Origin of the sequence: Fibrobacter sp. UWCM (genome assembly GCF_900129735.1) — a bacterium.
Classification (GTDB): Bacteria; Fibrobacterota; Fibrobacteria; order Fibrobacterales; family Fibrobacteraceae; genus Fibrobacter.
The window spans coordinates 1-57,671 of sequence record NZ_FQWR01000009.1 but is presented as its reverse complement, the minus strand read 5'-3'; the positions used below and the strand labels follow the sequence as shown (position 1 = coordinate 57,671).

The following is a 57,671-nucleotide window of genomic DNA, read 5'->3' as shown; positions in this document are numbered from 1 at the left end:
CCGCCCGAAATTTCGCCCGGGTACTTGTGGAAGGCATGCAGCAGGTGCACTTTTTCCAGGCGGTCGGCCACGATGGCTTCCATCTGGCTCTTGGGCATGTAGGGCATGCTGCGTTTGAGCGGCAACATCGCGTTCTCGGCGATGGTCAGGTCTGCAATGAGGGCGCCGCTCTGGAAGAGCACGCCCGTGCGCATGCGGGTCTCGCTGTCTAGCCCTTCTTTGGGCCCGAAGGTCTTGCCGAAGTAGGTGATGGTGCCTGCGTCGGACTTGATGAACTTCAGGATGTTGTTCAGGAGCGTTGACTTGCCGCAGCCCGAGCTCCCGAGCACCATGCGGATTTCGCCGCGCTTCACCCCGAAGGAAATGTCCTTCAGAATGGACTCGCGCCCGTAACTTGCCTTCAGGTGGTCTACTTTCAGGATTTCTTCCATTGTTGCTCCCTAGTAGAATATGAAGGCGAAGAGGGTGTCGGCGAGCACGATGCAGCAAATTGCGGCGACCACGCTCGATGTGGTTGCCTTGCCCACGGCTTCTGCGCCGCCGTGCGCGTTCAGGCCCTTGTTGCAGGCGATGAGCGTGACGATCCAGCCGAAGACGAGCGCTTTGATGCTGCTCTTTAGGAACGTGATGGGCGCGATACCGTCGCGGATACCCATCATGTAGTTGGAAAACGAAATGTCGCAGAAGAAGTACGCGATGAGGAACCCCGAGAAGCACCCGAAAATGGAGGCGCAGAACGAGAGGATGGGCGTTGCGACGCTCATCGCGATAAAGCGCGGCACCACCAGGTACTGCACCGGCGGGATTGCCATCGACTTGATTGCCTTGACTTCTTCGCACACGCTCATGTTCGCGATTTCGGCGGCGACGGCACTGCCGGAACGGCCCGCGAGGATGATGGTCGTGAGGAGCGGGCCGATTTCTGCGAAAATGAGGAAGCCGAGGCCCGAGGCGAGGTAGGAGCCGCCGCCCACCGCGTTCAGCATGATGGAACTCTGGAGCGCCATCGTAAGGCAGATGAGGGCGACCATCAAGAAGCATATTCCCATGGCTTCGCTCCCGAGCTTGAACATCTGCTTGGCGACACCGCCAAAATGGATCTTGCCCTTGTCGAACGGCCCGAAGATGGTCCAGTAGATGGACATGAACAGGAGCGTGAGAACCTCGAAGGATTCCTTCAGCACGGCAAAGCCGATGCCGCCGAGCATCTCGAGAACGTTGTTCGTACCCTTCGCGGGCCTTGCGGGCGGCTCCATCTTGCGGAGTGCCGAAAGGTGCGCCTTGATGTCGGCGTTGAAGTGGGCGAGGGTGAGCGCGTTGCCCGTCTTTTCGGAAAGTTCGGCGAGGAGCGCAAAGAACGCGTCGCCGCTGTAGTCCATGCTTGCGAGATTGCTGCCGTCAAGGCACAGCGCACCGCTACGGAGCTGCTTCGTGCAATTCCTGAGCAGGTCTTTGCTGTTCGCCGCCGTGAGCGTATCTGGCAAGAGAATAGTCGTCATGGTACAATTTCGGGCGAAATATAGAAAAATGAACCAAAAAAGGCCCGCTTTTGACCATTAAGGCGATAGCGGGCGTGTTTTGCCGACAAATTGCAGCGTTCGCGGGTTAAATGCGCTAGTCCTTCACGTTTTGGCGGTGAAAATTAAGATTTTTTGCCCGTTTCACCGCCACTTTGATAAGTTGTATGTAGTTTTTTGCTGAAATTCAGCACGAAATGCTTCTTGTTGGCGGTGAAATCAGATTTTTTTTGGACTTTTCACCGCCACGACATTGAAAGATGGCTTCAAAATATACGGTTTTACTGCGTACAAAGTAAATTCTGGCGGTGAAAATGCGGATTTTTTGTTCATTTCACCGCCACTTTTGCAATTTTGCGCCCCAAGACGTGCTTTTCGCCTTGGCGCAGGGCCGATTTTCTATCTTTAAGCTCGATGTCCCGCAATTTCTACAAACCTGGCAAGCCGCGCAGGCCGGGCCACAAGCGCCCTGCGTCTGCACGCCCCGCGTATTCAGCGCCCGTCCGCGAGGTGTTCGAAGTCCGCATCGAAAAAATGGTGCAGGGCGGCGAGGGTATGGCGCGCCTGCCTGATGGCCGCGTGTGCTTTGTCGCGGGTGCGTTGCCGGGCGAACTCTGCAAGGTGGCGGTGACGTTCACGAAAAAGGATTTTTCCCGCGGGCATGTCGTGGAAGTGCTGGAAGGCGCAAACCCCGACCGCGTAGAGGCGCGCTGCCCGCTGTATGGCAAGTGCGGCGGCTGTAGCCTGCAGCATCTGGACAGCGAAAAGCAGGCGGAATACCTAGCGCAAGTCGAACGCGAGAACTTCCGGCGCATCGCCCGCATAGAATTGCCCGAAAGTTTTATTGTGCATACGGGCCCCGCGTGGGGTTACCGCAACCGCGCGCGGGTCGTCGTGGTTTGCGACCAGGCCGGCGACAAGCCGATTGTGCGTTTCGGGTTCCGCAAGCAGGAAAGCAACAGTGTGGCGCTGTTCAAGAACTGCCCCGTATTGACGCCCGCGCTCAACGAGTTTTTGCAGGGCCGCGCCCGCGAGATTTTTGCGGGCAAATTCCGCCCCGGCCGCGAGATGGAAGTAAATCTCTTCGATAACGGCGCGGGTGAAATCTCGTACTATTACGAGGGAATGCCTGCCCGCGAATTCAGCGAGAATGCGGTGAGCGTCGCCGAAATCTGCGGCAAGAAAATCGAGGCCGATGCGGGCGTGTTCTTCCAGAGCAATCTCGCGCTGTTGCCCGCGCTGGTGAAGTCCGTGCGCGATGCCGTGGACGAGGGCCTTGCAAGCGGGGAGGCGAGCGACGAATGGCTCATCGACCTCTTTAGCGGGGTAGGGTTCTTCGCCGCGATGCTTATGGACAAGTTCAAGCGCGTGACGACCGTGGAACGCGAAGAAAAATGCCTGCAGCATGCGAAAGTTAATTTGTCTGAAACGCGCAATGAGCCAACGTGCAACAATGCATCGCGCAGCGACGAGGCAATGCGCGGCGCAATAAACGATAAACAGGCTACGGCGATAGAAAACGTTTCCGCCCCGGCCGAGGAATGGCTCGCGAGCAACGTGGTAAACATCCCCGCGACGCTCATCGTGGACCCGCCACGCACGGGCCTCCCGAAAGAAGCCCTCGACGCCATAGCGGATTCCTCGGTGAACCGCCTGATTTACGTGTCCTGCCACCCGGTGACGCTTGCCCGCGATACGGCCCTCCTTGCCGAAAAGGGCTTCAAAATCCGCCGTGCGGAGGCTTTTGCCTTCTACCCGCAGACTCCCCACCTCGAAATGATGCTCGTTCTGGCCCGCTAGAAACCGCCTAAAACGGCCAAAAACGCCACATATTGTAAAAACAACGCAACGGATATGGCAATTCGGGGGGATTTTGCTAATTTGTTAATTAGGTGTTTTTCTAGGAAGGCTTAAAATGAACAGACTTTCAAAACTCGCTATTTTCTTGGTGATTGCCATGGGGGCATTCTTCTCGTCCTGCTCCACCGAAGAGCCGCACATCGTGTGTGGTCGTGAATGGAATCCGGCATTGCAACTGGTTGCCGATACTACCAGCGAATTTGAACTTATCAACCCGATGATTGTGCAGTTCCGCTACGGTACGGGCTTCGATTTTCCGACGCTCAAGATTGCCTTCTACGAGGGTACTGCCGCTAACAAGGGCAAGGAAATCTGGAAGTACGAAACCAAGGTGAACGAGAAGGTGAGCGTCTATACGCTCCAGGGGCACTCCAAGCGCGGAGGGCTTATGACCGCAGCAGAAATGACCCGCCACCATGCTCCGGGCCAGATTGTTATCGAGGCTACTACGGGCGACCGCCTGCTGGCCGTGAAAGAAATCACGCTTATCAAGAACAAACAGTAATTGGAATTTTCGATGATTTGTAATAAACTTCTGGCCGGCTTCGGCGGGCTTCTGTCTCTTTGTGTTATGCCTTTTTCCCTTGTCGGTTGCGGCGAATCTGAGGTTACGCTCAACTACAAGCTTGCACAGCCTGTGGACGTGGAGGTCTATACCGAAAGCTACTTCGCGACGATTGACCTGAAGGGCGAAGAGCAGATGGGCACGATTACTGCCGCCTATGTGGACCTGAACTACTCTACTGCGGGCGATACCACGAAAGTGCAGCGCCTGTACCGCTTGAACAATTCCCGCGGCTACCTCAAGAATTTTATGCCCTCCGAACTTGCGTGGCGCGTGAAGGAGGTGAACCTTGCGGCCGTTGACCGCGAAGTGACGAGCATTACGGGCCTCGATGACGGTTACGACACGCTTCTCGCGCACATCCCGATGCCCGAACGCTGGCGCAAGCAGCTCCTGAACCCCGATTACAAGCCTCACCTGCGCCGCCTTGAAAAGCATCGCTGGGAAATGGACCACCTGCTTACGGGTACAGTGCCCGTGAAGGCGAACGTCACGCAGATGCTCAAGGACCAGGGACGCCTGAATTTTGCGCTCATCAAGATTGATTCCGTTGTCACGAAGGGCTTCGAAAACCGTGACCACCGTCGTTGCCTGGATTACAAGATTTACCTGCACGAGACGGAAAGCTTCCCGTACTACATCTGGGAGCAGCACGTGAACAGCAATATCGTGCCCGAGAAATTCAAGGCGTACACTGCCGGCCACAAGGCGGAATATGACACCGAGTTCGAAATCATGATCGACCCCGAGACGGGCATCCCGTGCCAGGAACGCGAAGTGAAGGTGGGGACGCACTACATGGTGCACCCGGTCACGAAGGACACGGTCACTTTCAAGAGCAACATCACGCACGAACGCCTCTTCAACATCAAGCGCAACCAGACCGCGGAGTAGCCTATGATGACCCCCTTCCGCAAAGCCTGTGCCGTTTTTGCTGTCGCTTTTGCGGCGGTACTTTCGGGCTGTACCTCGCACCCTTCGCCCCAGCAGACGATGGTCGACGACCGCTACATGATGTACAAGGAAACGTACAAGGCGTACAAGGAAGCGGAAGAGCGTTACCTGAACCTGCTCTTCAATATCGAGCGTATGCCCGAGGAAGAGGAACTCTGGATAATGAAACGCGAGCAGATGCAAGAACTGCTGCAACTGCGCGAACTCATGCTGCAGGCGCGTGGCGAACTTGACGACGCGATGAAGGACTGGGAAAGTCACCTGATGGAGGTGCAGTCCGAGGTGAAGAAGGCGAAGGTGCAACAGTACAATCCGAATTTCAAGGGGCGCGATGCCCAGCGCACGAGCCCGGGGCAGTTGCTCCCGGGCGAGGTCCCGAACACGCGGAGATAGTTCCATGAACCTCTCGAAGTCCTACCAGGAACTCGCGAGGGCGAGCATCGGGCGCATTCTTGTGATGGATGGGCCGGCAAGGCCTGTTCTTGATGCGTGCGATTTGCGTGAAGAAGATTACCGCGGGGAAATGTTCGTGGACCACGCGGTGGACCTGCAGGGCAACGACGATATACTTTGCGTTACTGCGCCACAGGTCGTGAAAAAGGCCCACCGTGCCTACCTGGAGGCGGGTGCCGACATTATCCGCACCAACACCGTGCGCGCAAACCCGATTGTGCAGGGGAAGTTCAGACTCGAGAATATGGCGTACGACATTGCCCTTGCAGGGGCGCGCATCGCCTGCGAGTCGATTGCCGAATACAACGACGACATTCTTCAGTGCAAAACGGGCAAGCTGGGCCAGACGCTCGAACGCAAGTATGTCGCGGGCGTGATGGGACCTGCGGAAGATTCCGCGGATGTGGGCTTCCGTGAACTGGTCGATGCCTACAGCGAGGTTGTGCGTGGCCTTCTGGACGGGAATGCCGACATACTGCTGTTGGATTCGTTCCGTAACCTGTTGAACGTGAAGGCGGCCCTGCACGCCGTATTCAAGGTGTGTTCCGAACGCCAGGAACTTGTGCCCGTGATGGTTTCGGGCGAAATTGCCGAAGCGGGTGCAGGCACGCTGGCAGGCCTTACCGCAAGGGCGTTACAGCATACCGTGAGCAGTTTCCCGGTATTCAGTATCGGGCTTTCGGCGGGAGAGAACGCGAGTGACCTGCATGACCTCCTGAAAGAAATCGAGAATGCTCCCGTGCGCATGAGCGTGATGGTGGATGTTTCGCTCGAGGGCATGAAACCCCACGACAGCGATTCCGTGAAGGGCCGCGCAAAGGAACTCTGGCGCTATGCCGATTCGGGCCTCGTGAATATCGTGGGTGGCGGCAAGGAAACCACGCCCGAGTCGCTCAAGTTCATGGTGAAGGCGCTCAAGGGAAGCCGCCCCCGCCGAATCCCTGCCCGCCGGTACAACATGCTGTTGAGCGGGCTTGCACCCATGACGGTAGCAGGTGCGGGGAATTGCATTTGCGTGGGCAACGTGTTCAATCGGGAGGAATCGCCCGAGTTCGCGAAAATCTTTGGTGAAGGGAACCTTGCCGATGCCGTTGCGCTCGGGCACAGGCAGGTTACCTATGGTGCCGAAATCCTGGACGTAAACCTGGATTCCTACGATACAGAGCCTCCGCAGATACAGGCGTTCATGGGCAAGATGCTCGATGACAAGTCGCTTGCGAAATGCCCGGTGATGATGGATTCCCGCAGTTGGGACCTGCTTATCGCCGGAATCGAATGCATTTCGGGGAAGGGAATCGCCCGCAGTATAAGCCTTTCGGAAGGTGAAGAAATCTTCCTCACGAAGGCAATGGAAATTCGCAAGCGCGGGTTTGCGCTGGTATGCTTTGCCGAAGACGAGAAGGGCACTGCAGATACCTTCGCGCGCGAAACCGAAATTATCGAGCGTATGTACCGCCTGCTGGTGGGCAAACTCAATTTCCTTGCCGAAGATATCGTGTTCGAACCCTGCGTGGAACACGAGGGCAAACCGCTGGACGATGCGATGAACCTGCTCTTCAAGGTGTGCCGCTACGTGAAGGCGAATCTGCCGTACGCGCATATCCTGGGCGATGTCCAGAAGCTAGGGCTGCATGCAAGCGGGCTCGAGAAGGCGAGACCCGGACTTACGTCCGTGTTCTTGCACCATGCAAAAAAGGCAGGGCTCGATTTTTACATCGCTAAGCCGGAGAAAATCCCCGCTTACGAGGAAATCCCTTACCGCATGTGCTGCCTGCTTGAAGACGTAGTGCTTTCGCGCGTACCCGATGCGAAGAAAAAACTTGCTGCCGCGTTGAAGGCAATGTAGCTGTCATCCCCGGCTTCGACCGATGCATGATCGTCATCCCCGGCTCCGACCGATGCACAATCGTCATCCCCGGCTCCGACCGGGGATCTTTACTGCCAGCTATTGATAAATCCCATTCCGAGCGTAAACTTGATCCGCGTGGGCGCAATCGCGTCCGGTAAAAGCGGCACGTCGATTGTTGTGGGCTTCCAACTGCCTTCGCGCCCTTCATCGTCGCCGATGCGGCTGAGTGCGCGTGCGAACGTGAGCGTTATGTCGAGCGGAATGCTGTAGAAAATCTTGTTGCTCCACCTGAAGCTGAGGCCCGCAGAACGGTCCCAGAAATCGTGGTCCGTGAACTTGTCCGTATCGAACCACTTGCTGTTCCATGCGGCACCGATCTGCGCGAATGCGTCGATGTAGAATGCGCGTGTTTCGAAAATCCAGAAACCCTTACGCCAGTCGTCGTAGACGGGGAACAGGTAATGGACTTCCGCCATAGCGGTCTTGGTGCCTGCGCGCGTGTAGTTCTCTGAACTGCGCAGGTAGGGGTAGCCTTCCAGGAACACGGCGCTGTAATAGTACGAGTCGAGCGTATCCACCTTGGCGCCGGTAGAATCCTTCGCGTCGGTATCCCAGTTGAAAATGCCTCCGAGCTTAGCACCTGCGGCGAGTCGCGCTCCGGTAAGTGGACTCTGGATGCTCCCGTAGAGGCTCAGGCCGAATTCGTGTATGTTGAAATTCCTGTACTTGGGCTTGATTTTCCCGCTCTCGGTGACGACGAAACTTTCGGCGAATGTGCCGGGGCGGTAGAGGTCGCTGTTGGAATACTGGTACGATATTACGGCTCCGTCGCCCTGCCCGCTGATTCCCGTTCCGTCCTCGCCTTCACTGTCGCCGTAGAGCCCGAATAGCGCCATCACGCTGAATCGCTTCTGGTATGTCCACGCGAAGTTGTCTTCGTAAAGGTTGAAGTCTGCCCAGTCGTAACCTGCGGCAATTTGAAGCGTGTCGACGCTCTTGAACGGGCTGTAACCCGCCATTGCGACAATCGACTGCATCGGGACTGCGTAGTTGCTGATGCCGAGGCTGTCCCCGTCATTGGCGCGCACGTCCTCGTAACGCACGGTATCTTTGCTCGTGTAGCTCGCGTACGTGTACGAAATCCCGAAATCGATAGGCGTGCTCCTGTTCTCCCATGCGACGAAGAATTCTTTTTCTTGTTCTGGGTTGAGGCCGGAACCGTTGATGTAGTCGATGCCGTTCCCGATTTCGAGCATGAGGCCGATTTGTAGGGTGTTCTTCTTGAGCGGGTCCGCGATGATGGCGGCAAGCCCAATCTTTGCCTTGAGTTGCCCGTCGCCGAATACGGTGAGGTCGGGGGCGTTCTCGTAGAAGGCGAGCATCGGGATGAACAGCGGAACTGTCGGGATAGGCTTGTAGTCGCGCTCGGTGCCGGCGAATTCGCGGCTTTCGAGTTCGATATGCTTCTCTATGCGCGGGAGGGGCGAACCCTTGAGCACGATTTCGCTCGGGGCGGGCCTCTGCGTGATGGTGAATGTCGTGTCGATGAGCTTGATGGCTGAATCGCGCATCGTGACTGTCGGCTCTGTCGTGCAGTTTGCGGTCGCGTTGGCCTGGATGCTGTCACTCTGGATTCTATCGCTACGCTCCAGAATGACAGCAGCGGCGATAGAGTCTACCGAAGCGGAGTCCTTCGTCATCCCCGCGGAGGCATCTTCTTTCGTCATCCCCGCGGAGGCCCCTTCCTTCGTCATCCCCGCGGAGGCGGGGATCTTTGTAGAATCAGTTGCTTCGCAGTTGTTCCAAACGGTATCGGCAACTTGGATGGTACTGTCGCGTTCCGTCACGTTCATCGTCGTGTCGTTCACCATCGCGATGCTCGTGTACTGGAGCTTGTAGAGCGAGAATCCGTCCTTGTCGTACTGCGTAAAGTAGAGAGTGTCGCCCGCGAGTACGGGGGTGAATGCGCCGCCGACCACGTTCGTGAGCGGGCGTTCGTACCCGGTGTCGATGTTTTTCTCGATGAGGTTGAAGATTCCGTTCCTGTTGCTTGCGAAAACAATCTTGCTGTCGTCAATCCAGTTCACGTCGCGCTCGTCGTAGCCCTCGGTGCTCACGACCTTCATGTTCTTGCCGTCAGCGTCTATCACGGCGATTCCGCGATGCACGTCGTCAAAGAAACTGAAGGCGATGCGCCTGCCGTCGGGGCTGTACTTGGGGCTATAGATGTTGTAGTACCTGAACTTCGCGTCGGGCACGTAGATGTCTATCGGGTCTTCTGCCGTGTATTCGCTGAAGTCTGCGGTGAAGGGAACCTTGCTCAAAACGAAGCGCGTGCTGAAGGGTTCGCGCCGCACGAAGGCGACTTCGTTCCCCTTGGGGCTGAATGCGGGGTAGACCGCGTCCACGAGGTGGGTGAGGTTCAGCTTGTTCTTGTTCGTGTCGCTCACCGCAATGTCGAAGTGGGCGTGCCCGTCCTTGTCGCGGTTCTGGAACGTCACGTAGGCGAGAATCGGGCCTTTTTCCGGGGCGTCGTACACGTCGATGCCCTTGTCGAACCAGGGCTTCTTCGCGCGGAACCCGCTCTTCGCGTAGTCGTTTATGTCGATGGTGGAATCGCCTTCCTCTTCCTCAATGGAAATCATCCCGATTTCGACGCCGTCAACTTTTTCATTTTCCTTCGTCATCCCCGCGGAGGCGGGGATCTTGTTTGCAGTACTGTCCTTGACTTCCGCGCTATCCTTCGTCTCTTTCAGCGGCATCTTGAAAACCGCGCCGTCGAACCACGGCCCGCCGAAGTTCGATACGCCGTAGAGGTGTTTGCCCGCAACTACGGGGAAGTCCTGCCAGAAGGCGTCTGCGGTAATCTTCGTGCCTTCGACGAGAGGCCCGAGGGAATCCTTCTGCGCCTTGTACGCCTCGGTGATTTCCTTTTTCCACGCTTCGTAGAGTTCCTTCTCGCTAATCCCGAGAATTTTCTTGAGTGCCCCGTCGAGCGTCACGCGGTAGGGTTTCGAAAGTTCCGTCCAGATTTTCGGGACAGCGTCTTCGCCGTAGTGCTTCGAGATGTAGAGCACGAGCGAGAACCCCTGCGTGTAGGGCCCGAGTTCGGCAAAAAGCGAGTTGTCCGAAAAGTCGTGCATGTATTCGAGCGGGAGCAGGGTATCGTTCAGGGCTGCGACGCGCAACAGCATGTCGCGATGTGTGTCCCAGGCGTCAAAGCCCATGCGGGCGGATTCAAACTGCGCCGTACCTTCGGCGAACCACAGCGGCTGCAGCGTGAAGGGGAGGAACGTCGCGAAGTCGCTCGTGATGCGCTCGTTGTAGTAGTCGGTGTAGCTGAATTGTACACCGTAGATGCTCGGCTTGAACTTGCTCCCGTTTTCGATACTCACCAGGTGGCTGAATTCGTGCGTGATGACGTCGGCGAGCCAGCCGTGGCTGCTACGGATCTTGAAATCCCAGTTGGTGAGCCACAGGTTTACCGCGTTCTCGCTCGGGACGGCGCTACCGTTACTGTAGAGAGCGTTGTTGAGCACTGCGTTCACGCGGCCCGGCAGGTCTTTCTTGTAGCGGCCCACCACCGAATCGTAGACTGCTTCTGCATATGCGGAAAGCGCGGAGGCATGCTCGGTGTATTCCTGCGGGTAGATGAACTGGAAGTGCTTCGTGTCTGCGGTCTTCCACTTGATGTCGCTCTGGTTGCCGTAGAAACCGGCCGCAAAGGCGGAACCCGCAAGCAGTAACGTGCCTGCAAGTGTAGCCGCAACCTTAGCGCGGATCTTTTTCGCGTTGAAGAGCATTGTCTTATAAATTTAGGAAATTCGTGCTTGAAAACCCATAAAAAAAAAGCAAAAAACGCCGTGCGGTTGCCCGCACAGCGCTTGTGTTAGGAGGAGAACTTTGAAAAAGAGTTATTCCAGACCGTAGGCTTCCTTCATGCCCTCGATGAGCTGGGTGCCCTTCACGCCGTCGGTGGATTCGAACAGCGAGAAGCCGCCGGTGTAGCCCCAGTGCGTGAGCGGAATCTGGAGCGTATCGCTGATTTCCTTCATCGCAGCCATGTAGTTGAGCACGGACTGCTTGTCGGTTTTCACGTTGTAGGCGCCGAACTCGTTGATGATGACCGGCACGTTGTTCGTTACGGCCCATTCCTTGGCGGGCAGGATAAGGCTGAGGATGTATTCCTTGCTGCCAAGCTTATAGTAGTTCTGGATGTTCTTCTTGTAGTTGCTGGGAACAGCCTTGGTGACACCGAAGTCGGCGCTATATTCAGACCATCTTTCCTTGTCGTAGGGGAACATCAGGTTCTTGATGCTCTTGAGGTCGGTCCAGCTGGCTCCCTGGTGCGTGAATACGAACGGCTCGTAGGTGTGGATTGCGTAGATAACGTTGTCATCATTGAGCTTTTGACCCTTTGTGAGCAGCGAGATGGAATACCACTGAGCATCGCCGAAGATGATGGTGTGCTTCTTGTCGACCGTACGGATGGAGTCGATGTCTTCCTGTGCGGCCTTGCGCCAGTTGGTAGAAGTCGCCTTGCCGTTGGTCATGTCGGGTTCGTTCAGGAGTTCGTAGAAGATGTCTTCGCGTTCGTTGCTTGCGTAGTGGGCTGCCACGTGCTTCCACACGTTCGCCATCATCTTCATGTAGCGCGGGTTCTTGGAACTGGTGGCGTTGTAGCTGTTGTCGTATTCGTGGTAGTCGATCACGAACGACATGCCGTGCTTGCCGGTCCATTCCACGAAGGAGTCGAGTACGGCGAAGAGGTTTGCGTCGTCGAACTTGAGTTCGGTGGCGCCAGTGGTGTCGGCCACGAATTCATCGCGGTTGGTGGCGTACCTGTCGAGGTCGATGGGGAAGCGGAGCGACTTGATTCCGTTGTCGGCCATGAGCTTCACGTCATCCTCATTGAACTTGAATTCGCCCTTGAAGTAGGTCTTGTCTTCTTCGAGCCAGTTGGTGATGTTGATGCCCTTGTTGAGGTACTTCATCGCCTTTTCCTGGAGCGGGTTTGCGATGGTAATATCACCGATGGTCACTTCGGGGATTTCCGGGTCCATGATCTGCATGTCGGCGGTGTCCTTCGCGACTTCGCTCGTGTCCTGGAAGTACACGTTGTCGATGAGCACGGAGTCCTTCACGCGGTTGCCCTTGGCCTGGAAGCTGACTGCGGTGATGTGGGCCGGGTCGAATTCGACTTCTTCGCCCCAGCCGCCCTGTGCGAGGTCCTTGAAGCGGATAAAGACCTGCTTCCATGTGCGCGAGGCCTTCACGGTGGCGAGATGCACGTCGTAGTCCTTCACGTCGGAGGTCTCCACGTGGATTTCGTGCTTGCCGCCCTTGTACCAGTAGCTGATGCCGCCGAAACTGGCTAGGTTGAGCGTGTCGGGAATCTGCACGCCCCAGCCCACGTACGGGTCGTAGGCGTATTCGCCCTTGTCGAGGTTGTAGTAGACGGCGAATGCGTATTCGGTGCCGTTGTCGGAGCGCCTTGCCTTCGGGTAGCCCTCGTCGTTCAGCGGAGTCAGGATGACAGACGCGCCGTCGTTGTCGTTGTCGTCGTAGGTGTACCAGAATGCCTTCGGGATAAGGCTCTCGTTGTCGCCGTCCTCGAAATCGTCAATGAGGAACCCCTTGCCGGCCTCTTTCGGGATAGTGATTGCCGGAGTGATTTCGGCTGCCTCTTCGGGCACCGTGAATTCGGTTGTAGCCGTGTCGGTTGCAGGCGGCAGGGAGTCTGTCGGGGGGACGATGCTGTCGCCCGGGTTGGCCGGATTGTCGGGGATGGAGTCGGTGGGGACGGTGCCCGGATCTTCGGGCGTGTTGTTCGGGTTAGATGCGCTGTCGGAATCGCCGCAGGCGGAAAGCCCGATGGCGAGGATGCCTGCTGCGGTGATGGGGAGTATTTTCTTGAAAAGCATAGTATACCTCTTTTACTTTACGAGTCTAATATATGTAATTATGTTCCCCGGAGAATTTCTCAATGGGATAAAATGTGCTAAAGTGTATCAAGTGTTTTACGGTTTTTTGAGGAAAAACACATTAATTATGGGAAATTTGCGGGCAATCCGCCCGCATCTTGCGCAATCCGCCCGCCATCGGGCGCAATTCTTAATATATTTTGCCCGTGCCCTTCTTTTCCGTCGCATATCACGATTCCTTGCGCTATTCCCGCCGCTCGGCAGGGGACCCAATCACATTGCACTGGGAAACCCGCATGCCGCCCGACAAGCGTTTTGCGGGGGCCAAGCGCTACTCCGTGTCTAAAAACCACACGAAGGCGCTGGACGGCGACCTCTTCTCGCTGGTGGGCGAGCCTTCCTCGATGCTCAACCGCGTGTTTTCGCAATTGAAAAACGACGTGTGCGCCGATGGCCTGCGCTCCATCGGGGTGTACGCGCTCTTGCAGGGCCAGAACATCCCCGACGGGCTCTATTATTTCGACCCCACGTCAGACGAACTGGTTGAATTGCCCGCTGGTGGTTCGGCCCCTTCGGCTGGTTCGGCAGGCTCACCAACCTCATCAGGAACCTTATCACCGACCAATGCGAAGGCTCGGCGCGCGAACATCGAGACGCTCAAGGGCGCCTTCCCGCCGAACGAAATCATGCAGGCCGCGGGCATAACGCTGTTCTTTACAGGGATCCTCGACCGCATCGTGTGGCGCTACAAGGAGGCCGCCTACAGGGAGTTGCAACTGGACGCGGGTAGTTACGCCGGGCTAGTTGCCATCCTCGCGCGCTCCCTCGGGGGCATCGCCATCCCGTTCAGCGCCTTTGTCGACGACGAGGTGGCCGTGGCTCTTTCGCTTTCCCCCTCGGAAGTCCCGCTCGCGGCGCTCTGCATTATGCCAAAGGCGCTCAAGAAGTACGAGACCGTATCTGAATTTGCTTATAGCAATCGCACCGAGATGCACCCGGTTTCGAGCGAGGGCGCGAACCGCTACATAGCGCGGTTCATGCTCCAGAACCGCGTGGAATGCATTACAGACCTCTCGCATTGCATGAAGGTGTGCCGCGTGGTCGCGAGCCCCTTCAAGGGCGAGGAATTCCCGCTGACCCCGCTCAAGTTCCCGAACGAATACTTTTTCCGCGAGTACGAGTTCCTCGGGCCCGGCGCGGTCAGCTTCCGCAATTTCAAACCCTGGAAGGCATCCCTCGACGATTTCTCGACGGTGCTCCGCTGGATGGAAATCTGCAACCTGAATGCGTTCGGCGCGGGCCTCCTGAAAATCTGGGTGCTCTCCTTCGACGTGCAGTTAGTTTATCCGGGACTCTACCGCTACCTGCCCGTGAAGAAGTCGCTCTTTTTACAGACAAACTTCAGCGACCGCAAAAAATTCGCCGGCGCGCACCTGTGCGACGATTCCGTAGAGAACGTCTCGTTTGCGGTTATCTTCACGGCCGACCTGGACGAGGCCTGCAACATGCTGGGCGAACGCGCCTACCGCTACCTGAACATGAACGCGGGGTACGTCGCCGAAATCCTGCGCGAATCGGCCCGCGGGCTCGGCAAGTTCGCGCGCCGCGAGCCGTTCTTCTGCGAGGCCGAACTCAAGAAGGCGCTCCGCATCCCCGAGAGCGAAAGCATCCTTTCCGAAGTACTCGTGGGGCGGTAGACTCCGCTTTTGACCGCTTTGCTATTCTTTTTCACAATATTTTCTGTTAAGAAAAGTTCACTAATACTACATTTAAGTTATATTATTTGCGTAAAAACAGTGCTTTTAGGAGTGATTTGTGAAACTCTCGCGTAATACACTTGCCTTGGGCGGTATGGCCCTGATCCTTCTCGGCTGCTCTTCAAAGGAAGTCGTGCAGCAGCCGCCCCCGCCGCCACCTCCTCCGCAGGTGCCGGTATCTCACGAACTTGAACTGTATACCTGCCCCGAGGGGAACCTCCGCGGGTCGGGCCTTGCGGGCGATTATGACCACGCTCTCGAGAATGCGGTGAACCAGATTGCCATCCAGATCCAGAGCTCGGTTACCTCCATCAGCAAGGCTCAGGTCGGCTCGGACGTGAATGCCGAAGGCAAGGAGAGTGTCACGTCGTCGTACGAACGCACCTCGCAGGTGTCCGCGACGCTCAGGAACCGCCAGGACGTGCGCGTGCTTGAAACTGTTGCCCGCGAAGGCGTCGTGGGCGTTGTCGCCTGCATGTCGAAAAGCGATGCTGCCAAGCCCTACCGCGAAGATTACCAGAGCGCCCGCGATGCGCTCGTGTCCTCGATGGCCGTGCTCGAGATGACGAACCACCCGCTCGAGAAGTTCGCGAACTACGACAAGATGACTGCCGCGTACTCGCACTACAGGGAATCCGCGCAGGTGCTGCAGTCGCTCGGGTTTGCCGACAACCAGGCGGAGATTGAGGAAAGCTACAACAAGGCGCAGGAAGGCTACAAGGAATTCAAGAGCCGCTACCATATCTATTTCGAAGGCGTGCTCGAGGCCGAGGAGGGCGCGAAGATTTTCCAGGAACTTTCCAAGAAGGTCTTTTTGCAGACGGTGCTCGATTCCGCCTGCGAAATCGGGCTCGTGCTGAGCCTTGAACTTTCGGACCCGAAGTGCAAGGAAGGCGGGCTCGGCGTTACCTGTACCGAGGTCGTTGCCCTCAACGGCAGTTCCTGCAAGGGCGAGACGTACTTTACCCTCGGGGCAACCCTCAAGGGTGTTGGCCGCTTCGACGAGGAAGAGGCCAAGCAGAAACTGGTAAATAGCATTGAGAAGGGCGACCTGCTTGCCGACTGGTGGAAGGAACTGGAACGCTGGATCATAAAGTAAGCCCCGCTTCCCCCTTCAATAGCCCCTGTTTCCGGCCTTGCCGGTTGCCCGAAGGCGAAAAAATTTCTCTATTTGGTGCGTCTTGACGTTCGTGGACCCGATTTCGGCTTAAATGAGCAGATTTCGGGGCCGTATACGAACGCCGTTTATTATACGAGGTCTATTTGGCTAACCAGAAACTGGATACGCTTATCGCCGAGGCATGCAAGGCCGTAGGCGTCACGTTGGTGGAACAGGACATGTTCCGTGCGGGCAAGCGCAAGACGCTCCGCCTCTATATCGACAAGCCTGAAGGCGTCACGATTGACGACTGCTCTAGCGTGAGCCGTCACCTTTCCGATGCCCTCGACCTGGACCCGGAGATTATCGAGGGGGCGTACACGCTCGAAGTTTCGTCCCCCGGGTTGGACCGCCCCTTGAAGTCGGTCGCCGATTTTACCCGCAACATCGGTCGCTTTTTGCGGGTCACGCGCAGCACCGGTAAGCCCGTTACGGGCAAGCTCAAGGCTGCAGACGAAGAAAGTTTGACGCTCACCCTCAAGGGTAACGCGGGCGACATGGTCGTTCCCCGCTCCGAGGTGCTGGTTGCGAAAGTAGATGTACAAATATAATAGGAAGGTCTAAAATGGCTAAAAAGAACGAACCCAAGGTTAATCTGGTTGAAGTGCTCAAGGAAGTGATGGACGCCAAGAACATGGACGACTCCGTCATCGAGGGCGCACTCAAGCAGGCCCTGATTTCTGCCGCACGCAAGTACCTGCACATCGATAAGAAGATTGAAGTGGATATCGACAAGGAAACGAACGAAATCCACGTGTTCCTCCGCGTCGAAGTGGTGGACGACTATCCGGACTACGACCCGAACATGACCGCCGAGGAAGTCGAGGAGATGGACGAAGGCTACATGCTCGTTGCCGAGGCGCAGGAATACAACGAGGACGCGCAGCCGGGTGACTTCCTCGAAATGGAAGTTCCGACCACCTCCTTCGGTCGCCAGGCCATCCAGACCGCCAAGCAGCTTTTGACCCAGCAGATCCGCGATGCCGAACGCATGAAGATCATGAACACCTACAAGGACCGCATCGGTTCCATGATCAGCGGCGAAGTGCTCCGCCTCGAAGGCCGCAACGTGATTGTTTCCCTGGGCAAGCAGACCGAAGCCATGATTCCGCCCCGCGAACAGATTGGCCACGAACGCCTCCAGCAGGGCCAGTCCGTGAAGGCCGTTATCGCCCGCGTGGAAGAATCCGCGAAGAACGGCGCGCAGGTCGTGCTCTCTCGCGCAAGCGGCGACTTCCTCAAGGAACTCTTCCGCCAGGAAGTTCCGGAGATTTACGAAGGCTCTGTGGAAATCAAGGGCGTTGCTCGCGAACCGGGCTACCGCGCCAAGATTGCCGTGTACTCCCGCGACGAGAAGATCGACCCGGTCGGCGCATGTGTGGGCATGAAGGGTGCCCGCGTGCAGACCATCGTGCGCGAACTTGGCAACGAACGCATCGACATCGTGCAGTGGAATCCGGATATCCAGACCTTCATCACCCGTGCGCTTTCTCCGGCGAACGTCGTGATGCTCAATGAAGTGCCGGGCACTTCCCGCGTGGTGGTGGTCATCAACGACGACAACCTCGCACAGGCAATTGGCAAGAACGGCCAGAACGTGAAGCTTGCCTCCCAGCTCGTGGAACGTGACCTCGACGTGTTCGGCGAGAAGGAATGGTCCGAGAAGGACGCCGATGCTAAGGCCCAGGTCTTGGCTCCGCGTGCTCACGAACTCCGCCACAGTGCTGTAAGCAAGGCAGAATCCCTCTTTGCTAATACAGAAAAACAGGGAGAGGAAGGCTAGTCTCTCTAAAAAAACGGGATCAATAAACAGGCTAATTAATGAGTATTGAAGAACAGATTAAACCGGTCGATTGGGCTAAGGAACACGGAGTCAAGAGTGACTTCGTCGTGAAACTGTTGCGCGACAACGGCGTCAAGGTGTTGACGCAGGTGTCGAAGGTGAACGCTTCGGAATTCGAAAAGATCGAAGCGGCCGTCGCCGATGAAAAGAAGAAGCAGGAAGCCCGCACCAAGAACCTGAAGAAGAACACATCTTCCGATGCGGAATCTTCTACCGAAAAGAAGAAGTCGACGACTACGTCGACGACTACGTCGACGACGAAGGACGGCGTGAAGATTAGCCTCAAGAAGGCGACCACGACTAGGAAGGCGACGGCCAAGCCCGCTGCGCCGAAGGCTGCGGCAAAGCCTGCCGCTGTCGAAGCGCCCGCTGCCGAAGCCCCGGCAAAGCCGGCCGCTCCCGCACCGGCCGCTCCGGCTGCCCCCGCGGTTCCCGCCGAGGCCCCGAAGGTCGAGCCCGCCAAGGCCGAAGCGCCTGCCGCTCCGAAGCCCGCTCCCGCTCCTGCGTCTGCCGCGCCTGAGGCTCCGAAGCCGCAGGCCCCGGCTGCCGAAAAACCCGCCGCTGCTCCCGAAAAGCCTGTTGCAGCTCCGGCTCCGGCACCCGCACCGGCAGCGCCGACGATGATGACGGCGAATACCGAACTCAAGCAGCCCCCGATGAAGGCCCAGGTGTTCAAGCCCGATGCCGCAATCCTCGCGCGTATCGCGAAGAGCCAGCAGCAACAGCAGGGCGGCCGCGGTCCGGGTGGCAACCGTCGCCCCGGCCCCGGTGGACGTGGCCCGAGCAATGCCCAGGGTTACACCGGCTCGTTCGGCCCGCGTAGCAGCGGTTCGGGCGACAACCGCAATGGCCAGCGCAGGCCCGGACAGGGTGGCGCAAGCAGTTCCCGCGGTGGCTACACCGGCCGTAACGGCGGGTTCTCCAGTGGCTCCATGCAGGAGGCGTTCAACGCGAGCGCATCCGGGATGGGCGCGCAGAATGCCGGCAAGGGCGGCAACGCTCAGGGCAAGGGCCAGAATGGCCGTCACGGCAACGACAAGAACCGCCGTGGCAACAGCCGTGACCGCCAGGAACAGCAGAAAGAACAGCAGCAGGAAATGGTACGCCAGAACGTCTCGCGCGTGATGGCCGACCTTTCCAAGAAGCCTGTCAAGAAAGTTTATCGCAAGGAACACAACGACAACGATTCCGGCGAAGAGAAGAAGATTCTCAAGACCTCCGACTTCATTACCGTGGGCGAACTCGCCGGCCTTATGGACCAGATGCCCGCCCGCGTGATTGCGAAGTGCATGGAGATGGGCATGATGGTGACCATCAACGCCCGCCTCGATTTCGAGACCATCCAGATTCTTGCAGACGAGTTCGGCTACGAGGCCCAGCTCATGGAAGAATACGAAGAGGAAGCTCTCGGCGTGGAAGAGGAATCCCAGGAAAACCTGAAGCCGCGCCATCCGGTGGTGACCGTGATGGGCCACGTGGACCACGGTAAGACCTCTCTCCTCGACTGGATCCGCAAGACCCACGTGGTTTCTGGCGAATCGGGTGGCATTACCCAGCACATCGGTGCATACGAAGTAACGACGGCACAGGGCAAGGTGACCTTCCTCGATACTCCGGGTCACGAGGCGTTCAGCGCCATGCGTGCCCGCGGTTCCCAGGTGACCGACGTGATCGTGCTCGTCGTGGCTGCCGACTCCATGGTGATGCCCCAGACGGTAGAATGTATTGATCTTGCAAAGCGCGAGAAGGTCCCGATGGTTGTCGCCATCACGAAGATTGACCTTCCGACGGCGAACCCCGACAAGATCCGCGCCCAGCTCGCCGAACGCGGCGTGGAAGTGGAACAGTGGGGCGGTACCACGAGCTGTGTGGAAGTCTCTGCCCGTACGGGCCAGGGCATGGACCAGCTCCTGGAAACGCTCGCGCTCGAAGCCGAAGTTCAGGAACTCAAGGCGAACCCGGACGCTCACGCCCGTGGCGCCGTCGTGGAATCCAAGCTCGACGTGGGCAAGGGCTCCATGGCTACGATCCTTGTGCAGAACGGTACGCTCCATGTGGGTGACCCGTTCGTGTGTGGTATCTACGCCGGTCGCGTGCGCGCCATGTTCAACGAACGTGGCGAGCAGCTCAAGGCTGTGCCGCCTTCCAGCCCGTGCCAGGTGCTCGGCTTCGACGGTACTCCGCAGGCCGGTGACGACCTCATCGTGGTCGACGATGAAAAGACGGCACGTGAGATCGCGAGCAAGCGCCGCATGGCCGCTCGCGAACGCGACCTGCGCGCCCGCAAGACTGTTTCTCTCGAGAACTCCTTCAATGACAAGAAGGAAGGCAAGCTCTCCGAACTCAACCTCATCGTCAAGGCCGACGTGGGTGGTTCTGCCGAAGCTCTTGCCGCATCCCTCGAAAAACTTACCAACAGGGAAGTGCGCGTCAACATCATCCGCAAGGGTGTGGGTACCATTACGGAATCCGATATCCTGCTTGCGACGACCGCATCTGCCATTATCGTCTCGTTCCACCTGATGCCCTCGCTTTCTATCCGCGAGATGGCGCAGAAGGAAGGCATCGAAATCCGCAACTACCGCGTGATTTACGACTGCATCGAGGATATCAAGAACGCCGTGGAAGGCCTCCTCAAGCCGATTATGCGCGAGGAACTTTCGGGCGAAGCCGAAATCCGCCAGGTGTTCAAGATTCCGAAGATTGGCCTCATCGCCGGCTGTATGGTTACCGACGGCGAAGTGGACCGCACCTCTCACGTTCGCGTGTACCGCAACGGCGTGGAACTCGGTACGACCGTGGTCCAGTCGCTCAAGCGCATGAAGGACGACGTCAAGTCTGTCGCTCGTGGCTTCGAGTGCGGTATCGGCCTCAAGGGCTACGACGATATCAAGGAAGGCGACAGCCTCATCTTCTTCAAGGAAGTCAAGGTTGCACGTACGCTTGAAGATGTCGCCCGCGAAGAAGCCGAAGAGAAGGCCAAGAAGGCCGCCGAGGAAAAGGACGCCTAATGAGTCGCAGAACAGACAGACTGGGCGAACAGTTCCGCGAGGAAATCGGAAAGCTTTTGCAGAAAGGCTTGAAGGATCCTCGCGTGAGCAGCCTTGCGAGCATTACCCGCGTGACAATTACCGAGGACCTGAGCTATGCGAAGATTCTCGTGTCCGTCATGGGTACCGACAAGGAAAAGACCGATTCCCTGATTGGCCTCAACAATTCCGCGGGCTTTATCCGCGGCGTGCTGGGCAAGTCGCTCAAGATTCGCAAGATTCCCGAACTGAAGTTCGTGCTGGACGAGAACCTGGAACATGCGATGCACATCGAGGAAATCCTCGCCGAGCTGAAGCAGAAAGGGGAACTCTAGTTGGCTCCTTCGGGATTCATCCTGCTGGACAAAGCTGCCGGCGAAACATCGTTCAAGGCCCTTTTCCCGTTGAAAAGGGTCTTTTGTACTAAGCGTGTTGGGCATGCCGGGACGCTCGACTTGCGGGCGTCGGGCCTGATTATCGCTGCCACCGGGCGTGCGACGCGCCTGTTGCCTTACGTGGAGGCGAAGGACAAGTGCTACACGTTCCGCCTGCATCTGGGCTACGAGACCGACACCCTCGAATGGGATGGCGATGTCGTGGAGCAGGGTGCCTACAGTCATCCTGGAGCTGGAGAGGAGAATGATGAAAGTGTCATCCTGAGCGAAGCGCAGCGTAGTCGAAGGATCCAGGGCGGTTTAACTCGTGAAGATTTGGAAGCAGTCCTCCCGCAGTTCACGGGCGACATCGACCAGGTTCCGCCCCGCTATTGCGCCGTGAAGATTGACGGCCGCCGCGCGAGCGACTGGGCCGAGCGCGGGAAGGATTTCGAGATGAAGCCGCGCCGCATCCACATCGAATCACTCAAGGTCGTGGGCGAGGGCGGCATAACCGAAGGCTGCTCCGGCAAGGAATTTGCGACGTTCGATATCGAGTGCGTTTGCAGCAAGGGAACCTACGTGCGTGCGCTCGGGCGCGACATTGCGCGTGTGCTCGGGACCTGCGGGTGCGTCTCGCAGATTCGCCGCCACCGCATAGGGAAGGTTTCCGTGGAATCCGCCGTGCGCGGGGAAGACCTGACGCGCGAACACCTCAAGTCTGTGGAGCAGGTGCTTGACTTCCCGGTCGTGAAACTCGATGCAGACCAGATGGCGGTTATCCGCAAGGGCAATTGGGTCCCGTGGCATGAGCCTGTGGAAGGCGCCGAAAAGCAGCAGGGCCGCGGTGACGATTGCGAAAGGCTCGTGTTCGCCGCCGATGCAAGCGGCAACGTGCTGAGCGTGTGCCGCTACGAACCGGGCCGAATCTGCCCGAAGATATATCTAGGGGAAGATGAGTAAGGAAGATCCCCGCCTTCGCGGGGATGACAAGGTAGGGAACGAATGTCGGTGAACGAGAAACAGAAAAGAGCCGTGACGATGGGTAATTTTGACGGGTGCCACCTGGGGCACCAGGCGCTTTTCCGCACCCTGAAGGCCGTCGCCGAGGTCAACGGCTGGACTCCGACCGTCATCACCTTCGAACCCCATTCCAACTACGTGTTGCGCGGCCCCGGCGACCCGCTGCTCCTCACCACCACCGAAGAAAAGCGCGAGTTCATCGAAAGTCTCGGGCTCGACTTTTTGGTATTGCCGTTTACGCCCGAAGTCGCAAGACTCCCGTTCGATGAATTTGTCCGTAAGGAACTCATCGAGAAGCGCGGTGTGTGCTCCATGTTCTTCGGGCACGACCACTGCTTTGGCGCGGGCGGCAAGGGCAACTACGAGACGATTACCGCCGCGTTTCCGGAACTCAGCACGCAGATGCTTTCCATTGTGCTGCACAAGGGCGAACGCGTGAGTTCTTCCGCCGTGCGCAACGCGCTATTGAACGGTGACGTTTCCCGCGCGCAGACATACCTCGGGCGCCCCTACCGCCTCTCCGGAACCGTAGTCGTAGGCAAGCGCCTCGGGCATACCATCGGGTTCCCGACCGCGAATTTGCAGGTGGAACAGTACAAGTTCCTGCCGAAAACCGGCGTGTACGTGGCGTCCGCGAGGCTTGCGGATGGCCGCATTTGCCGCGCCGTGGTGAATATCGGCGTGCAACCCTCTGCGCCCGGGCCCCACCAGATGGCTATCGAGGCCTACCTTCTCGACTTTAGCGAGGATATCTACGGGCAGCACATGGTGCTTGACCTGATGGCCTATTTGCGCCCGGAACAGAAGTTCGCCAGCATGGAAGACCTCGTGCGCCAAATCGGCATGGACGCTGACACCGCCAAGAACTACAACGGAAACCACTGGGCCGAATAGAAAGCAAGCCTTTCTTAATGAATGTCGTCAGTTATATGAGGATTTCAAAGCATTTAATTCTTTCACTATGCTTGATTCTCTGTTCTTGTTTTACTCATCCAAAACAGAGTCAAAGCCCTCTTTGTTCGGATAGCGACGTCCCTGTTCCTTATCCTTGCCGGTTAGATAAAGATATTGCGAAAAAGATCTTTAATACATCTGGACGAAAAAATCATTGTGATAATTCAAACTATTGCAGTGTTGAAGAAGATTCTTTTGTTTATGTTGTGCGTAGTATTTCAGAGGATGCCTTTAGTTATTGTATAGAAAAATGGAATTCAAAGGCTGAAGTTGCAGAAATAGATTCTTTAAATTTTGTTCTTGTTGATTATGACTATTATTACAATGCAGAAATAGATGGCTTTCCTATATGGAAAAATGCGTGGATTGATGTGAATAATTCTACGGCTTGTTACAACATAAAAAATGGAATTCTATTCTAATGAATAAAAAGTTGCTTTTTTTATTGTTGCTTTCTTCTTTTTGCCTTGCTTTTGGACAAGGTGAAAAGAATAACAAAAAACTTGAATATAAAGTTGTAAATGGCGTGTATTGCCCTGACTATGTAGATGCCGATTCTGTTTTAAAGTATATCGAAAAATTTAAACGAGATGAGGGTGATTCGATCCATTATCGATTAGGTCTCGTTGATCGATATTACTGTCCTATAACAGACGGGAATCTCCAAGAAAATCCTAAAATTTGTGATTCTCTGTGTTATTTTGTGTACAAGTTGGTTCCGTTTCGCGAGAAATATAAGGAATGGCTTACGAAAAAATTCCCTGGAAATTGGATGATTGAAGAAACGCAAGTTTTTTGTGTGAATGGGACCAATATAGTACAAAGAGAAAATGAACCTAGCGGGGATTTACACTTTTTTTTCATCAAAGAAAAAGTGAAATCAAAATAGATTAAGTTTTAATAAGAAGGTTGCCCCGGCGGCCTTTTTCAGAGCTAATACAAGAAGCCGAAAAGCCAGAGCGGGATTTTGTTGCCCAGGGCATACTCGATATCGTCCGAAGCGATAAACGCGTTCGTGACTCCGGCAATCTGTTTCCCGTCCTTGCTTTGCCCGCCCACCTCGATAGTCCACTTGCGATCGATGCAAAAGTCCCCCCGTTTGGCGTATTCCAGCGTATGCTGGTACGAGAGCTGGTTGGCAAAGAATGTCTCGCGTTCCGTCCCGACTTCGACTTGCATAAGCGACAGCGCGTGCAGCAGGTTGCAGTTTTCCATGTAAATCTTGTCGGGCTTCTGCATCCGCTTGATGTTCTGCGTGTCGCTATACAGCAGGTTAATTAACTTCGCCCTGCCGAGGTGAGAAAGGTAATTCACGATGGTGTTGCGGTTCAGTTCCGCCGTCTGCGCCATCTTGCTGATGTCGACGACAAATGGGGCCCCGGAACTCAAGACCGCAAGCAGGCTGCGGAGTTTCCGCACGTTTGCGATATCGACGCCACTCAGTTGCGGCAACTCGATTTCCAGAATCAGATTCACCACTTTTTGAACCTGCGTCAGGTAGTCGATGTTCTTTTCCAGAAAAAAGGGGTAGTAGCCCTCCTTTAGGTAGGGCTTGAAGTACTTGAGCGGCTTGCAGGCGCTGACAACCGCCGTGGACGCGTCTAGCGGATTTTGCAGGATATCTTCTAACGGGATAACCGGTAGCGAGATTCCTTCCTTAAAAAGCAGGTATTCGCGGAACGACAGCCCCTGCATGTCGTAACTCACGCAGCGGCGCGAAAGGTCCGCCTCGGCGTTCAGGATGTTCAGAAGAGAAGAACCCGTGAACACGACTTTCAGGTCGGGAAACCCGTCGTAGATGTTCTTGATTTCACGGCTCCAGCCATCGTACTTGTGGACCTCGTCCAGACACAGGCATTTCCCGCCACGCTTGTAGAATTCATCCGCCAAATCAAGAAGCGTGTGACGGGCAAAGTAGATGTGGTCCAGGCTTGCGTAAAGGCAGGCTTCGGGCGCGATTCCGTATTCGCTCTTGATATGCTGCAGGAGCAGGGTGGTCTTGCCGACACCGCGTGCCCCGCGTATGGCAATCAGACGCGATTCCCAGTTGATTTTCGACATCAGGCTTCGCTGGTTGGGCATGTCGAGTCGGGAAAGCATACGTAAATGTTGGGCTTGCAACTGTTCCATAAGCCGGACCTCTGATTGCTGTTTTTGTTTAAATATACGTTATTTTGCTTAATAAAACAAGCAGTTTTATACAAAAATTGCTTATTTGGTTAAGCAAATGTTAAAAAGAGCCTGAAAACGTCGTTTTCGTTGCAAAAAAACTGGTCTAGCGCGACGGGCCTAAAACGGATAAACTTGAAATTTCCTATGATTGGATAGAAAAGCTCCAACCAGTAATAAGGAAATATAATGGAAACAAGAGACATAATTTTCAGAATAATTTGATAACTATTCCTAGAATACAGAAATAAGGTTAAAGATGCTGAAATTTGGAAAGAAAATTTTTATAGTATTATTTTTAATATTTCTCTTTATATTTGCTTATATAAAGTTTGAAAGATCTCCAATAAAAAGTGTTTGGGGGTCAGGTTATTTCTATGTTTCCACAACAGCGAATTGCCATTCTTGTATATCACCTGAAGATGCCTTGTTTCTTGAAGAACAATCAAAAAGAATATATAAAGACACTGTTCAATTAGATATATATCATTATGGCATTGACGGTGTAATTGGAGTCGTCAAGTATGAAGGAGGGCAATATAAAGATTTTTTGAATGGTTTTGAATCTAAATCATATTATTTTAATGTCGGCAACGTCTATTTCGGTCCTTTTGGTGAAACGATGGCTACGTATTGAATTACTATGATTGGAGAGGTATGGCGCAACATGAACAAAATGCCCTGGACTATTTCGGCGCACGTTGGTCTGGAAAAGGCTTCTATGTCAGTGACACTGCACAATATCATCAAGGAGAATAATATGAGAATTTATCAGTTTTTTTTGATATTGTATGTTGTTGTTTTTCTAGGATGTTCAAAGGATGATGAAATTGTTACGGAAAAAAAGGACGAAAGAGTATATGCGAGTTACTGCTTAGTATATGTTTTTAATCCAAATTTAATGGGCTCTCATCAGACAGAAACAAGAAATTTGAGAGAAGGGGGCTTTATAATGAGGTATGACGTAACAGAAGAATCTATTTATTACAGTCTTTTTGAAAAGCCAAATGATGTTCTTTTTAAGGAAAAAGAAGATGATTTTAATGATTACAGATTCTTGGTAGATTGTTACACAAAAAATGATAAGTATTTAGGATCTATAAGCATGACTCGCGGTGGTCTAATAAAAAAGAATTATGAAGAATTTCATAATAGGAAGGTACTTTTTCTTTTAGATTCGCTACCTGATGAAAGACTTCGCAAAGCTTTTAAACGATATAGACATTGAATTGGAGTCTAAAAAAAGAAGGTTCCACCCTTTTTCCATACGATTCTGAGGGAAATTTAATTGAGGACAAATACTTGCAAGGTTTGGCCGCAAAAAAAATGCACTTGTACTTTTTTTATTGTCGAACTACAGTGTAATGGGTAGCTGACACTAAAAGCCGCTCCGGCGGCCTTTTTCTGTGATTAGTTTGCGCAGAAATCTTGCTATACGAGGGTGTTGTCGAGCCCGAAGACTTCGCCGAGCTGCTTGTCGTCCATGTCGGCGAGCCAGGTTTCGCCCGCGCTCACGGTCATGTTCGCGATGGATTTCTTTGTCTCGAGAAGCGCGTTGATTTTTTCTTCGAACGTTCCCTTGGTGATGAACCTGTGGACCTGCACGTTGCGCGTCTGCCCGATACGGAAGGCGCGGTCGGTGGCCTGCGCTTCGATGGCGGGGTTCCACCACAAGTCGTAATGGATGACCTGCGATGCGGCGGTGAGGTTGAGGCCCGTTCCGCCCGCCTTGAGCGAGAGGATGAGCACCTTGCATTCGGGGTTCTTCTGGAAGTCCTCGATCATGGAGGTGCGCTGCGTCTGCGTGCATCCGCCGTGGTAGAAGTGCGTGCGGAGCCCGAGTTCTTCCGTGATTGTCTTTTCGAGCAGGAATCCCATTTCGGCGAACTGCGTGAAGATGAGCGTCTTTTCGCCCTGTTCCTGGATGGAGGTGAGCAGGTCGAGGAGCATCTGCATCTTGCCGGAGGTAAGGGCCGGCGTCGCTTCGGCGGGCTCAGCGACCTTCTCCTGCGGTGCGGCTGCGGCTCCCTTCAGGAATGTCGCGGGGTGGTTGCAGATTTGCTTCAAGGCGAGAATCATCTGCAATATGATTCCCTTGCGCTTGAATAGCGCGTGCGCGTCGTTCGCCTTCTCGCTCAGCGCTTGTTCCATCTCGAGTTCCTGCATAAAGTGCTCGAGTGTCTTTTGGTACAGAGCTGCCTGCGGCTTGGTGAGTTCGGCGTATTCGTCCTGGATAATCTTGTCGGGCAAGTCGCTGATGATGCTCTTGTCTGTCTTGAGGCGGCGCAGCATGAAGGGTGCCGTAATCTTGCGGAACGTTTCTGCCACCTTCTCGTTGCCCATTTTTTGGATGGGCGTCTCGAACTTTTCGCGGAATTCGGCGGCGTTCGGGAAGAACCCGCGGTTCGCAAAATCCATGATGGTCCAGAATTCCATGAGTCGGTTCTCGACGGGGGTGCCGCTCATCGCGATTTTCATGGGGGCGCGCATGCGGCGCAATAGCCTGCTCTGCTCGCTGTCGGCGTTCTTGATGTTCTGCGCTTCGTCGATGACGATTACCTGCCATTCACGTTCGTTCAGTTCGTCAAAGTCCTTGCGGAACGTGGCGTAGGTGGTGAGCAACACGTCGGCGTGGAATTTCTCGAGGTCGCGGCTCCCGCCGTGGTAGGCGAAGAACGTGAGGTCGGGCGCGAATTTCTTGATTTCGACCTGCCAGTTGCACAGTAGGCCCGCGGGCAATACTACGAGCGCCTTCTTTTCGGCGAGCTTGCCTTCTTCGTGCATCTTGAGGAGGAACGCGATGACCTGGAGGGTCTTTCCGAGGCCCATGTCGTCGGCAAGGATGCAACCGAAACCGATTTCGAGATTCTTGTACATCCACGAGTAGCCGCGCACCTGGTAGGGGCGCATGGTCGCGTTCAGGTGTTCGGGGAGGGCGACTTCGGTTTCGCTGCGCCAGGAATCGAACTGCTGCTTGAATTCGCCCGCCATGTCGACCGGGATGCCGTCGCATTCGCCGGTGAAGCACGCTTGCACGAGTTTCGCCTGCGTGATGACCGGTTCGTCGTCTGTGCCTTCGCCGTTCGCGCTTTCATCACCTGCGGCGGAACCCGCGCCGTCCTTACCCGCGGCGCCTTCCGCACCCGCATCGGGGTCTTTCGTACCTTTCGCGCGGCCTTCAATCTGTTCGCGGATGCGTTGCAGGTCCTCGGCGCTCACCTCCACATACTGTGACTTGTATTTCAGCAGGCCGTCCGCATTCTCGGCAAGTTCCAGGAATTCTTCCGCCGACACGTTCTCGTCGCCAATCGCCACTTCCCAGTCAAAATCGAGCAGGTCGTTCGCGGTAAACGCGCCAAAACTCATGCTGCCCTGCAGGCGAATCTTGGGCTTGGGCTTGCCCACGTTCATCAGGTTCTTCGGAATTTCAGTCTTGATGCCGAAAATCTCGAGTTTCTTGAGGCAATCCTGCAAAAACTGGAGCAGTACGGCTCCCTGCATCATGATGGGGGAGGCCGCACGGTTCTCGATGTAGGTGCCCATCGGCTTGAACGAATCCGCGATACCGTTCAGAATGTTCAGGATCGAAAGCAGGCGAGCGTCGTTCTCTTCGAATAAAGTAGAAAGGGGTGTGAGTTTGTCCGTATCGATGACGAAAACTTCGAGTGCGACCTGCTCGCCGCTCTCGTAGCACTTGAATAGCAGTTGCGTGCGGAAATCGAGGCTCGAATAGACGGAGAACCACTTCTGGATGCCCGCCGGTACGGAGAGCATGTTGCCTGCGAGCCTGCCCGAGACGCACGTGAAGAAGAACGATAGCAGGTTCCCGTGGTTTGTCTTGAGCGCGGGCTTGTACGTGTGTGCGAACCGCAGCAGCTGCGAAATAAACAGCGAGAGCACCTGTTCTGCGGGTTCCGCCATTTCCACGAATTCCTCTTCGCGGGCGGTGAACGCAAACTTTTGCGGGGCGGCCGCCTCGAGGTCCGCGACAATCCCGAGGATATCGGGCAGCATTTCGGCGGGGAGCCAGCGCACCTGTGCGACATCCTTGTGCGTCCAGAAAACCTGCGGGTAGATGGCGCCCGTGCGTACCAGGTGGAACGCCACCTTCAGTAGCAAGAAGAGGTAGCATGCCGTGTAGTGGTGCCAGGAGAGGTTGCGGCCCCCGAGCCAGCTCACGGCTCCCATCACCTGGGGCACGCTGAGGCCCGTCTCGATGACGTTCCCGCCTTCGTTCAGGTGGTCGAAATGCCAGCGCCAGCCGTTCTTGTGGTAGATGCGCAGGGCCTCGTTCTCGGCGATAAACGTCTTGGAGTTGTTTACGCGGTAGTGCTCCAGGAACTGGTCAAAGTTCTCGTAGTTCGCGAAGAACTTGCGGCAGCCTTCCAGCTCGTCGGTAAAGCTCTTGCGGAAGTTCCCGGCGGGGCAGAACTTGGGGTAGTTGGGCAGCATTGCGGGCAGTATGCGCGAATAGTCCTTCCAGGAATCGAAATCGAATTGCGGCAGTATCTGCCGGGGCGTGCGGGTAACGGAACCCTGCGAGCCTGCGAACAGGCTGTCGCTGGAATCCTCGGCGAAGTCGAGCCGGTTGTCTACCGCCTGTTCAAAAATCTTGCTCTTGCCGCCCAGGGCGCGCACGATTTTCTGTTCCTGCGGGGCCTCGAGGTTCGCTTCCAGCGTGTGGTGCTCGCGGTAGGCTTCCAGGTCGAGCCCGTGCAGCTTGAACAGTAGGTTGGGGCTCGAATCGGCCTGCTCGGCAATCATCACGAAGGTCGCCACGATGTACTTGCAGGGCACGGGGTCGCGGCAGTCGCAGCCCATCTTCACGTCGGCGATGCTGTCGAAAAGCGTGAGCCCGCTCTTGGCGAGCAGAAGTTCGAGCGGCGGGTTCATTGCCCCGTTCTTGAGCGCGAGCATCTCGGCGGGCTGCTGCATCAGCAGGTTCATGAACACGTCGGTCTTCTCGTCCTTGAACTTGGGGAACACGATGTAGTTGTTGTGTACGCCGCCGTTCGGGCCCTTCACTACGGAAATCACGCGGTTGTCGATGATGTCGATGCTCGTTACCTGCCCGCGTTCCACGAACTTTAGCCCCTGCTTCACGGCCTGCTCGTCGGCCGATTCCAGGAGCGTGTCGAGCCACTTGCGGCTCCACCAGGTATTTACGCGTGTTCCAAAATCCATCGCGGCAAATATAGCAAAAAATTGCTCATTTGTGCATAGATTTTACGCTGTTTTGCAAGCGGGCGTGGGGCGTCTGTTGATGAGGGCAAGGCCGAAGCATGCCAGCAGGTAAATCGCGAAGAACCACAGGAGGGCGGTCTCTACGCTGTCACCGTAGTGCTGGTAGGGCGTGTCGCGGGTTTTGAGCTGCATCTTGCGCGAGACTACGCGGTCGGTAAAGATTTCGGTGTTCTTGTCGAAATGCCCGTACTGGTCGATGAATGCCGTGACGCCGCTGTTTGCAAGCCTTGCGGTGGGCATGCCGTTCTCGATGGCGCGGTAGCGAACCAGGTTCAGGTGCTGGTAGGGGGCGGTGCTCCTGCCGAACCAGCCGTCGTTCGTGATGTTCACCATCAGGCGCGAACCCGCGTTGATTGCCTCGCGCACGAGGTCGCCGAAGATGGCGTCGTAGCAGATGAAGGGCGTCCACTTGAACGGCTCGTACACGGGAGTTTCCTTGCCGGGCACGAAGTCGCCCTCGCCCAGGTCCACGTAGTTGAGGATGGGGAAGATGTCGTCGAAGGGGATGCGCTCGCTGAAGGGCACGAGGTGCTTCTTGATGTAGCGCTGGTAAGAATGGGAATCTTCGGGCGTGAAGAGGAACGACGCGTTGTAGATGTCGTACTTGCGCGGGCTTCCCGGTTCGTTGCGGTGGAAGTCTAGCGCGCCTGTGAGAACCGCTGCATTGTGGCGCTCCGCGAGCTTGTGCAGCGCCCGGATTGTCGCGGGTTGCCTGCGTATGTGGTCAGGAACGGCGGTCTCGGCGAGGATGATAAGGTTTGTCCCCGCGGTTACACTGTCGTTCACCATGCCGAAGGTTTTTGCGGTAATGGAATCGAACCGTGCCTTGCTCCACTTTTCCCCCTGCTGGATGCTCGGCTGGACCATCGCCATCAGGGGCGTTTCCGGAGCGTCGGCACCGTAGAAGGGCTGTGCCTCGGGCCTGCTGAGCACCACGTTCCCGTGAACCAGGAGGGCCGCGTATATCAGTGCGGGCACGGCCAGCGGGAGCTTTGCGAGAACGTCGCGCCTGTTGCGCGTCCACGGGCTTTCGATGGCCTTCGCGACCATCATGTTCGATGCGATGATGAGTGCGGTGTACCCGAAGATGCCGATGACGGAGAGCGCCTGCAGGGATTCGAGCGTGTTGCCGAAAACGTAACCGAGGTGGCTCCACGGGAAGGCGAAATCCCCGCGGGTGCGCGTCATCTCGAGGCCCGCATAGAATATGGGGTAGAGCGCGAGTAGCCAGGCGCGGCCACCGAACTTGATGTTCTTTGCGAGCGTGTAGATGAACGCGGCGAACACGCTGTACGCGCTGAAGAATGCGATGAGCAGGAACACGCCGAGGCAGATTAGGCCGGAGGGCGCGGAATCCACGTTCATCACGTTGTAAATCCAGTAGTAGTTCACCGTGTTGTAAATCATTCCCGACCAGAACGTCGCGAATATTGCGGTGTTCCTGTTGTAGCGGTCAAGCACGATGAACCAGGGCACGAGAAGCAGGAGGGCGGCGGGCCCGAGCGGGAGAGGCGGGAAGGCGAATGCGAACAGCCCCCAGGCGATACCGCTCAGGAGAAGCGCCCTGCGGGAATCGAACTCGCGGATTCGCGCAACGTTCCAGCGGGCGAATAGCACGAGCCAGAAGATAAACAGCGGGAGGGCGAGGGTCGCTATCTGGTACAGGCCTGCATGCCCCACTCCGGTAGAATCCCCGAGGGTGTAGTCGAGGGCGAGGAATGCAAACTGCAATATGCCGTAGGTGTATATGTGGCGGCGGAAGTTCTTGCGGGCCTCGCGCGTGAACAGGAACCCGAGCGCGATGGCGAGCGGCGCGAAGTGCACGGGGTTCGAGTATAGCCCCGGTTCGTTGGGCCGGAGCGCGAACGCGACAAGTTCCGCTACAAAAAGAGCTGCGAAATAAATCCAGTAAATTTTCGGGAGCGAGCTAAATAAATTCTTAATCTTGTCCATCATATGTTTTTACAGTCCGCTCTTGTCCTTCGGGTTGAATATCAGCACGAATTCGCCCTTGGGCGGGTGCGCCTTGAAGTGGGCCGTTATCTCGGCCGGCGTGCCAATCAGGTGTTCCTCGAACTTCTTGGTGAGTTCGCGCATCAGCGCAATCTTGATTTCGCCGAAAACCTGGCCGATTTCCTCGACGAACTTGTCGATGTTGTGCGGGCTCGCGTAAAAAATCTGCGTCGCCTCTTCGTCCTTCAGCTTCTCGAGCAGGTGGATGCGCTGGGCGCTCTTCTTGGGCGAAAAGTACTGGAACGTGAAGTGGTCGGTGGGCATGCCGCTCGAAACAAGCGCGGTAATCATCGCGCAGGGCCCGGGAACAGCGCGCACGTCGATACCTTCGCGCACGCACTGCCGCACCAGATTGAATGCGGGGTCGGCGACGCCCGGCGTTCCCGCGTCGCTCACGAGCGCGATATCGCCCTCGTTCTTCAGGTATTCCACGTACTTCGGGGTCACCTTCTCCTTGTTGAAGTCGTGGTAGGCTTCCATCGGGGTGCTTATCCCGTAGTTGTCGAACAGGATGCGCGTGTGTCGCGTGTCCTCGGCGAGCACGAGCGGGACTTCCTTGAGGATCCGCACGGCGCGGTAGGTGATGTCTTCCATGTTCCCGATGGGGGTCGCGACAATATAGAGAGTGTGCATGCTAAAAGTCCTGCGCGGAATTGAGGTCGGTGTTCCTTCCGAGTTGCGTTTCGTACCGGATGCGTTCCAGCAGCTTGCGGTGCATCTCCTGCGAGGCATCGTTCACGAGATCGGCCCGGAACTTGCCGTACCAGAAGGCGTCCACGTGTTCGTTTTCTTCGAGTTCCGCCTTGAAGGTGAGGGAGCCGTTGCAAAAAATGCGCACGTCCATCCTGTAGGTCCACGTTTCTTTCACGGGGGCAATCGGCCAGAACGGCACGAATGCGAGACCCACGTTCCAGGCGCTCGGCTGTTCGTCCTGCGAGACGCTTGCATCGATGTGCGCCACCCCGCGGCAGCTTTCCATCGGGTAGCTTAGCGTGTCTATTACCCGCGTGTAGGCGCGCTGCAGGTTCGTATCGAGGTAGAGCGTGTCCCCGCCGTATGCAATCGTGATGGGCTCGAAGAACGGGATAGTCTTCGGGTATTCCTGCAGGTCGAATTTCGTGAGGCTCATCGAACACCCCGCAAGGAGGGCGCAACCTGCAAAGACCAGCGATTTTGCTACGGAAAAACTCATTACCCTAAATATAATTCTTTTGTTTGGCGATAAACTTCCCGCAACCCGCATATTCTAACAACTAATAACTAATAACTACGAACTCCCAATTACTATATTCATCTCGTGATGGAATCCTGTGCCTACTTCATATCCGATGCCCACCTGGGGGTAAACCCTCCGGGTGCGTTGCCCGACCGCGAGAAGATGCTCGTGGACTTCCTCGCCTCCATCAAGGGCAGGGCGTCGCACCTGGTTGTCGTGGGCGACCTGTTCGAGTTCTGGTACGAGTACAGCGACTACGTGAACAAGAACCACATGGAACTCTTCTTCACGCTCCGTGAACTTGTCCAGGCGGGCTGCGAGGTGCATATCTTGCGCGGGAACCACGACTTTGCCTACGGGGATTTCTTCCCGAAGGCGCTCGGGGTGCAGGTCCACAGGAGCCTGATCCTTGAAATCCAGGGCAAGCGCGTTTATTTCCATCACGGCGACGGCGTTCCCAAATCCGATTTCGGGTACCGGATTATGCGCCGGGTTCTCGACTTCCCGCTGAACCGTTTCCTTTTCAAGCAGATTCACCCGGACTGGGGAATGGCGCTCGCGCGTTTTGTGGGTCGCAATAGCCGAAAAATCGGCGAATCCCGAAAGATCCGCCTCGAAGAATACCTGAGTTGGGGCAAGTCCGTCCTCAAGCGCAACAATTGCGACTTCTGCATCCACGGTCACCATCATCTCGCAGGCATGTGGGATGTCGAGGGTGGTGTGGTCGCCTCTCCTGGGGAGTGGATATGGAAACCCGCCTTCCTCCGTATGGAAAAAGGCGGGCTAATTCTTGAGAATCTCTAGAGCGGGCTTTTATTCGCCGACACCTTCGCCGTGCGATTCAGATGCCTTGATCATCTTCTTGCTCTTGTTTTCGCCCCAGAGCGCTCCGATGACGTCAGTCTGCGAGAATTCCTCCCAGAGCTGGTCGACCCAGCACCAGTGATGGATGGTGTCTCCGCGGTCCACCACGATGCCTTCCTTGCTTACCCAGTTTTTCTGGACGGAGAAGGTCATGGGGTCGGCCTTGTATTCTGTCCCGTAGGCGTTCTTCACGACCGCCGCCTCGATGGTCCAGGACTTTCCGTCCGTCATCTTGTACAGGACAACGTTCATGACGAGCACGACAGCCACCGTAATCGCAAGGAATATCCACATCCTCTTCGTTGCAAAGAAGATGCCGACAAGCAATATGATTATGGCGAGGATGCCGAAGTTGTAGTGAACGGAATAGAATGCCTTGAGTACGTCTACCATACGGAGCCTGCTGGGTTACTTAGCCTTTGCCTTCTTCTGTTCGGCGATGAGCGGCGCGACGCTGAAGGTCACGACCTTGCCCGCAATCTTGCATTCCGTACGGTAGCTCTTCGTGGGAAGGGCGATGCCGTGCGAAGAAAGCGTGCCCATGAACGAGGCGTTCGCGTGGCTTGCGATGGTACGGACGTTGATGAAGCCCTTCTTGCCGAAGGTGAGCTTGAACATCTTCTTGCTTGCGTCGTACTCGGCGACCATGGTGTCGTTCTTCGCGGTTTCGAGTGCCGTGCAGGAACGCTTGTCGAAAATGATGGTGCCGCGGCTGTCGATGGAGAGCATCGGGATGCCGACGGAGTTGCGGCAGGGGAACAGTTCCCAGCTGCCCTTCTTCTTGGCGGGAGCGTTGCCGGAGAAAACAACCCTGTTGCCTTCCTTGACCATCGTGTAGGCACCGGGAACGACCTGGAAACCGGTGTTGTTCATGGCGCCCTTGAAGTAGAGCAGGTAGCCTGCGCCGTTGGGCATGAAGCGGAAGGAGGTCGTCTTGAGAGTCTTGGTCGGGGTCACGGCGATGCGCTTGCCCACGGTATCGATTTCGACGTCCGCGTACGGGTTCTTGTCGATCTTAAGGTCCTTGACGGCCTGGTTGGAAAAACGGATAAACCCTCGGATATCCATCTTGATTGTAATTTTGTTTTCCATAATATACACCTCTTGTGAATGATTAATTCGCTCCCTAACAAGTAAATTAATATATAATTTTATGCTTTTTGTCAAGCCCCTTTTAAGACAAGGTTATTTGGAAAAATAATAGTTTTTCTGTAATTTGCTGACAAATTTAGACAAAGGAAACTTGTTTGATGGAGAAGGGCCTAAATGGCTGAAACCCGCATAAAATAAGGGCTTGCGGGTGCCTACGGCTGTTCACTTGTTAGGATAGACAACGTTTTGCGGAGTGTTTTTTCGCCCCGCTTCAGGGTGTCTAGTTTGTCAAAATCCTTCAAAAATGCGTGATTTTTGACACGATGTTTTTCACGGTCGAAAACGAGTACCTTGCGGTTTTCCGTGATATAGGACAAGTCGGCCGGCATGGCCACTTTTGCACGTACCAAAAATTTGGGGTAAAGGTTCCCGTATTTTCCGTTTATGGCGTCTGCGATGCTCTTGACCGGGTCGATGAGAATGAGCATCTGGCCCTTGCTGGTGTTCTTTGCGGCGAGAATCGCTCCCGTGCCGCGGCCCGCGACAAATGCGGGGGCGCCGCCCCATTCGGTGGCGCATTCCCGGATGGCGCTAGCGTCGGGTTCGAAGGTTTCGCCCGAGGGAGTGCCCTTGTTGTTGCCCGAGCCCCTGTAGTTGAACGTGAGGAGCGTTGTTCCTTCCAGTGACTGGACTTCGGCGAGGAACTGGGCCGCATCTTCGTCGGCGTCGGGGTAGTAGAGGAGGGCTTTGTCGCCCCTGTTCCCGATGGCCCAGCCTTCGAGAACGGTGCCGTCTGCGGTAGTGCAGGTGATGCCCTTCGCGGTACTTGCGATGGCTTCGCGGGCCTCCTTGTGCGTGATGGCGCGCGGGAAGGCGTTCCTGCGCTCGGTCAGCGCGAGGTAGAACACCATACTCACGTATATGACAAGGATGATTCCTGCGATGCGCAGTACCCGCGCGCCCAACCCTAAAGCCTTCTTCTTTAAATCCATGTACCCAAATTTAAAAATAAAAAGGCGCCTTCGGCGCAATAAACATAGAGCAGCTTCCCGTGAGCCGAAAGCTGTTGTCGGTGCTATAAACGTTGAGCGTTTCTCTGTGAGCCGAGAACGGCCGGTATTAACCGGCCGTGAAGGCGACCTTTGGACACTTGGCCTTTAGGCCTTAGTGTACATGGCCACCTTTAGGTGGGGGCGAGTGAGAAACCGGAGGTCTTGAAACCTGCAACGTAGCGCGAGCGGATTGCCCGTGAGCCGGAGGCGGCTCGTATTAACGAGCCGTCGAGGCGAGAGTGAGCGCATACCGGAGACGTCGCACCCGCGTCTAGCGCGAACGGATATCAAAAAGGACCTTCGCTAGGAGTATTAGCGAAGGTCCGAGGGATGGGATTGGGTGTTCTCCAAATATACCCAAATTTTTGGCGAAAGGGTATAGGTAAAAAGCAAAAAGTGTTCTCTAAGTGTTCTTTTTTGCTCTTTTTGTTCGAAAAAGGTGAATTTTGCCACTTTTTGCAAAAAAGGGGGTGTTCCCAAGAAATAAATAAATTATCTTTGCTTTTAATGAACGTCTACGCCTATTACAACTATAGGAAGTACCTGCAGGATTACTATGAGTACCGTAAGTCCGTGCAGCGCTACTTCTCTTACAGGTCCTTCGCGAAGAAGGCCGGGTATTCCTCGTCGGGGCTCTACCTCGACCTGATCCGCGGCCGCAAGTCGCTGACCCCGCAGATGCTCCCGAAGTTCATCGCCGCACTCGGCCTGAACGAACGCGAGAGCCGCTACTTCACCCTGATGGTGGATTTCACCCACGCGACCACTCCCGCGTCCAAGCAGCAGATATTCGACCAGATGTCGGCGCATCTGCCCCGCACGGTCAAGACGCTCACCAAGAACCAGCAGGAATACTACAGCAAGTGGTATTACGTGGCGGTTCGCGAATCCCTTTCGGTACTCAATATCAACGAAAAGAACATTCAGGAAGTTGCCCTGTTCCTGAACCCCAAGATTACGCTCCCGCAGGCGAAGCAGGCTATCCAGTTGCTGCTCGACCTCGGGCTTATCGACCTTGCCGAAGACGGCTTCTACCGCTCCGTGAACAAGACCATATCGAGCGGGCGCGAAATCGCCCCGATTTTCGGTCACCAGTTCCAGAAGCAGATGATTGACCTTGCGAAAAGCGCCCTGGACCACTACAGTACCGAGCGCAGAAATGTATCTTGTACCACGATGAGTGTCTCGGCCGAGGGGCTCGAACGCATCATCAACAAGATTGACGTTTTCCGTAAGGAAGTTTTGGATATTGTGCGCTCCGACAGCGGTGAAACAATGGTGTGTGAGTTGAACGTTCAGTTTTTCCCTCTCAGCAAGGAGAAGGAATCCAAGTCTGTTAAGGACGGGGAGGACGCGAAATGAAGTACGCTTTGACTTTGGCTGTCGCCTGTAGTGCCCTGTTTTTTGCTTGTTCCGATACCGAGAAACTCTCGGGGACCGCTACCGATACCGAGAACATGCTTACCGCCTCTGCCGTGACGGGTACCGTTACCCGCACCGATGGCGCGCGTGCGCCTGCAGCCGCCGTCCGCATGTCGAAGATCTATTCCGCGAAGGATAAGGCGGTCGTGCCTGAATTTATCGAGGTCAAGACCGATACGCTGGGCGTGTTCGCATTCGATTCCGCGATTGCCGATACGTTCCAGATTGCTGTTATCGACCAGGATGCCGAGGAAATCTCTTACCTGCCGCGCGTGGTTAGCGGTTCCAGGGACCTGGATACCATCAAGCTCGAGAAGGCGGCGTTCTTCGAGAGCGTGATGTACTACGCCGAGCCGGACAGTCCTGCTGTGGCGGTCGGGTCGCACTTCACGGTGTACATGCCCGGCATGCCGTTCGCGCAGAGCGTGTTCGCGGGCGATTCGTTCAAGATGATGATTCCAGCCGGTACGTGGTGGTTCGGGTTCTGCCCGGGCGACCCGCAGATTGTGGCGAAGCTCCAGGACAAGGGTATTGCCGATAGCCTCATCTACCGAGTGTGGAGCATGGATTCCCTCGAGGCAAAGGCGGGCGATACGCTCAATGTGGGGCCGTTTATCTGGAGCACGACCTCCGACGTGGACAGCCTCATGAAGCAGGTCCCCGAAGAGCCCGAAAACCTCAGCAGGATAATGGGTTCTGTCGCCTGCGGTGCGGGGCACCCCTGTGCCGGGGTCGAGGTCATGGCGATTACCGACATCTACGGGTTCGAGTTCGTGGGCGATTCTTCCGAGTTCGTGGCCCAGACCGTGACCGACAGTACGGGCCGTTGGTGGCTGCCTGTGCCCGACAGCGTCCCCTACGATAGTTTCCGCGTGGAATACAGGCTCGGCGATTCCGTGAAGACGAAGATGACGGGCCTGAGCCGCTATGCGAGGTATGCCGAAATCAAGGACCTGGATAACGACACGCTCAACCTGGGCAAGGCGAGCCTTACCCCGCAGTCCGGGCTGATCAGTACGATTGCCCTCGTGATTGACCCGCGCGATTCTACGCAGTCGAGCAACTGCATGGTGAACAGCGTGGTCGTGGGCGCGAAGGGTACGGCGCACTTTGTCCGTACGGTGACTTGTAACTCCTTGAGAATCAAGGATATACCTTCCGGCGAACAGGAACTGCTCCTCTATTCTGGCGATACGAAGGTCGTTTCGACCCTGCAGGCGGCGGAAACCCCGCTCGATGAATACGTGGTGACTACCTTCGTGAACCTGCCCAAGGGCGACATGCTGGAATGGCAGGGAATGACCTACACCCCGCCGACTTTGCCGAAATCTGTAAAATAATTGGAATTACCCCTTGCACAACTGAAGAATTTTTTCTAAAGTTGTGCCCACACTGAGCTATGGTGTAATGGTAGCACAACAGATTCTGACTCTGTTTGTCTAGGTTCGAATCCTGGTAGCTCAACGAAAACTCTTTGTTCATACCCCTGAGCAGAGAGTTTTTTTTATCTTGAAAATATACAGGTCATTGAATTGCAACCAATAACTATTGACCAATGACTAATGACTAATGACCAATGACCAATGACCAATGACTAATGACTAATGACTAATGACTAATGACCAATGACTAACAACTAGTATGGAATTTTTTGACTACTTCACGAACCTGTTTGGCGAACGCTGGCCGGTACTCCTTGAATCCCTGAAGGGGGAGGGGCGCGCGACGGAGTTGCGCTTTGGCGAGGGACTCGAACCGTATTACCTGGACGAAGCGTCAGTGTTTGCCGCCCGCGCCCTCGGGGTTCGCCCCGGCGATAGCGTGCTTGACATGTGCGCCGCTCCCGGAGGCAAGACGCTCGTGATTGCCTCTATGCTTGCGGGGGAAGGTTTTTTACAAAGTAACGACCGCTCTCCGGACCGGAGGCTGCGCCTTTCGCACGTTATCGAGAATTCCCTGCCGGCAGATTGGCGGAAGGTCGTGACCGTCTCGGGTTACGACGGCGTGAAGTTCGGGCTCCACCGCAAGGAGAGTTTTGACAGGATTCTGCTCGATGCTCCCTGTTCTTCGGACAGGCACGTGCTCAATGCGCCGGAACATCTCAAGGTGTGGTCGGTAAAGCGGGTGAAGCGCCTTGCGGTGGAACAGGGCGGGCTCTTGGCATCCGCTATCGATGCCCTGAAACCCGGTGGAACGCTCGTGTATGGCACCTGCGCGCTCTCTCCCGTAGAAAACGACGATGTGGTGAAGCGAATCCTGAAAAAACGCCCCGCGATGCGTGTTGAACCGCTCGAAAACCTCCCCGAGGGGGCGGACTGCACCGAATGCGGGGTGCACATATTGCCCGACAGGTGCAACGGCTGTGGCCCCATATACTGCGCCCGACTCGTGAAGGGGTAGTTATCGATAATCGAAATTCGTTTGTAAAAATATGTTAATGCAAAGTGTGCTTACTTTGTAAAAAAAATAATTTATATTCAAATAAATGGGGTAGTAGAGGAACCGTGATGAACTGCTTACGATTTATTGTAAGGATATTACGGTTCATCAATATACGAAGATGATTCGAGTAGATTATAATCCCATTGAAAACCCGTCTTATGCCATTTGCAGGAGGTGATATGAAGAGACTTGTTGCACTTCTTTTGATAATGAGTTCTTTTTCTATATCAGAACAGTTAACTTTTTTTGTTCAGGTTCCGTCTTCTCGGAATTGGATGATGGGTAATCCGTTTCTTGTTGAAAATAATGATGGAATTCGACACCAGATGCAGGATGCTGGTGGTGATGGCTGGTTTAGTTATTCGTGGGAAACTGACTCAGTGCCGGAAGAAATACTTGTTTATTCGGCAAAGGATAGTATGTTAGTAGATCCGTTGACTCCTAACAGTGCATCGGCTATCTATATAAAGATTATTTTTGAGGCTTTTGGCCGTGATTCTCTTTTTTATATATCAGATGATTTTTGTCGGCTTTATGAAGAAACCGACGGGTTCTACATACAGGATGTCCGTGGTGAGTCGTGTAGGGGTGATTACAATAAAGCAGATCTTTCCAAAACGCTTTATGTCCTAGTACCGGATTACAGAGAATGGATTGACGAAATACCAGTAGTTGTTGATGCTCGTGATTCAAACTACCGGCGGGAAATGTATCCTGATAAGGATGGAAATCCCGGCTGGTTTTACTACAAGTGGAATGACGACGAATGGGCTCCTGAAAACATTCTTGTTTATGCGAAAAGCGATAGCACCTTGGAACGTCCGATAGGATTGATGGGGTTTGCGTATGGTGAAACCGATATACGGCCGATATCGTGGAATGGAACCCTCTATTTTGCTCCAGATTATCATTATGACTGTTTTGAGCCCGGAAACCCGGTTAGATTTCCTTTGTTGAAATCGTGCCCGCAGGTCAAATCTTCTATGATATATACGTCAATATATCGTAGTGGGTCATTTGATATACGCTCAAATTGTTCTCTGCGAAAGGACTGCCTGAAGGATGATTTTGAACCTTTCTACTATCATTTTATTTATGGGAAAGACCTTTACTATTCAGTTTGTAAAAAAGATGGCGAAATAATTCAGACGAACAAAAGCTTGTCAAGTGATACGAATGATGTTGTTTTCGTTAAAGACGAAACGGCATTGGCTCATGCAAAGTCGACGTTACCAAAGGCTGACGATATTTCGTTTAATGTGCGAAATATGGATGATGGAGATTATGTTGTTGTTTTCTTTGAATTTTCTGAATACGGTCTTGGTCTGACTGCTGCTAAAGAATACGATTTCGTTGTAGAAAACGGAAGGGTGGGATTGAGGTCAAATCAATCCGTTATGGAAAAAGTCTTTAATTCTTGGGTTTTGGTTAAGGAGCGTAATATTGTTGTCCGAAATGAGCGGAAAACTCGTTATCAGATTTTCAGTTCACTTGGACAAATTGTTGGTCAGGGTATTGTTCAGGGCTCTATAAATATACCCTTGCCCGCATCAGGGGTGTACCTTGTGAAAGTTGGTAGCGAAATCCATCGTATAAATGCTAAGTAAAGACCTAGATAAAGGTGAAAAAAGCAAATTTCCGCCTATCTAGCAACCAATAACCAATGACTAGTGACTAATAACTAATTACCATTGGTTCCATTTCCCGCTTTTTTATATATCTTTAGGGTATGCAGAAACGAATTAGCCTTTTCGTGTTTTTGGTCGTACTTTGTGCGACGTGTTTTTCCGTACCCTTTGCACAGGATGCCCCAGCGCCTGAGGCCGCTCCGGCCATTGCCCCGGCACCCGCACCAGCACCCGCTCCCGCTGCTACTCCGGCCCCTGCTGCCGCCCCGGCCCCGAAGGCTGCTGTCGTGAACCCCGCCGATACGGCTACGACCCGCGAGGTGCCCGTCCGCTACTTCCTTGTGGGTGATTCCGTGGAACAGGAAGCCATCTTCGTGAAGATTGAGAAGGATACCGTCTACCTGCGTGCCCCGGACGATGCCGCCCAGAAGGTGCTGGAAGAAATCCGCGACGAGGAGGCGGTTGCGCTCCAGGAAAGTAACGGCCAGAAGGTCGAGGAAGAGGAAGAATTCGAGGACGACGACAAGCCTGAACCGCAGAAGCCCGCCGAGGTCATCATGACCGACGCGGTGAAAGATTCCCTTGCCGCGAAGACTGATTCCGCCGCCGTCGCCGATTCCATTGCCGCAGCCGAGGCCGCGAAGGCTGCCGAGATTGCCGCCGATGCCGAGGACGACCTCGAGGCGGCTCTCGAGAAAGAGGAAAAACGCCTCAAGATGGAAGAGGTCGCGAAGGTCGAGGCCGAAATCCGCGAACGTGAAATCAGGGATAGCCTTGCAAACGTGGTCGAGAACCCGTATATCAAGATTTTCAGGCTTGACCTCAAGCGCCTGTACAACCTCGAAGACAAGGTGATGATAGACCTTTCGCTCTCGAACTACGTGGTGCCCGTCGTGAAGGACGAGGAAGAGGAGATGGAACTGTACCCTCCCGGAAAGGCGAACCTGCTCGTTACTTCGAACCCGGAGGCGTGCTCGCTGTTCGTGAACGGGATTGCGCTTATGCAGGTTGCTCCCGACACCATCAAGAACATCAAGCCGGGCAAGTACACGATTTCCGTGATGAAGGTCCTGCGCGACGTGGAATGGTGGGGCACGGCTACCGTGAAGATCAACGCGGATAGCCTGAACAAGGTGGAAATCCCGGTGCAGCGCCCCTCCACGAGGATAACGCTCAGCACGAACCCGGAGGCGGTCGAAGTGTACGTGGGCGAGGAACCTACGATAAACCGCTTCCCCGACTACATGACCGACCTCATCGTGGATGACGTGAAGCCGCAACCGCAGATGCAGCTGTTCTTCCGCAAGGTGGGCTACCGCGACACCTCCATTACCACCGAAATCAAGGCGTTCATGCCGAACTTCATCAACGTGGAACTGCAGCCGATAGACGATATCGAGTATATCCAGGGGCAGAGGGAATTCAACCAGAAGCGCAGCGACCGCCGCGTGGGCAAGGTGCTCCTGTGGAGTTCCATTGCGCCTATCCTTGCGGGCGGGGTGCTCTGGTACCTTGCCGAACGCAACTGGAGCGACGCTGCCGACAAGAAGCACGAATACAACCGTTCCGTGTTCGACAGCGAGAAGGCCCAGCGGCTCATCAAGGACAACCACGACCTGAACAAGTCCGGCGACACGAAGGCGGCGGTAGGCATTGGCCTTGGCGTAATCGGTGCGGGTCTACTCGTGGCGGGTGTCGTGTTTGCCTTCTAGCGGGGGCCATGCTATGCGCGGATTGTTGCTGTTTGTCTCGCTTGTAGCGGTGTTTGCCGTGCAGGCCTTTGCGCATCCGCATGTTTTTGCCGATGTCAAGGTGAAGGTCCTCTACGATGCGACCGGCTTTGTTGGTGTCGAAAACCGTTGGTCCTATGACGAAATCTACAGTGCAGCAATGCTTTCGTCCGTCGACAATAACGGCGACGGGAAAATTTCGGCGGATGAACAGCCCCCGCTGCAAACGGCAATCCTTGGCCCTATCGAGAAGAACAACTACTACAACTACGTACAGGCGGGTTCTGACTTCTTGAAGGCCCGGAAAATCAGGAACTTCAAGGCGAGCATGGTCAAGGGCAAGCTTGTGCTTGACTTTGTCGTCGATTTCTCGATGCCTGCAACTGCGGACTGGACTATGCTTGTCGTGGTGGTGGCCGACCCCACGAATTACATACAAATGACAAGCGACATGGAAAACGCGGACGTAGATGCCCCCAAGTCGCTGGAAGTGGAGTACTTTGCCGACGCGCTGGATGGCCTGAGCCTGTTCAAGGCGTTCCGCTCCGAAATAGAGGGGCTTTATTTGAGATTTAAGAAAAAATAGACTGGAATTGCGTTGCTATATTTTTGCAAGAAAAGGAGGAATGATGAACAGTTTTTATAAGGCGCTTTTTCCTATTTCTTTTGCCTGTTGCACGCTATCGTTCGTTGCCTGCGGCGACGACGGCTCAGATTTTTTGCAGGCCCCGTACGGAAAGGCGGGCCCGGTCGTTCCCGATAGTTCTGATGACGCTTCCAGTTCTTCTGCGAGGGGGGCGAGTTCGTCTTCGCTGGCCTCGAGTTCTTCCGTCGGGTCCAGCAGTTCCCTGATAGAATCTTATGTGAAAGGTTCCTCGTTCAATGCCTTTACGGACAAGCGCGACGGGAACGTTTACCGCGTGGCTGTAATCGGCTCGCAAGTGTGGATGGCCGAAGACCTTCGCTATTATTCCGAAGATTTGCAGTTCGGGCTCCTCTCCGTGTGCATGACTACTGGGAAAAAGGGCGCATGCGACGGAGACAAGAGGCTTTATTCGTTCTATTCTGCAATGGAAGACGACCGTTGCCAGGTTCACGAAAGATGCGAAGGGATTGAATACCCGCATCGCGGAATTTGCCCCGAGGGCTGGCACTTGCCGGAAATCCATGAATGGAAAACGCTATCGTCATACGTGGACGGTAATGCGAACACTCTCCGTGCCCTTGGTGGGTGGCATACGTACAATTTCGGAACGGACGATTACGGTTTCTCGGCTTACCCGACCGGTGAATGGTTTTACCAGGGGACCAAACACGACGAAGTTGCTCGGTATTGGTCTGCGACAGAAACCGGTGGCACCGATCCGGAAAGTGCATACGAATTTTATATCGAAGGCGTTGGCTTGAAAGTCCAAAGCTACCGGAAGGAATACGGGTATGCGGTAAGGTGCGTTGCCGATGCGGGCGAGGTGAAACTCGACAAGTTTGTCGAAGTCCCGACTCCGAGCAGTTCGAGCGTTTCCTCGAGTTCGTCTGAGGAAAGTTCAAGTTCGTCCGTGGAAAGTTCCTCTTCTGCGGAATCGTCGTCGAGCGAGGTTTCTTCGTCTTCGTCGGAGGTCTCGTCTTCTTCCGTTTCATCGTCTTCGGCGTGGGATCCCTACAGTCACGGCGAAGATTGGAACAGCCTGGAACAGATTACCGATGAACGTGACGGCAACATGTACCGCGTTGTGCAGGTGAACGAGTTTATTATCTGGATGGCTGAAAACCTGCGCTACGCGGATTCAACCGCAACGCCTGCGCTTGTGGGGAATACGGCGTGCATTGGCGAACGCGGGGAACGCTGCGAAGAAGGAAACCTCTACACCTATGCCGCTGCCGTGAACGACTTGGAATGTGCGACAAAAGTATGTTTTGAATCGGAAAAACAGGTGCGCGGAATTTGCCCGGAAGGGTGGCGCCTTCCGAAAAAGGCTGATTGGAACTGGCTCGGGTATGCACTTAACGATGGCTCTGTATCCTTCGATGCCGCCGGTATGCTCCCGACTGGGGAACGGAACGGCAATGGCGTCGTGAAATACGATGGATATGCCCGTTTCTGGCTTGTTGAAGAGGACGCCGGTAGTTCTGCTTTTGAAGGGTATTACTATGCCGGAGATCACCTTCTTCAAAAACAATCCTACATGAAATCTTTCGGCTATGCCGTGCGCTGCGTAAAGGACGTGGAATAGCGCGCTAGAATTAGTTGAAATTCCTCACATACGCTGGGTAGGCGGCTCCTCGTTGCTTTATAATAATGTAAATTAAAGTATATGAGAAAAGCCGCCTTTGTTATTTCCCTGTTTTTTGCCTTTTTGCCCGCGCTAGCCCAGGACATAGTTCCGGATTCCGCACAGGCCGAAACTAAAGCCACGGCGGTAGAGAATGCTGTGCCGGAGGCTGAACCGGCGGAATCTGCTCCGGTTCAGGAATCCAAGGTTGCAGAGGCTCCTGTTGCGGTAACTGTCCCGGAAACGGCCCCGGTTGTGACCGATTCTGCAAAGCCTGCGAAGAAGGCTGGTCTGCTGGATGCGCTTTTCCCGATAGAACCTGACGAGTCGATATCGAAGGGGCATTTCTATGCGGGCACGACGCTCTCGCTTATCCAGGCGAATACCGAGGACGATGCGCTGAATATTCTCATTGGTGATGTTTACGAGGCCTACGGCTACACGTTCACGGTGGAGGCTTTTGGCGGGTACTTTATCCGCGATGCCATGGCGCTCGGCTTGCGTGCCGGGTATTCGCGCACCTGGTTCGATATCGATTTCTCGCTCATGGAAGACCTTATGGACGTGAAGGAGCGCCGCAAGTACGTGAGCAACGGGTTCTTTGTGCAGCCGCTCCTGAAAAACTACCTGAAGGTCCTGGATTCCCGCATCTTCTATCTGTTCAACGAGACTTCTGTTTCGGTGGAGTATTCCTACGGCATTTCGCAGACGGATGACGGCGAGGACATGAAGAAGACCCGCAACAGGGGCTGGTCTATCAAGGCGGGCCTCAATCCGGGTATCTGCGTGATGGTGCTGGACCGGTTCGCGTTCGAAACCTCGGTGGGCTTGCTCGGCCTGAGTTCCAGCATTATCGATGTGGAAGAGAACGACGAGACGAGCAGCCGCTTTGTGTACAATATCGTGAATTTCACCATAAACCTCCTGGCGCTGGATTTCTCGCTGGTGATGTTCTTCTAGGGGTTTGCTATGCGGTTTGAGTTTCACGGGAAAATGAAGTCGTTTATCGCGGGGGCGCTGTGCTCGCTGGCATTTGGCCTGTGGGCCTGTTCCGGCGAAACGGAAACGCAGGTTGCCGCTCCTGACCTGTCCGAGCTTTTTGAAAATGTCGATGATGCCGAAATCGATGTGGAGTCGCGCTCGATTGTGCTCCCCGAGGGCACATCGTCCTTCAAGGTCGATAACATTGCGGCTCTTGGCGGCAACAAGTGCTACCTTGCGCTCGACGACGACCCGGTGGACCCCGAAATCGACTGGGATAACCCGGTAAGTACCGGAACGGAACTTGAAATTGGCGAGGAAGGCCTTAGGCTTGTCGTGCTTGACGATGCGAACCGCGTGATTGCCGTCTGGACGGTGAGCTTGCCCGAAGTGCAATCTTCGAGCAGTGTGGCGCCTTCATCGAGCAGCGCCGAACCTAAGTCGTCAAGCGATGCCGAGAAGGTTTCTTCCTGCAGTGAAAAGGCGGAGAGTTCCTCGAGCGAGAAGCCCGCGGAAAGTTCTTCGTCTTCTGTTGCTCCTGCCTCGAGCAGCGAGATTGCTTCGAGTTCGTCGGAGGATGCATCTTCGTCCAGTGAGGTTTCCGAATCCAGTTCTTCCGCAGAATCCTCCAGCAGTGTTGCCGAATCTTCGAGCAGCGAACGTGAGGAACCGCAACTGCCTGGCTCCGATTTCAGCGCCCGCAACGACTTCTGGGCCACCACGAGCGATGCGATGGCGACGGAGAAGACGTCTGCCGCCATAAAGGTCACTTCGGAGGCGAATCTTGAATTCAATGGCGGTATGGCGACTATTACAACCCGCGAGGTGGAAGGTTCATTCTTGTTTATTGATGGTAGCTGGAAGATGGCGGGTGGCTTCTACTTTGCTGGATCCTATGCGGGTGAAACTGCGCTGGATATCTACGAGCAGGGCTCTGACGGAGGCACCCCCTCTACGGGCTGTTCCGACATTTCGAAGGACATGACTTTTGGCAAGCCGTTTACGGCGCGCCCGACCGCATTCACGGTGAAGTATTCCTACAGCCATGTGGCGAACGAGTCTACGGATTACCCGCAAAAGAGCCTCGTGTACGTGATGCTCGTGGGCAAGAACGGCAAGGTGGTTGCGACCGGCGCCTTCTCGGACGAGGCCAGCGTGGAAATGAAATCCCGTACGGTTGAACTTTCTTACGGCAAGGACCCGTTCGGGCTGCTTTCGGGCGAATATCCCGTCGCCGAAGGCCTTTCGCTCGGGACGGGTGAAGAGGAAGTGACCTCGATTCACGTGATGTTCGCTTCTTCGGCGTACGCGCATGTTGTGTGTGGCGGACTGGTCGGCAATTCGGGTAAGTACCGCGGCGGCGAAAATTCAGCGCTCGTGTTGGATGATTTTAAACTGATATACTAGGAGAAAGAGATGAAAATGTTTAAGAATGGACTTTCTCTGAAATGGCTTTTGGCGGCTTTCCTGTGCGCAGCCCTCTTCGGCTGTACTGCCGACTACGATACCTTCGGGCAGTCCGATTACCGCGTGTTCAATGAAATCGCTTTCGAGGAGGGCGAAAGTGGGGCAATGCTCTATGCGGACGAACACAAGATTGTCGTGAGTCTTGACGAGATTCCCGATAGTCTTGAAACCTGGGACTCCGCGACGATTTCCCTGCTCGATATAAGCTCCATGGCGACGCTCCACCTGGTCGATGGCAAGTTCAAGGAGTTTCCGAGCGATTCCGCCGCGCTGGATTCGCTGGCGCAGGAACTCTCGTATGTGAAGGACCGCCTGCACGAGGGCGACAAGGTGCGCATTCCTTCAAGCGGGACGGTTTACCTGATGCTCGTTTCCGAAAGCGGGATTCCTTCGCTGTGGCAGGTCGTGTTTGAAATCCCCGAGAAGAAGGTGAAGTCTTCATCATCGAATAAGGAGTCCGGCGATACGGATGCAAAGTCCAGTTCGTCTTCCGTGAAGGAAGGTTCCAGCAGTTCCAAGACGGGCGATTCTTCTTCGGGCAAGAGCGATGCGTCGAGCAGCAGCAAGGAACCTGCCGGCAGTTCCTCTTCTGTGAAGGGGGATAATTCTGCCAGCAGCGGCGACGGCAATTCTTCGGCGGGTGGCGACGAGCCTGAATCATCGTCTTCGGTGGCGGTTCCCGCGAATGCCCCGAAACTCCTGAGGCTTATTGCCGGTGCGGGTGAAGTTGAGGCTGAAATTGACCAGGATGCCGGTACGGTATTCCTGAATATGAATTACGCGATTGATTTGGACTTGCGCGACCTCGAAATAAAGGGGCTGGAACTTTCGGACGGCGCTACGGCAAGCGTGAAGGTGGGCGAGTCCTACAACTTTGCACGCGGATTGAAGGTGACGCTGGAAAACGATGGCGTCGAGCGTACCTACACCGTGAAGGCGGGCTACCAGTATCCGGGTAGCGATTTTAATACCTGGGTCAAGGATGATTTTAATAACATGAACGATATAGATGGCTGGGATAATGGCAACAACAGCTATGCAAAGGAACTGACTACCAATGCCGAAGGTAAAAGTGTCATAAAGATGGAATCCCAGACAGCGGTTATCAAGTTTGCTAGCGGTAATATGCTTGTTGCCTATTTTAATCCCAAGGGCGTGAGCGCTATCAGTATGGCGGGTTATGAGGATGGCAATGAACTTATCGATTTTGGAAGGCCGTTCTATGGCAGGCCCAAGTATGTGGAGTTTGACGTAAAGTATGATGGTAAGAAGGATTCCTGTGATTTGTATGTAATTCTTGAAAATCGCAGCCGCACGAGTAACGAGGGCAAGAACCAGTACCGTACCTCAAGCGACGTAAACACGATGGTCGCTTCGGCCTGGTACCGTGCGACGACTGTCGAGAGCGAGGATGACCCGGACGTGGTTTCCATTACCGATGCGGAGCGCGAAGGATACAAGACAATCCGGCTTGCGTTCAAGTATGGCTTACCCTACGATAGTTCTCCAATATACAATTCGAGCGTACTTACGAAGGGACTCAAGAACAAGAATGGTATTGATAACCACCTAGACCCGACGGATTCTCCGGATGATTTCGACGTGACGCATATCCGCGTGGTGATGGCCTCCAGTGCACTCGGGAACCTGTACAAGGGCTCTGTCGGGGCGACTCTCTGGGCCGACGAAATGCGCTTGATTTACTGAGTTTGCTAGATTTTGGGCAAAGTTGTATATAAAAAGGAGAACAAATGATTAAACGCATTGCTGTTGTAGCGCTGCTCCTTGCCATTTTTGCTGGAGCCCAGGGAAACAACTGGTCGAACTATGGCTCTGACCAGCCCACTGCGTCCTCCGACGAGCATATTTCGACCCAGGCCGCTCCGTCGCAACCTGAACCCACCCTCCCCAATACCCGCTGGTCGATTTCCATCCATCCCGTATCGTTGCTTGTCTTTACCACTATATTCGGGGTGCCCTGGGTTACATTTACTGTGGAGAACAACCTTTCCTCGAGGTTCTCGCTCTCCTCACGCCCGGAACTGATGTGGGCGAGTTTTGCCGACGGAGATATTTTTGCTTACGGGCTCTACGAGGGGGTGCGGTTCTATTTCAATGAAGGCCACAAGGGTTTTTACGTGTCGCCGCAAATCGGCTACGAGAGCGTTTCTGTTGACTATGATAGCGATTACTACAATCATCGCAGTTCTTCGTCCGGTGAAGCGTCCGCCTTCATTTTTGCCTGCTATCTGGGACTGAAGATCCAGAGCGGTCACGTAGTCATGTTCTCGGAATTAGGATTTGGCTACACGATGATGTCTTCGAACGATATCGACGACGGCGATGCCGACAAGGTCGCTGAATCGGGCTTCGGTATAGACCTCAACTACGCGATAGGCTACGCTTTTTAGTCCGAATTTTCTATTTTAAGGGAAAAAATCGGAGTTTACTATGCCTGCAATTCACCTTACAGCAGAAAATTTTGACAAGGCCATTTCGTCTGGCCAGTTGGTGTTCGTTGATTTCTGGGCGACCTGGTGCCGCCCCTGCATGATGATGGGCCCCATTATCGATGAACTCGCCGACGAATACAACGGCAAGGCCATTATCGCGAAGATGGACGTAGACAGCGATGGCGCGAAGGATATCTGCGCTCGCTTCGGCATCACGAACATCCCGAACATGAAGCTGTTCAAGAACGGCGTGGAAGTCGGGAACGTGGTGGGTGCCGTGCCCAAGGCGACCGTCAAGGGTGTTATTGACCGCAATCTATAATTCAGGGTTTTGAAGTGTCATCCTGAGCGTAGTGCGTAGCACGAAGTCGAAGGATCCAGCTGTGGATGATAAAACTGGATTCTTCACTATTGCATAGGGTGACCTGTCTATTATTATGCTTACTAAACGCTTAATCGTTTGCCTCGACGTCCGTAACCGCAAGGTCACGAAGGGCGTCAAGTTCAAGGGAAATATCGACATTGGCGACCCCGTGGAGATGGGCGCGCAGTACAGTGCCGACGGCGTGGACGAACTCGTGTTCTACGATATTACCGCGAGCGCCGAGAACCGCCCGTGTGACATGGAAATGATTCGCCAGATTGCAAAGCGCGTGTTTATCCCGTTTGCGGTGGGTGGCGGTATCCGTAACCTCGACGACATGCACGAGGCCCTGTTGGCCGGTGCCGAGAAGGTGAGCGTGAACAGCCTCGCCGTGTTGCACCCCGAAATCATAGCTGATGGCGCGAAGGCGTTCGGACGCCAGTGCGTGGTGCTCGGCATGGACGCGAAGTTCTTGGGCGTTTCGGACAAGTTCAAGAGCGGTTACGAAGTGTATATCCGCGGTGGCCGCCAGGCGATGGGCATCGATGCCGTCGAGTGGGCGAAGAAGGCCGAGGATTTGGGCGTGGGCGAAATCTGCCTGAACGCCATCGATACCGACGGCGTGCGCAACGGGTACGAACTGAACATTACCGACCAGGTGGCACGTGCCGTGCAGGTGCCGGTGATTGCAAGCGGTGGCGCGGGTACCCCTGCGCACATTGTGGACCTGTTCCGCAAGACTGCTGCAGATGCGGCGCTGGTCGCGTCGATGGTGCACTTTGGCGATTACACGGTTCCCGGAATCAAGAAGGAAATGCTTGCGGCTGGTATCCCTGTGCGCAAGAAGATGAACGGCGAGGTCTAGCGTGAATCCGTCAGTCGCTGTGAAGATTTTCGAGGCGGGCAGGAATGCCGGCGCCGACTTTGTGGAAATTTTCGAGGAAGAGACCCGCAGTTCTGTGCTCGGGCTCAAGGACCGCCATATAGAGACCGCTACGGCGGGTACGGAATATGGTATTGGAATCCGCCTCCTGTACGGGACCGAGGTGCTGTATGGTTTCACGAGCGACGACAGTGAAGAAGCCCTTGTAAAGCTGGTGCAGACGCTTGCCTTCGGGCGTATCGCGAAGGCGGGTGCATCGAGCGTTCCGTTTGAACTGCGCCCCGAAAAGCGCGTGAGCGACTTCAATATGGCGGCGTTCAAGGATCCGCGCCTGCTGGGCCAGGCGGTCAAGCAGGATTTCTTGTTCCGTGCCGACAAGGCGGCGCGTAGCGTTTCGGACAAAGTTGCACAGGTCGGGTCTACGGTGACCGACGTGTGCTCGTCTATCACGATTATGAACAGCGAGGGCCTGAACCTTGTGCTGGACCGTTCCAGGGTTCGCGTGAACGTGACGGTTACTGCAAGCGATGGCTCCGAGAGGCTCACGACACACGAGGCCCCCGGGGCGCTTGGCGGTTACGAACTGCTGGAGAATTACTCTCCCGAAAAAATCGCGACGGAGTGTGCCGAACGCGTTGTCCGCATGCTCGATGCGGGCTACATTGCGGGCGGCCAGATGCCCGTGGTGATGGGCAACGGGTTCGGTGGCGTGATATTCCACGAGGCGTGCGGGCACCCGCTCGAAACGGAATCCGTACGCAGGAACGCAAGCCCCTTCTGCGGCAAGATTGGCGAGGCGATTGGCCAGCCGTGCCTTACCGCAATAGACGACGGCACGATGGACGGCGTGTGGGGGAGCCTCAAGTACGATGACGAGGGGATGCTCACGCAGCGTACGACGCTTATCGAAAATGGCATATTGAAGACCTACATGAGTGACCGCGTGGGTGCCGCAGAAGTGGGCATTGCCCGCACGGGTTCGGCTCGGCGCGAAAGCTACAAGTATGCGCCGGTGAGCCGCATGCGCAACACGTTTATAGCCCCCGGTAAAGATACGCTCGATTCCATGATCGCGAGTGTAGATAACGGGCTTTATGCTGCCCGCATGGCAGGCGGTTCCGTGAACCCCGCGACAGGCGAGTTCAACTTCGCTGTCGATGAAGGTTACGTTATCCGTAACGGCAAGATTTGCGAACCGGTGCGCGGCGCGACCCTCATCGGCAAGGGGCACGAGATTATGCCCCGCATCAGCATGGTCGGCAGCGACTTCGAGCAGGCCGCGGGCATTTGCGGAGCCTCTTCGGGCCACATTCCTGTGACTGTGGGCCAGCCGAGCATCAAGGTCGACCAGATTCTCGTCGGCGGCCGGTAATTTCAGAAAAATGGCGTGTGGCAAATAGCGCAGCCTGAAAAACTGCGCCGCCTAGCGCAAGCCTGTATAAACCACAACGGCACCCCGCGAAGGGATGCCGTTGTTGGTGTATGGGATGTTTGGTTTCTGAGTTTAAAGTAGATTTATTCGGGCCCTGTGGGGAGTAGGTCGGGCCAAATTCCATTGTAAAGGTTTACAACACTTACAACGTGAAAATGCGCGAAATACGCGAAAAACGCCCTTTTTAGGGCGTTTTTGATGTTGTTTATTGCAAAAGGTTTACAATGCGACGGGGACGGGGGTGAAATTTCGCTCCTGAAGAACTTATATAGGACTAAACGGGGTGTTTTGTGGCGTTTAGTCCTACCGCGCGCAGAATTGCCGGGGTCATGCGGGGCTCTTGCGACAAGAAATGTTGGCTGAACGCTTTGAAAATAGGACTAAAAGGCTTGTTTTGTGATGTTTAGTCCTACCGCACGCAGAATTGCCGGCTGTTTTGTGGCGCGAACTGCCTCCAGCATAGGACTAAACGGGGTGTTTTGCGGTGTTTAGTCCTACATTTTTAGGTTTTCAGCATTTTTACGTTTCATCTCGGCTCATAAAGAGCCCCTATAAGATTAAAAAAATAGGATATGTCAATGGACCGTCGTCTTCCCATTATACGATGAGCATAGCTTAGTATGACCACCCAAGTGTCCGGCTTTTACACTTACTCACATATCCTATACCCCTAATATACCACTTTTTCAGGAGAAATGCAAATGATCAATGCTGAAATCGATGACAAAAATTGCAAAATCACGCTAAAAGGCATCGATAACAAGGCAAAAGACATGTCCACGGCAATGAAAATCATCGCCAAGGACCTGCAAAGCTCCAGTTTTATCTCCGCTCATAAAGAGCCCCTATAAGACTTTAGGCGGCTACGCGTACTTCTGGACGGCCTCTGAGAGCTCGTCTTCCTACGCCTCCAGCCGTAGCTTCGATACGGGCGCATCGATGGGTTCGGACTACTACAGTAAGTCGAACGGTTACTCTGTTCGTCTCGTCAAGGATTCCCAGTGAGCCTAGGCCCTATTGGGCCTAGAGCGAACGGGACCGGAGCGCCGCAAGGCGCACGGGCCTGAATTTAAGTTTTATCTCCGCTCATAAAGAGCCCCTATAAGACTCAAATTCATGAAGAGCTTGAAGACCGGAAAGTCCGCTATTCGCGCAGTCTTTTGGAAACGTTTCAGATACAACAACAAGGACTATTTCGTAGAAATCGTGAACGATTCCGGTGTCGGTGAAGACTTCAAACTATACACAAGCTATGCAAACAGCAAGGATGCAGGAAAAACTATGACAGGAACCGTTATTTACCAGAAGCCCTAGAATGGTAGAGGGCGGCCCTCTGCAAAGGAACCGCACTCTCTCAAGACATTCAAACGGGATTGCAGCCCATCACGACTATCGAGCCCTTTCAATATACATCTTTTTTTAACGGAAGTCAATAGGAAATGTCAGATTTTATCAATGCAGACGTAGACATAGGCAAATTTAACGCGCTAATCGCCATAATGCGGCGAAATTCGGTAAATACAAGGCCCGTCATGGCTGCCGTCGGCAACCTGGTAGTCAAAAGCGTCCGCCAGAACTTCCGTTTTATCTCCGCTCATAAAGAGCCCCTATAAGACTTGAAAACAAGAAGTTTGCACCAGACAAAAGCATCACAAAGGAAAACTTCACCGACAAGATGAGTGAAGCCATTGGCTTGCCCAAAGGCAAAGATGCAAAGGTGTCCATACCATTCGAAAACCAGAAGACCGGCTTCCATTACGAGACCATTATCAAAAGAGAACACATCGAAGATTTCGTAAATCACATCACGGATGGTAAAAGGGCAAAACAGCATCGCGAAAGACTCTTGCCGATGTTCCTGGAAACCCTGAAAAACCCAGCCGAAATACGAGTCCAGTATCTAAAAAGCACCGGAACGAATAAACGCGCTATTCGAACAGCCTTCTACAACAGATTCAAGGTTGACGGCGAAGAATTTACGATTGAAGTCATTGCCAATTCAGGTATTTTCGAGGGTTTTACCATCTGGACCGGCTACAAAGATAGCAGTACAGCAAGGAAGGGTAAATGTATTTTCAGGAAGTTTTAAATGGAGGCAGTATGCTCGCCGTGACGAAACACCTGGCTACCTGCTCCACTCACACGAATCACGGTTCTCGCTTCACAGGCCAATTCTTATACCCATAATATACACTTTTTTGTCACGGAAGTCAATACCCCATGTCAAATTTTATCAACGCAGACGTAAAAATCGATAAATTCAACGAAATTATCGATATTGCGAAGCGGACGGCAAGCGACTTGAAGCCCGCCATGGCGGCTATCGGCAACCTTGTGACAAAGAGCGTCAAGCAGAACTTCCGCGAAGGTGGCCGACCCGTCCGGTGGCCCAGCTCGAAAAAGCCCAGGGGAAAGACATTAATTGGCACCGGAGCTTTGATGAAAAACATCCACTACGAGCTCGACAATGACGGCAACGCCGTAACTGTCATGACCGGCCCCCAGAAATACGCCCACATCCACCAGTTCGGCGGCTCAATCCCCGCGCACGACATCAAGGCCAAGAACCGCAAGGCACTCCGTTTCACCGTGGGCGGCACGGTATTCTACCGCAAGAGTGCCCACCACCCGGGCGCAAACATCCCCGCCCGCCCCTACATGCTTCTCCAGGAAGAGGACGAAACCAAGATCAAGGATATCCTGGCAAACAGAATCGTCGATGAAATGAAAAAGAAAGGAGGTCTCAAATGACCCTAGAACAGGCTCAGTTGCCCTTTGTTTTCAGGCTTCTTTTCAACCACGTTCATATACCTGTAGATCGTTCGCTCGCTGAGACCCGTTTCAAACGCAAGCTGGTGGACGGGCTTGTCGAAATTGTCGCGCATATAGCGGCGCACTGCGTTGGGCGTCATCCGGGCTGGGCAGGCTACATGGTTGCCCGCGAACTTCTTCCAGATACGTTTGGCGACATCGAGCCCCAAGGACTTCGCGACCCATTTCAGTTTTATCTCCGCTCATAAAGAGCCCCTATAAGACGAACAGACAAAAGAGGACGGTATCTACGAAATTTACAACGCATGGCTTGATGGTGATGCCCACGTCATTTCTTTCATTACAGAAAATGGGAAATCATTTCCTTATGACCCGCAAAGTGGAGAAATCGTTAAACTTGAGGACGATGTTCTAGACTTTGTGCTAAACGAAGTAAGCGTTATAAAAATCGACAACAGCTTTATAAACCCCAATATGATAAAAGCGTTGTCAAAAGCGAAAAAAGCAACCAAGAGGTCTTAACTTCTAATCAACTTGAAGATTAAGTTCTTGTTTGTTACATACTCTATTTTTCCATCTTTTACATACCCAACAATCGGTAGACCAGTTGGCATAGGATGTTTTTTTAACGGGTCGTTAAAATGGAATAAGAAAACATAGCCATACTTCTCATTCTTTTTTAGCGACTTGTACGAAAAATATCCCTTTGCCTTTACTTCTTTTTCGGCAATTTCAGATGCCTCTTTTTCTGTAATCATTTCCTCATCCTCACTTCGTAATCTACTGGTTTTATCTCCGCTCATAAAGAGCCCCTATAAGACACAAGTCAAAGGGTATCCTCACCTGGTACGCCCGAGTTCCTGACCCGTTGGCGAGGGGGTCGGTGCATTTCTTCAGTCTGGGTACCACGAGTCGC

General features: G+C 54.6%; 50 protein-coding genes and 1 tRNA gene (1 of these 51 running past the window's edge). 37 read left to right on the top strand and 14 right to left on the bottom strand.

Annotation, left to right across the window (positions count from 1 at the left end):
* Positions 1 to 431: the 5' portion of an ABC transporter ATP-binding protein gene (locus tag BUB22_RS07755; protein ID WP_073114629.1), read on the bottom strand. It extends 352 nt beyond the left edge of the window; 431 of the gene's 783 nt are visible here — the first part of the coding sequence; the start codon lies at positions 429 to 431; its stop codon lies off the left edge, out of view.
* A 9-nt stretch (positions 432 to 440) separates the two neighbouring features.
* Positions 441 to 1,499, bottom strand: coding sequence for an MlaE family ABC transporter permease (locus BUB22_RS07750; protein ID WP_073114628.1), 1,059 nt, complete (start codon positions 1,497 to 1,499; stop codon positions 441 to 443).
* 432 nt (positions 1,500 to 1,931) lie between these two features.
* Here BUB22_RS07750 and BUB22_RS07745 point away from each other — a divergent pair, with 432 nt between their 5' ends.
* From BUB22_RS07745 to BUB22_RS07725, 5 genes are all read left to right on the top strand, one after another.
* Positions 1,932 to 3,317, top strand: a complete 1,386-nt coding sequence (locus tag BUB22_RS07745) for a class I SAM-dependent RNA methyltransferase (protein WP_083535454.1) — start codon at positions 1,932 to 1,934, stop codon at positions 3,315 to 3,317.
* Positions 3,318 to 3,432: 115 nt separating this feature from the next.
* Positions 3,433 to 3,882: a hypothetical protein gene (locus BUB22_RS07740; RefSeq protein WP_073114627.1), complete on the top strand. Its 450-nt coding sequence runs from the start codon at positions 3,433 to 3,435 to the stop codon at positions 3,880 to 3,882.
* Positions 3,883 to 3,948: 66 nt separating this feature from the next.
* Positions 3,949 to 4,836, top strand: coding sequence for a GIY-YIG nuclease family protein (locus BUB22_RS07735; RefSeq protein ID WP_073114686.1), 888 nt, complete (start codon positions 3,949 to 3,951; stop codon positions 4,834 to 4,836).
* Between the two features lie 3 nt (positions 4,837 to 4,839).
* Positions 4,840 to 5,289: a hypothetical protein gene (locus tag BUB22_RS07730; protein ID WP_073114626.1), complete on the top strand. Its 450-nt coding sequence runs from the start codon at positions 4,840 to 4,842 to the stop codon at positions 5,287 to 5,289.
* 4 nt (positions 5,290 to 5,293) lie between these two features.
* Complete coding sequence (locus BUB22_RS07725; protein WP_073114625.1) at positions 5,294 to 7,195, top strand: homocysteine S-methyltransferase family protein; 1,902 nt, start codon at positions 5,294 to 5,296, stop codon at positions 7,193 to 7,195.
* A gap of 89 nt (positions 7,196 to 7,284) precedes the next feature.
* Here the strand turns inward: BUB22_RS07725 and BUB22_RS07720 are convergent, their stop codons facing one another.
* Both BUB22_RS07720 and BUB22_RS07715 read right to left on the bottom strand, forming a co-directional pair.
* Positions 7,285 to 11,001, bottom strand: coding sequence for a PD40 domain-containing protein (locus BUB22_RS07720; protein ID WP_073114624.1), 3,717 nt, complete (start codon positions 10,999 to 11,001; stop codon positions 7,285 to 7,287).
* 111 nt (positions 11,002 to 11,112) lie between these two features.
* Positions 11,113 to 13,122 carry a cellulase family glycosylhydrolase gene (locus BUB22_RS07715; RefSeq protein ID WP_073114623.1) on the bottom strand — a complete coding sequence of 670 codons (2,010 nt, stop codon included), beginning with the start codon at positions 13,120 to 13,122 and terminating at the stop codon, positions 11,113 to 11,115.
* Positions 13,123 to 13,328: 206 nt separating this feature from the next.
* Here BUB22_RS07715 and BUB22_RS07710 point away from each other — a divergent pair, with 206 nt between their 5' ends.
* From BUB22_RS07710 to BUB22_RS07670, 10 genes are all read left to right on the top strand, one after another.
* A complete protein-coding gene (locus tag BUB22_RS07710) occupies positions 13,329 to 14,819 on the top strand; it encodes a nitroreductase family protein (protein ID WP_073114685.1) in 1,491 nt (496 codons plus the stop codon).
* 118 nt (positions 14,820 to 14,937) lie between these two features.
* On the top strand, positions 14,938 to 15,978 hold the full coding sequence (locus BUB22_RS07705) for a hypothetical protein (RefSeq protein WP_139258846.1): 1,041 nt from the start codon (positions 14,938 to 14,940) through the stop codon (positions 15,976 to 15,978).
* A gap of 164 nt (positions 15,979 to 16,142) precedes the next feature.
* On the top strand, positions 16,143 to 16,589 hold the full coding sequence (rimP, locus tag BUB22_RS07700; RefSeq protein ID WP_073114621.1) for a ribosome maturation factor RimP: 447 nt from the start codon (positions 16,143 to 16,145) through the stop codon (positions 16,587 to 16,589).
* Positions 16,590 to 16,603: 14 nt separating this feature from the next.
* The gene (gene nusA, locus BUB22_RS07695; RefSeq protein WP_083535450.1) at positions 16,604 to 17,821 is read left to right on the top strand and encodes a transcription termination factor NusA; all 1,218 of its coding nucleotides are present in this window, start codon (positions 16,604 to 16,606) and stop codon (positions 17,819 to 17,821) included.
* Between the two features lie 38 nt (positions 17,822 to 17,859).
* The gene (gene infB / locus BUB22_RS07690) at positions 17,860 to 20,892 is read left to right on the top strand and encodes a translation initiation factor IF-2 (protein ID WP_073114620.1); all 3,033 of its coding nucleotides are present in this window, start codon (positions 17,860 to 17,862) and stop codon (positions 20,890 to 20,892) included.
* The gene (gene rbfA / locus BUB22_RS07685) at positions 20,892 to 21,245 is read left to right on the top strand and encodes a 30S ribosome-binding factor RbfA (RefSeq protein ID WP_072808365.1); all 354 of its coding nucleotides are present in this window, start codon (positions 20,892 to 20,894) and stop codon (positions 21,243 to 21,245) included. The genes infB and rbfA overlap by 1 nt, the downstream gene beginning before the upstream one ends.
* The gene (locus tag BUB22_RS07680) at positions 21,246 to 22,247 is read left to right on the top strand and encodes a tRNA pseudouridine synthase B (RefSeq protein WP_073114619.1); all 1,002 of its coding nucleotides are present in this window, start codon (positions 21,246 to 21,248) and stop codon (positions 22,245 to 22,247) included. It abuts the gene before it with no gap.
* Positions 22,248 to 22,289: 42 nt separating this feature from the next.
* Positions 22,290 to 23,201: a riboflavin biosynthesis protein RibF gene (gene ribF / locus BUB22_RS07675; RefSeq protein ID WP_073114618.1), complete on the top strand. Its 912-nt coding sequence runs from the start codon at positions 22,290 to 22,292 to the stop codon at positions 23,199 to 23,201.
* 17 nt (positions 23,202 to 23,218) lie between these two features.
* On the top strand, positions 23,219 to 23,683 hold the full coding sequence (locus BUB22_RS16340; RefSeq protein WP_139258844.1) for a hypothetical protein: 465 nt from the start codon (positions 23,219 to 23,221) through the stop codon (positions 23,681 to 23,683).
* Complete coding sequence (locus BUB22_RS07670; protein WP_073114617.1) at positions 23,683 to 24,150, top strand: hypothetical protein; 468 nt, start codon at positions 23,683 to 23,685, stop codon at positions 24,148 to 24,150. Before BUB22_RS16340 ends, BUB22_RS07670 begins: the two co-directional genes overlap by 1 nt.
* A gap of 44 nt (positions 24,151 to 24,194) precedes the next feature.
* On the opposite strand, the gene BUB22_RS07665 is transcribed toward BUB22_RS07670, so the two are convergent.
* Complete coding sequence (locus BUB22_RS07665; RefSeq protein WP_073114616.1) at positions 24,195 to 25,391, bottom strand: ATP-binding protein; 1,197 nt, start codon at positions 25,389 to 25,391, stop codon at positions 24,195 to 24,197.
* 298 nt (positions 25,392 to 25,689) lie between these two features.
* Between BUB22_RS07665 and BUB22_RS07660 the strand changes: the two genes are divergently transcribed.
* A complete protein-coding gene (locus BUB22_RS07660) occupies positions 25,690 to 26,067 on the top strand; it encodes a hypothetical protein (protein WP_073114615.1) in 378 nt (125 codons plus the stop codon).
* A gap of 123 nt (positions 26,068 to 26,190) precedes the next feature.
* The gene (locus tag BUB22_RS07655; RefSeq protein ID WP_139258842.1) at positions 26,191 to 26,658 is read left to right on the top strand and encodes a hypothetical protein; all 468 of its coding nucleotides are present in this window, start codon (positions 26,191 to 26,193) and stop codon (positions 26,656 to 26,658) included.
* Between the two features lie 203 nt (positions 26,659 to 26,861).
* Here the strand turns inward: BUB22_RS07655 and BUB22_RS07650 are convergent, their stop codons facing one another.
* The 4 genes from BUB22_RS07650 to BUB22_RS07635 are packed head-to-tail and all read right to left on the bottom strand — an operon-like array spanning position 26,862 to position 33,879.
* The gene (locus BUB22_RS07650; RefSeq protein WP_073114613.1) at positions 26,862 to 30,614 is read right to left on the bottom strand and encodes an SNF2-related protein; all 3,753 of its coding nucleotides are present in this window, start codon (positions 30,612 to 30,614) and stop codon (positions 26,862 to 26,864) included.
* Positions 30,615 to 30,656: 42 nt separating this feature from the next.
* Positions 30,657 to 32,630, bottom strand: a complete 1,974-nt coding sequence (gene lnt / locus BUB22_RS07645; protein ID WP_254794676.1) for an apolipoprotein N-acyltransferase — start codon at positions 32,628 to 32,630, stop codon at positions 30,657 to 30,659.
* A gap of 6 nt (positions 32,631 to 32,636) precedes the next feature.
* Entirely contained in the window at positions 32,637 to 33,320 is a 684-nt protein-coding gene (gene rsmI / locus BUB22_RS07640) for a 16S rRNA (cytidine(1402)-2'-O)-methyltransferase (RefSeq protein WP_073114612.1), read from the bottom strand.
* Between the two features lies 1 nt (position 33,321).
* A complete protein-coding gene (locus tag BUB22_RS07635; RefSeq protein ID WP_073114611.1) occupies positions 33,322 to 33,879 on the bottom strand; it encodes a hypothetical protein in 558 nt (185 codons plus the stop codon).
* A gap of 108 nt (positions 33,880 to 33,987) precedes the next feature.
* Here BUB22_RS07635 and BUB22_RS07630 point away from each other — a divergent pair, with 108 nt between their 5' ends.
* Positions 33,988 to 34,707 carry a UDP-2,3-diacylglucosamine diphosphatase gene (locus BUB22_RS07630; protein ID WP_073114610.1) on the top strand — a complete coding sequence of 240 codons (720 nt, stop codon included), beginning with the start codon at positions 33,988 to 33,990 and terminating at the stop codon, positions 34,705 to 34,707.
* A 9-nt stretch (positions 34,708 to 34,716) separates the two neighbouring features.
* Here the strand turns inward: BUB22_RS07630 and BUB22_RS07625 are convergent, their stop codons facing one another.
* From BUB22_RS07625 to BUB22_RS07615, 3 genes are all read right to left on the bottom strand, one after another.
* Positions 34,717 to 35,160 carry a hypothetical protein gene (locus BUB22_RS07625; RefSeq protein ID WP_073114609.1) on the bottom strand — a complete coding sequence of 148 codons (444 nt, stop codon included), beginning with the start codon at positions 35,158 to 35,160 and terminating at the stop codon, positions 34,717 to 34,719.
* A 15-nt stretch (positions 35,161 to 35,175) separates the two neighbouring features.
* Positions 35,176 to 35,859, bottom strand: a complete 684-nt coding sequence (locus BUB22_RS07620; RefSeq protein WP_072808345.1) for a hypothetical protein — start codon at positions 35,857 to 35,859, stop codon at positions 35,176 to 35,178.
* A gap of 212 nt (positions 35,860 to 36,071) precedes the next feature.
* On the bottom strand, positions 36,072 to 36,851 hold the full coding sequence (locus tag BUB22_RS07615) for an alpha/beta hydrolase family protein (RefSeq protein WP_072808343.1): 780 nt from the start codon (positions 36,849 to 36,851) through the stop codon (positions 36,072 to 36,074).
* A 567-nt stretch (positions 36,852 to 37,418) separates the two neighbouring features.
* On the opposite strand from BUB22_RS07615, the gene BUB22_RS07610 reads away from it, so the two are divergent.
* The 19 genes from BUB22_RS07610 to BUB22_RS07525 all read left to right on the top strand — a co-directional run bounded on the left by BUB22_RS07610 (position 37,419) and on the right by BUB22_RS07525 (position 56,734).
* Positions 37,419 to 38,273: a TIGR02147 family protein gene (locus tag BUB22_RS07610; protein ID WP_073114608.1), complete on the top strand. Its 855-nt coding sequence runs from the start codon at positions 37,419 to 37,421 to the stop codon at positions 38,271 to 38,273.
* Entirely contained in the window at positions 38,270 to 39,673 is a 1,404-nt protein-coding gene (locus tag BUB22_RS07605; RefSeq protein WP_073114607.1) for a hypothetical protein, read from the top strand. The genes BUB22_RS07610 and BUB22_RS07605 overlap by 4 nt, the downstream gene beginning before the upstream one ends.
* A gap of 53 nt (positions 39,674 to 39,726) precedes the next feature.
* Positions 39,727 to 39,797 (top strand) — tRNA-Gln (locus tag BUB22_RS07600).
* Positions 39,798 to 39,974: 177 nt separating this feature from the next.
* Positions 39,975 to 40,733: an RsmB/NOP family class I SAM-dependent RNA methyltransferase gene (locus BUB22_RS07595; protein WP_073114606.1), complete on the top strand. Its 759-nt coding sequence runs from the start codon at positions 39,975 to 39,977 to the stop codon at positions 40,731 to 40,733.
* 221 nt (positions 40,734 to 40,954) lie between these two features.
* Positions 40,955 to 42,382, top strand: coding sequence for a hypothetical protein (locus BUB22_RS07590; RefSeq protein ID WP_073114605.1), 1,428 nt, complete (start codon positions 40,955 to 40,957; stop codon positions 42,380 to 42,382).
* A gap of 122 nt (positions 42,383 to 42,504) precedes the next feature.
* Entirely contained in the window at positions 42,505 to 44,115 is a 1,611-nt protein-coding gene (locus tag BUB22_RS07585) for a hypothetical protein (protein ID WP_139258840.1), read from the top strand.
* Between the two features lie 13 nt (positions 44,116 to 44,128).
* On the top strand, positions 44,129 to 44,719 hold the full coding sequence (locus BUB22_RS07580) for a DUF1007 family protein (RefSeq protein ID WP_073114603.1): 591 nt from the start codon (positions 44,129 to 44,131) through the stop codon (positions 44,717 to 44,719).
* Between the two features lie 43 nt (positions 44,720 to 44,762).
* On the top strand, positions 44,763 to 46,364 hold the full coding sequence (locus BUB22_RS07575; RefSeq protein WP_175547262.1) for an FISUMP domain-containing protein: 1,602 nt from the start codon (positions 44,763 to 44,765) through the stop codon (positions 46,362 to 46,364).
* 81 nt (positions 46,365 to 46,445) lie between these two features.
* Positions 46,446 to 47,363: an SPOR domain-containing protein gene (locus BUB22_RS07570; RefSeq protein ID WP_139258838.1), complete on the top strand. Its 918-nt coding sequence runs from the start codon at positions 46,446 to 46,448 to the stop codon at positions 47,361 to 47,363.
* A 9-nt stretch (positions 47,364 to 47,372) separates the two neighbouring features.
* Positions 47,373 to 48,791 carry a PCMD domain-containing protein gene (locus tag BUB22_RS07565; RefSeq protein WP_139258836.1) on the top strand — a complete coding sequence of 473 codons (1,419 nt, stop codon included), beginning with the start codon at positions 47,373 to 47,375 and terminating at the stop codon, positions 48,789 to 48,791.
* 9 nt (positions 48,792 to 48,800) lie between these two features.
* On the top strand, positions 48,801 to 50,558 hold the full coding sequence (locus tag BUB22_RS07560; protein WP_073114599.1) for a PCMD domain-containing protein: 1,758 nt from the start codon (positions 48,801 to 48,803) through the stop codon (positions 50,556 to 50,558).
* Between the two features lie 44 nt (positions 50,559 to 50,602).
* Positions 50,603 to 51,262 carry a hypothetical protein gene (locus BUB22_RS07555; RefSeq protein ID WP_073114598.1) on the top strand — a complete coding sequence of 220 codons (660 nt, stop codon included), beginning with the start codon at positions 50,603 to 50,605 and terminating at the stop codon, positions 51,260 to 51,262.
* Positions 51,263 to 51,302: 40 nt separating this feature from the next.
* Positions 51,303 to 51,626: a thioredoxin gene (trxA, locus tag BUB22_RS07550; RefSeq protein ID WP_073114597.1), complete on the top strand. Its 324-nt coding sequence runs from the start codon at positions 51,303 to 51,305 to the stop codon at positions 51,624 to 51,626.
* Between the two features lie 115 nt (positions 51,627 to 51,741).
* Positions 51,742 to 52,533, top strand: coding sequence for an imidazole glycerol phosphate synthase subunit HisF (gene hisF / locus BUB22_RS07545; protein WP_073114596.1), 792 nt, complete (start codon positions 51,742 to 51,744; stop codon positions 52,531 to 52,533).
* A 1-nt stretch (position 52,534) separates the two neighbouring features.
* Complete coding sequence (locus BUB22_RS07540) at positions 52,535 to 53,923, top strand: TldD/PmbA family protein (RefSeq protein WP_073114595.1); 1,389 nt, start codon at positions 52,535 to 52,537, stop codon at positions 53,921 to 53,923.
* Between the two features lie 761 nt (positions 53,924 to 54,684).
* Entirely contained in the window at positions 54,685 to 54,834 is a 150-nt protein-coding gene (locus BUB22_RS16695; protein WP_175547261.1) for a hypothetical protein, read from the top strand.
* Positions 54,835 to 55,099: 265 nt separating this feature from the next.
* Complete coding sequence (locus BUB22_RS07535) at positions 55,100 to 55,297, top strand: hypothetical protein (protein ID WP_073114594.1); 198 nt, start codon at positions 55,100 to 55,102, stop codon at positions 55,295 to 55,297.
* A 361-nt stretch (positions 55,298 to 55,658) separates the two neighbouring features.
* The gene (locus tag BUB22_RS07530) at positions 55,659 to 56,072 is read left to right on the top strand and encodes a PBECR2 nuclease fold domain-containing protein (protein WP_073114593.1); all 414 of its coding nucleotides are present in this window, start codon (positions 55,659 to 55,661) and stop codon (positions 56,070 to 56,072) included.
* Between the two features lie 131 nt (positions 56,073 to 56,203).
* The gene (locus BUB22_RS07525) at positions 56,204 to 56,734 is read left to right on the top strand and encodes a phage virion morphogenesis family protein (RefSeq protein WP_073114592.1); all 531 of its coding nucleotides are present in this window, start codon (positions 56,204 to 56,206) and stop codon (positions 56,732 to 56,734) included.
* A 2-nt stretch (positions 56,735 to 56,736) separates the two neighbouring features.
* On the opposite strand, the gene BUB22_RS17335 is transcribed toward BUB22_RS07525, so the two are convergent.
* Entirely contained in the window at positions 56,737 to 56,964 is a 228-nt protein-coding gene (locus BUB22_RS17335; protein ID WP_073114591.1) for a hypothetical protein, read from the bottom strand.
* Between the two features lie 309 nt (positions 56,965 to 57,273).
* Entirely contained in the window at positions 57,274 to 57,558 is a 285-nt protein-coding gene (locus tag BUB22_RS07515) for a hypothetical protein (RefSeq protein ID WP_139258834.1), read from the bottom strand.
* Positions 57,559 to 57,671: the final 113 nt, after the last annotated feature.

What these genes read in the sequence shown, in the direction of transcription:
- nusA (WP_083535450.1), top strand. Translation starts at nt 16,604, where the DNA reads ATGGCTAAAAAGAACGAACCCAAGGTTAATCTGGTTGAAGTGCTCAAG.
- BUB22_RS07530 (WP_073114593.1), top strand. Translation starts at nt 55,659, where the DNA reads ATGAGTGAAGCCATTGGCTTGCCCAAAGGCAAAGATGCAAAGGTGTCC.
- infB (WP_073114620.1), top strand. Translation starts at nt 17,860, where the DNA reads ATGAGTATTGAAGAACAGATTAAACCGGTCGATTGGGCTAAGGAACAC.
- BUB22_RS07665 (WP_073114616.1), bottom strand. Translation starts at nt 25,391, where the DNA reads ATGGAACAGTTGCAAGCCCAACATTTACGTATGCTTTCCCGACTCGAC.
- BUB22_RS07635 (WP_073114611.1), bottom strand. Translation starts at nt 33,879, where the DNA reads ATGAGTTTTTCCGTAGCAAAATCGCTGGTCTTTGCAGGTTGCGCCCTC.
- BUB22_RS07615 (WP_072808343.1), bottom strand. Translation starts at nt 36,851, where the DNA reads ATGGATTTAAAGAAGAAGGCTTTAGGGTTGGGCGCGCGGGTACTGCGC.
- BUB22_RS07655 (WP_139258842.1), top strand. Translation starts at nt 26,191, where the DNA reads ATGAGAATTTATCAGTTTTTTTTGATATTGTATGTTGTTGTTTTTCTA.
- hisF (WP_073114596.1), top strand. Translation starts at nt 51,742, where the DNA reads ATGCTTACTAAACGCTTAATCGTTTGCCTCGACGTCCGTAACCGCAAG.
- BUB22_RS07720 (WP_073114624.1), bottom strand. Translation starts at nt 11,001, where the DNA reads ATGCTCTTCAACGCGAAAAAGATCCGCGCTAAGGTTGCGGCTACACTT.
- lnt (WP_254794676.1), bottom strand. Translation starts at nt 32,630, where the DNA reads ATGATGGACAAGATTAAGAATTTATTTAGCTCGCTCCCGAAAATTTAC.
- BUB22_RS07585 (WP_139258840.1), top strand. Translation starts at nt 42,505, where the DNA reads ATGCAGAAACGAATTAGCCTTTTCGTGTTTTTGGTCGTACTTTGTGCG.
- rsmI (WP_073114612.1), bottom strand. Translation starts at nt 33,320, where the DNA reads ATGCACACTCTCTATATTGTCGCGACCCCCATCGGGAACATGGAAGAC.
- ribF (WP_073114618.1), top strand. Translation starts at nt 22,290, where the DNA reads ATGTCGGTGAACGAGAAACAGAAAAGAGCCGTGACGATGGGTAATTTT.
- BUB22_RS07565 (WP_139258836.1), top strand. Translation starts at nt 47,373, where the DNA reads ATGCGGTTTGAGTTTCACGGGAAAATGAAGTCGTTTATCGCGGGGGCG.
- BUB22_RS07560 (WP_073114599.1), top strand. Translation starts at nt 48,801, where the DNA reads ATGAAAATGTTTAAGAATGGACTTTCTCTGAAATGGCTTTTGGCGGCT.
- BUB22_RS07535 (WP_073114594.1), top strand. Translation starts at nt 55,100, where the DNA reads ATGAAGAGCTTGAAGACCGGAAAGTCCGCTATTCGCGCAGTCTTTTGG.
- BUB22_RS16340 (WP_139258844.1), top strand. Translation starts at nt 23,219, where the DNA reads ATGAATGTCGTCAGTTATATGAGGATTTCAAAGCATTTAATTCTTTCA.
- BUB22_RS07715 (WP_073114623.1), bottom strand. Translation starts at nt 13,122, where the DNA reads ATGCTTTTCAAGAAAATACTCCCCATCACCGCAGCAGGCATCCTCGCC.
- BUB22_RS07620 (WP_072808345.1), bottom strand. Translation starts at nt 35,859, where the DNA reads ATGGAAAACAAAATTACAATCAAGATGGATATCCGAGGGTTTATCCGT.
- BUB22_RS07575 (WP_175547262.1), top strand. Translation starts at nt 44,763, where the DNA reads ATGAACAGTTTTTATAAGGCGCTTTTTCCTATTTCTTTTGCCTGTTGC.
- BUB22_RS07630 (WP_073114610.1), top strand. Translation starts at nt 33,988, where the DNA reads ATGGAATCCTGTGCCTACTTCATATCCGATGCCCACCTGGGGGTAAAC.
- BUB22_RS07590 (WP_073114605.1), top strand. Translation starts at nt 40,955, where the DNA reads ATGAAGAGACTTGTTGCACTTCTTTTGATAATGAGTTCTTTTTCTATA.
- BUB22_RS07580 (WP_073114603.1), top strand. Translation starts at nt 44,129, where the DNA reads ATGCGCGGATTGTTGCTGTTTGTCTCGCTTGTAGCGGTGTTTGCCGTG.
- BUB22_RS07570 (WP_139258838.1), top strand. Translation starts at nt 46,446, where the DNA reads ATGAGAAAAGCCGCCTTTGTTATTTCCCTGTTTTTTGCCTTTTTGCCC.
- BUB22_RS07610 (WP_073114608.1), top strand. Translation starts at nt 37,419, where the DNA reads ATGAACGTCTACGCCTATTACAACTATAGGAAGTACCTGCAGGATTAC.
- BUB22_RS07625 (WP_073114609.1), bottom strand. Translation starts at nt 35,160, where the DNA reads ATGGTAGACGTACTCAAGGCATTCTATTCCGTTCACTACAACTTCGGC.
- BUB22_RS07660 (WP_073114615.1), top strand. Translation starts at nt 25,690, where the DNA reads ATGCTGAAATTTGGAAAGAAAATTTTTATAGTATTATTTTTAATATTT.
- BUB22_RS07555 (WP_073114598.1), top strand. Translation starts at nt 50,603, where the DNA reads ATGATTAAACGCATTGCTGTTGTAGCGCTGCTCCTTGCCATTTTTGCT.
- BUB22_RS07725 (WP_073114625.1), top strand. Translation starts at nt 5,294, where the DNA reads ATGAACCTCTCGAAGTCCTACCAGGAACTCGCGAGGGCGAGCATCGGG.
- BUB22_RS07670 (WP_073114617.1), top strand. Translation starts at nt 23,683, where the DNA reads ATGAATAAAAAGTTGCTTTTTTTATTGTTGCTTTCTTCTTTTTGCCTT.
- BUB22_RS07745 (WP_083535454.1), top strand. Translation starts at nt 1,932, where the DNA reads ATGTCCCGCAATTTCTACAAACCTGGCAAGCCGCGCAGGCCGGGCCAC.
- BUB22_RS07750 (WP_073114628.1), bottom strand. Translation starts at nt 1,499, where the DNA reads ATGACGACTATTCTCTTGCCAGATACGCTCACGGCGGCGAACAGCAAA.
- BUB22_RS07595 (WP_073114606.1), top strand. Translation starts at nt 39,975, where the DNA reads ATGGAATTTTTTGACTACTTCACGAACCTGTTTGGCGAACGCTGGCCG.
- BUB22_RS07650 (WP_073114613.1), bottom strand. Translation starts at nt 30,614, where the DNA reads ATGGATTTTGGAACACGCGTAAATACCTGGTGGAGCCGCAAGTGGCTC.
- BUB22_RS16695 (WP_175547261.1), top strand. Translation starts at nt 54,685, where the DNA reads ATGATCAATGCTGAAATCGATGACAAAAATTGCAAAATCACGCTAAAA.
- BUB22_RS07730 (WP_073114626.1), top strand. Translation starts at nt 4,840, where the DNA reads ATGATGACCCCCTTCCGCAAAGCCTGTGCCGTTTTTGCTGTCGCTTTT.
- BUB22_RS07515 (WP_139258834.1), bottom strand. Translation starts at nt 57,558, where the DNA reads ATGAGCGGAGATAAAACCAGTAGATTACGAAGTGAGGATGAGGAAATG.
- BUB22_RS07525 (WP_073114592.1), top strand. Translation starts at nt 56,204, where the DNA reads ATGTCAAATTTTATCAACGCAGACGTAAAAATCGATAAATTCAACGAA.
- rbfA (WP_072808365.1), top strand. Translation starts at nt 20,892, where the DNA reads ATGAGTCGCAGAACAGACAGACTGGGCGAACAGTTCCGCGAGGAAATC.
- BUB22_RS07740 (WP_073114627.1), top strand. Translation starts at nt 3,433, where the DNA reads ATGAACAGACTTTCAAAACTCGCTATTTTCTTGGTGATTGCCATGGGG.
- BUB22_RS07605 (WP_073114607.1), top strand. Translation starts at nt 38,270, where the DNA reads ATGAAGTACGCTTTGACTTTGGCTGTCGCCTGTAGTGCCCTGTTTTTT.
- trxA (WP_073114597.1), top strand. Translation starts at nt 51,303, where the DNA reads ATGCCTGCAATTCACCTTACAGCAGAAAATTTTGACAAGGCCATTTCG.
- BUB22_RS07735 (WP_073114686.1), top strand. Translation starts at nt 3,949, where the DNA reads ATGCCTTTTTCCCTTGTCGGTTGCGGCGAATCTGAGGTTACGCTCAAC.